Annotated in this window: 50 protein-coding genes (2 of these 50 cut by a window edge); 30 read left to right on the forward strand and 20 right to left on the reverse strand. The window is 72.3% G+C overall.

Going from position 1 to position 57,136, the window contains the following annotated elements; translation table 11 throughout:
- From HD595_RS28550 to HD595_RS28565, 4 genes are all read left to right on the forward strand, one after another.
- Positions 1–493, forward strand: partial view of a DUF937 domain-containing protein gene (locus HD595_RS28550; RefSeq protein ID WP_253774267.1) — the 3' portion only. Its footprint begins 71 nt before the window's first position; 493 of the gene's 564 nt are visible here — the last part of the coding sequence; its start codon lies beyond the left edge, outside the window; its stop codon occupies positions 491–493.
- A gap of 16 nt (positions 494–509) precedes the next feature.
- Positions 510–1,091, forward strand: a complete 582-nt coding sequence (locus HD595_RS28555; RefSeq protein WP_253774269.1) for a Maf family protein — start codon at positions 510–512, stop codon at positions 1,089–1,091.
- A gap of 10 nt (positions 1,092–1,101) precedes the next feature.
- Entirely contained in the window at positions 1,102–1,860 is a 759-nt protein-coding gene (locus HD595_RS28560; RefSeq protein ID WP_253774271.1) for an EI24 domain-containing protein, read from the forward strand.
- Positions 1,861–2,387: 527 nt separating this feature from the next.
- Positions 2,388–4,061, forward strand: coding sequence for a DUF4192 domain-containing protein (locus tag HD595_RS28565; RefSeq protein WP_301309624.1), 1,674 nt, complete (start codon positions 2,388–2,390; stop codon positions 4,059–4,061).
- Positions 4,062–4,320: 259 nt separating this feature from the next.
- Here the strand turns inward: HD595_RS28565 and HD595_RS28570 are convergent, their stop codons facing one another.
- Positions 4,321–5,229, reverse strand: a complete 909-nt coding sequence (locus HD595_RS28570; RefSeq protein WP_253774275.1) for an alpha/beta hydrolase — start codon at positions 5,227–5,229, stop codon at positions 4,321–4,323.
- A gap of 1,184 nt (positions 5,230–6,413) precedes the next feature.
- Here HD595_RS28570 and HD595_RS28575 point away from each other — a divergent pair.
- On the forward strand, positions 6,414–6,947 hold the full coding sequence (locus HD595_RS28575; protein WP_253774277.1) for a hemerythrin domain-containing protein: 534 nt from the start codon (positions 6,414–6,416) through the stop codon (positions 6,945–6,947).
- A gap of 63 nt (positions 6,948–7,010) precedes the next feature.
- On the opposite strand, the gene HD595_RS28580 is transcribed toward HD595_RS28575, so the two are convergent.
- From HD595_RS28580 to HD595_RS28590, 3 genes are all read right to left on the reverse strand, one after another.
- A complete protein-coding gene (locus HD595_RS28580) occupies positions 7,011–7,370 on the reverse strand; it encodes a VOC family protein (protein WP_253774279.1) in 360 nt (119 codons plus the stop codon).
- Between the two features lie 193 nt (positions 7,371–7,563).
- On the reverse strand, positions 7,564–8,007 hold the full coding sequence (locus tag HD595_RS28585; protein ID WP_253774281.1) for a GNAT family N-acetyltransferase: 444 nt from the start codon (positions 8,005–8,007) through the stop codon (positions 7,564–7,566).
- 49 nt (positions 8,008–8,056) lie between these two features.
- The gene (locus HD595_RS28590) at positions 8,057–8,401 is read right to left on the reverse strand and encodes a hypothetical protein (protein ID WP_253774283.1); all 345 of its coding nucleotides are present in this window, start codon (positions 8,399–8,401) and stop codon (positions 8,057–8,059) included.
- 142 nt (positions 8,402–8,543) lie between these two features.
- Here HD595_RS28590 and HD595_RS28595 point away from each other — a divergent pair, with 142 nt between their 5' ends.
- A complete protein-coding gene (locus tag HD595_RS28595) occupies positions 8,544–9,128 on the forward strand; it encodes a DUF1707 and DUF4870 domain-containing protein (RefSeq protein WP_253774285.1) in 585 nt (194 codons plus the stop codon).
- 88 nt (positions 9,129–9,216) lie between these two features.
- Here the strand turns inward: HD595_RS28595 and HD595_RS28600 are convergent, their stop codons facing one another.
- A complete protein-coding gene (locus HD595_RS28600; RefSeq protein ID WP_253774287.1) occupies positions 9,217–9,954 on the reverse strand; it encodes a septal ring lytic transglycosylase RlpA family protein in 738 nt (245 codons plus the stop codon).
- 522 nt (positions 9,955–10,476) lie between these two features.
- On the opposite strand from HD595_RS28600, the gene HD595_RS28605 reads away from it, so the two are divergent.
- The 3 genes from HD595_RS28605 to HD595_RS28615 all read left to right on the forward strand — a co-directional run bounded on the left by HD595_RS28605 (position 10,477) and on the right by HD595_RS28615 (position 13,742).
- Entirely contained in the window at positions 10,477–11,871 is a 1,395-nt protein-coding gene (locus HD595_RS28605) for an MFS transporter (protein ID WP_253774289.1), read from the forward strand.
- Positions 11,872–12,042: 171 nt separating this feature from the next.
- Positions 12,043–12,567, forward strand: a complete 525-nt coding sequence (locus tag HD595_RS28610; protein WP_253774291.1) for a SigE family RNA polymerase sigma factor — start codon at positions 12,043–12,045, stop codon at positions 12,565–12,567.
- Positions 12,567–13,742 (forward strand): TolB-like translocation protein, encoded by a 1,176-nt coding sequence (locus HD595_RS28615; protein WP_253774293.1) that lies wholly within the window; start codon positions 12,567–12,569, stop codon positions 13,740–13,742. The genes HD595_RS28610 and HD595_RS28615 overlap by 1 nt, the downstream gene beginning before the upstream one ends.
- Positions 13,743–13,767: 25 nt before the next feature.
- Here the strand turns inward: HD595_RS28615 and HD595_RS28620 are convergent, their stop codons facing one another.
- Complete coding sequence (locus HD595_RS28620) at positions 13,768–15,291, reverse strand: ATP-dependent DNA ligase (RefSeq protein WP_253774296.1); 1,524 nt, start codon at positions 15,289–15,291, stop codon at positions 13,768–13,770.
- Between the two features lie 152 nt (positions 15,292–15,443).
- A complete protein-coding gene (locus HD595_RS28625; protein WP_253774299.1) occupies positions 15,444–15,818 on the reverse strand; it encodes an FKBP-type peptidyl-prolyl cis-trans isomerase in 375 nt (124 codons plus the stop codon).
- A gap of 94 nt (positions 15,819–15,912) precedes the next feature.
- Here HD595_RS28625 and HD595_RS28630 point away from each other — a divergent pair, with 94 nt between their 5' ends.
- Entirely contained in the window at positions 15,913–16,710 is a 798-nt protein-coding gene (locus HD595_RS28630; RefSeq protein ID WP_253774302.1) for an SDR family NAD(P)-dependent oxidoreductase, read from the forward strand.
- A 53-nt stretch (positions 16,711–16,763) separates the two neighbouring features.
- On the opposite strand, the gene HD595_RS28635 is transcribed toward HD595_RS28630, so the two are convergent.
- The gene (locus tag HD595_RS28635; protein WP_253774304.1) at positions 16,764–18,203 is read right to left on the reverse strand and encodes a GuaB1 family IMP dehydrogenase-related protein; all 1,440 of its coding nucleotides are present in this window, start codon (positions 18,201–18,203) and stop codon (positions 16,764–16,766) included.
- Between the two features lie 98 nt (positions 18,204–18,301).
- On the opposite strand from HD595_RS28635, the gene HD595_RS28640 reads away from it, so the two are divergent.
- Positions 18,302–18,754 (forward strand): GyrI-like domain-containing protein, encoded by a 453-nt coding sequence (locus HD595_RS28640; RefSeq protein ID WP_175588099.1) that lies wholly within the window; start codon positions 18,302–18,304, stop codon positions 18,752–18,754.
- On the opposite strand, the gene HD595_RS28645 is transcribed toward HD595_RS28640, so the two are convergent.
- Complete coding sequence (locus HD595_RS28645) at positions 18,751–19,308, reverse strand: TetR/AcrR family transcriptional regulator (RefSeq protein WP_253774306.1); 558 nt, start codon at positions 19,306–19,308, stop codon at positions 18,751–18,753. The genes HD595_RS28640 and HD595_RS28645 overlap by 4 nt on opposite strands.
- 90 nt (positions 19,309–19,398) lie before the next feature.
- On the opposite strand from HD595_RS28645, the gene HD595_RS28650 reads away from it, so the two are divergent.
- On the forward strand, positions 19,399–20,616 hold the full coding sequence (locus HD595_RS28650; RefSeq protein WP_253774307.1) for an FAD-dependent monooxygenase: 1,218 nt from the start codon (positions 19,399–19,401) through the stop codon (positions 20,614–20,616).
- A gap of 17 nt (positions 20,617–20,633) precedes the next feature.
- On the opposite strand, the gene HD595_RS28655 is transcribed toward HD595_RS28650, so the two are convergent.
- Positions 20,634–21,764: a CaiB/BaiF CoA transferase family protein gene (locus tag HD595_RS28655; RefSeq protein ID WP_253774309.1), complete on the reverse strand. Its 1,131-nt coding sequence runs from the start codon at positions 21,762–21,764 to the stop codon at positions 20,634–20,636.
- Between the two features lie 161 nt (positions 21,765–21,925).
- Here HD595_RS28655 and HD595_RS28660 point away from each other — a divergent pair, with 161 nt between their 5' ends.
- From HD595_RS28660 to HD595_RS28680, 5 genes are all read left to right on the forward strand, one after another.
- Positions 21,926–23,479: a serine/threonine-protein kinase gene (locus HD595_RS28660; RefSeq protein ID WP_253774311.1), complete on the forward strand. Its 1,554-nt coding sequence runs from the start codon at positions 21,926–21,928 to the stop codon at positions 23,477–23,479.
- Positions 23,476–24,459, forward strand: a complete 984-nt coding sequence (locus tag HD595_RS28665; RefSeq protein ID WP_253774313.1) for an NAD(P)-dependent oxidoreductase — start codon at positions 23,476–23,478, stop codon at positions 24,457–24,459. The genes HD595_RS28660 and HD595_RS28665 overlap by 4 nt, the downstream gene beginning before the upstream one ends.
- Before the next feature lie 148 nt (positions 24,460–24,607).
- Entirely contained in the window at positions 24,608–25,957 is a 1,350-nt protein-coding gene (locus HD595_RS28670) for an FAD-binding oxidoreductase (protein WP_253774315.1), read from the forward strand.
- Positions 25,958–25,961: 4 nt separating this feature from the next.
- Entirely contained in the window at positions 25,962–27,221 is a 1,260-nt protein-coding gene (locus HD595_RS28675; RefSeq protein WP_253774317.1) for an SAM-dependent methyltransferase, read from the forward strand.
- 76 nt (positions 27,222–27,297) lie between these two features.
- A complete protein-coding gene (locus HD595_RS28680; RefSeq protein ID WP_253774319.1) occupies positions 27,298–27,738 on the forward strand; it encodes a group II truncated hemoglobin in 441 nt (146 codons plus the stop codon).
- Positions 27,739–27,745: 7 nt separating this feature from the next.
- Here HD595_RS28680 and HD595_RS28685 read toward each other — a convergent pair whose 3' ends face one another.
- Entirely contained in the window at positions 27,746–28,132 is a 387-nt protein-coding gene (locus HD595_RS28685) for an ACT domain-containing protein (protein ID WP_253774321.1), read from the reverse strand.
- Positions 28,133–28,222: 90 nt separating this feature from the next.
- Between HD595_RS28685 and HD595_RS28690 the strand changes: the two genes are divergently transcribed.
- A complete protein-coding gene (locus tag HD595_RS28690) occupies positions 28,223–29,167 on the forward strand; it encodes a phage baseplate protein (protein ID WP_253774322.1) in 945 nt (314 codons plus the stop codon).
- Positions 29,168–29,191: 24 nt separating this feature from the next.
- On the opposite strand, the gene HD595_RS28695 is transcribed toward HD595_RS28690, so the two are convergent.
- Positions 29,192–30,724 carry a long-chain-fatty-acid--CoA ligase gene (locus HD595_RS28695; protein ID WP_253774324.1) on the reverse strand — a complete coding sequence of 511 codons (1,533 nt, stop codon included), beginning with the start codon at positions 30,722–30,724 and terminating at the stop codon, positions 29,192–29,194.
- 158 nt (positions 30,725–30,882) lie between these two features.
- Between HD595_RS28695 and HD595_RS28700 the strand changes: the two genes are divergently transcribed.
- From HD595_RS28700 to HD595_RS28710, 3 genes are read left to right on the forward strand one after another with little or no spacing between them, the layout of a single operon-like run.
- Positions 30,883–32,448 carry a GMC family oxidoreductase gene (locus tag HD595_RS28700; protein ID WP_253774326.1) on the forward strand — a complete coding sequence of 522 codons (1,566 nt, stop codon included), beginning with the start codon at positions 30,883–30,885 and terminating at the stop codon, positions 32,446–32,448.
- A gap of 28 nt (positions 32,449–32,476) precedes the next feature.
- A complete protein-coding gene (locus tag HD595_RS28705; protein ID WP_253774328.1) occupies positions 32,477–33,730 on the forward strand; it encodes a cytochrome P450 in 1,254 nt (417 codons plus the stop codon).
- Between the two features lie 47 nt (positions 33,731–33,777).
- On the forward strand, positions 33,778–34,614 hold the full coding sequence (locus tag HD595_RS28710; RefSeq protein WP_253774330.1) for an alpha/beta fold hydrolase: 837 nt from the start codon (positions 33,778–33,780) through the stop codon (positions 34,612–34,614).
- 108 nt (positions 34,615–34,722) lie between these two features.
- Here the strand turns inward: HD595_RS28710 and HD595_RS28715 are convergent, their stop codons facing one another.
- Both HD595_RS28715 and HD595_RS28720 read right to left on the reverse strand, forming a co-directional pair.
- Positions 34,723–35,544 carry a TRM11 family SAM-dependent methyltransferase gene (locus HD595_RS28715; RefSeq protein ID WP_253774332.1) on the reverse strand — a complete coding sequence of 274 codons (822 nt, stop codon included), beginning with the start codon at positions 35,542–35,544 and terminating at the stop codon, positions 34,723–34,725.
- A 105-nt stretch (positions 35,545–35,649) separates the two neighbouring features.
- Complete coding sequence (locus HD595_RS28720; protein ID WP_253774334.1) at positions 35,650–36,003, reverse strand: THUMP domain-containing protein; 354 nt, start codon at positions 36,001–36,003, stop codon at positions 35,650–35,652.
- 239 nt (positions 36,004–36,242) lie between these two features.
- On the opposite strand from HD595_RS28720, the gene HD595_RS28725 reads away from it, so the two are divergent.
- Complete coding sequence (locus HD595_RS28725; protein ID WP_253774345.1) at positions 36,243–37,484, forward strand: cytochrome P450; 1,242 nt, start codon at positions 36,243–36,245, stop codon at positions 37,482–37,484.
- 32 nt (positions 37,485–37,516) lie between these two features.
- Here HD595_RS28725 and HD595_RS28730 read toward each other — a convergent pair whose 3' ends face one another.
- Complete coding sequence (locus HD595_RS28730) at positions 37,517–39,274, reverse strand: collagen-like domain-containing protein (protein ID WP_253774347.1); 1,758 nt, start codon at positions 39,272–39,274, stop codon at positions 37,517–37,519.
- A gap of 13 nt (positions 39,275–39,287) precedes the next feature.
- Between HD595_RS28730 and HD595_RS28735 the strand changes: the two genes are divergently transcribed.
- Together HD595_RS28735 and leuS are read left to right on the forward strand one after the other, a co-directional pair.
- A complete protein-coding gene (locus HD595_RS28735) occupies positions 39,288–39,551 on the forward strand; it encodes a hypothetical protein (protein WP_253774349.1) in 264 nt (87 codons plus the stop codon).
- Positions 39,552–40,069: 518 nt separating this feature from the next.
- On the forward strand, positions 40,070–42,556 hold the full coding sequence (gene leuS, locus HD595_RS28740; RefSeq protein WP_253774351.1) for a leucine--tRNA ligase: 2,487 nt from the start codon (positions 40,070–40,072) through the stop codon (positions 42,554–42,556).
- 321 nt (positions 42,557–42,877) lie between these two features.
- Here leuS and HD595_RS28745 read toward each other — a convergent pair whose 3' ends face one another.
- Positions 42,878–43,741 carry an NAD(P)H-binding protein gene (locus HD595_RS28745; protein ID WP_253774353.1) on the reverse strand — a complete coding sequence of 288 codons (864 nt, stop codon included), beginning with the start codon at positions 43,739–43,741 and terminating at the stop codon, positions 42,878–42,880.
- Between the two features lie 54 nt (positions 43,742–43,795).
- Here HD595_RS28745 and HD595_RS28750 point away from each other — a divergent pair, with 54 nt between their 5' ends.
- Positions 43,796–44,296, forward strand: a complete 501-nt coding sequence (locus tag HD595_RS28750) for a MarR family winged helix-turn-helix transcriptional regulator (protein ID WP_253774355.1) — start codon at positions 43,796–43,798, stop codon at positions 44,294–44,296.
- A gap of 41 nt (positions 44,297–44,337) precedes the next feature.
- Here HD595_RS28750 and HD595_RS28755 read toward each other — a convergent pair whose 3' ends face one another.
- Positions 44,338–45,303 (reverse strand): TIGR03557 family F420-dependent LLM class oxidoreductase, encoded by a 966-nt coding sequence (locus tag HD595_RS28755; RefSeq protein WP_253774357.1) that lies wholly within the window; start codon positions 45,301–45,303, stop codon positions 44,338–44,340.
- Between the two features lie 30 nt (positions 45,304–45,333).
- Positions 45,334–45,786 (reverse strand): hypothetical protein, encoded by a 453-nt coding sequence (locus HD595_RS28760; protein ID WP_253774359.1) that lies wholly within the window; start codon positions 45,784–45,786, stop codon positions 45,334–45,336.
- Positions 45,787–45,966: 180 nt separating this feature from the next.
- Here HD595_RS28760 and HD595_RS28765 point away from each other — a divergent pair, with 180 nt between their 5' ends.
- Positions 45,967–49,137 carry a S41 family peptidase gene (locus HD595_RS28765; protein WP_253774361.1) on the forward strand — a complete coding sequence of 1,057 codons (3,171 nt, stop codon included), beginning with the start codon at positions 45,967–45,969 and terminating at the stop codon, positions 49,135–49,137.
- Between the two features lie 280 nt (positions 49,138–49,417).
- Here the strand turns inward: HD595_RS28765 and HD595_RS28770 are convergent, their stop codons facing one another.
- A complete protein-coding gene (locus HD595_RS28770) occupies positions 49,418–50,482 on the reverse strand; it encodes a MalY/PatB family protein (RefSeq protein ID WP_253774363.1) in 1,065 nt (354 codons plus the stop codon).
- 180 nt (positions 50,483–50,662) lie between these two features.
- On the opposite strand from HD595_RS28770, the gene HD595_RS28775 reads away from it, so the two are divergent.
- The gene (locus HD595_RS28775) at positions 50,663–51,340 is read left to right on the forward strand and encodes a tyrosine-protein phosphatase (protein ID WP_253774364.1); all 678 of its coding nucleotides are present in this window, start codon (positions 50,663–50,665) and stop codon (positions 51,338–51,340) included.
- An 850-nt stretch (positions 51,341–52,190) separates the two neighbouring features.
- Here HD595_RS28775 and lexA read toward each other — a convergent pair.
- Complete coding sequence (gene lexA / locus HD595_RS28780) at positions 52,191–52,901, reverse strand: transcriptional repressor LexA (RefSeq protein WP_217708220.1); 711 nt, start codon at positions 52,899–52,901, stop codon at positions 52,191–52,193.
- A gap of 2,245 nt (positions 52,902–55,146) precedes the next feature.
- On the opposite strand from lexA, the gene HD595_RS28785 reads away from it, so the two are divergent.
- The 3 genes from HD595_RS28785 to HD595_RS28795 form a co-directional block, all read left to right on the forward strand.
- Complete coding sequence (locus tag HD595_RS28785) at positions 55,147–55,359, forward strand: hypothetical protein (protein ID WP_253774366.1); 213 nt, start codon at positions 55,147–55,149, stop codon at positions 55,357–55,359.
- A gap of 679 nt (positions 55,360–56,038) precedes the next feature.
- A complete protein-coding gene (gene nrdR, locus HD595_RS28790) occupies positions 56,039–56,494 on the forward strand; it encodes a transcriptional regulator NrdR (RefSeq protein WP_253781348.1) in 456 nt (151 codons plus the stop codon).
- Positions 56,491–57,136, forward strand: the beginning of a protein-coding gene (locus HD595_RS28795) for a vitamin B12-dependent ribonucleotide reductase (protein ID WP_253774368.1). It continues 2,231 nt past the right edge of the window; 646 of the gene's 2,877 nt are visible here — the first part of the coding sequence; it begins with the start codon at positions 56,491–56,493; its stop codon lies off the right edge, out of view. The genes nrdR and HD595_RS28795 overlap by 4 nt, the downstream gene beginning before the upstream one ends.

Here is a 57,136-nt window from a genome sequence, read left to right on the forward strand (position 1 = left end):
CACCTGCACGGCCACCACGCGCACCGTGCTCCAGGTGGTCACCGGCACGATCGTCGGCGGCATGGCCCGCAACGCCGACGACCCCGACGGCGCCGAGGCGCTGCGCGGCGCGCTGGAGGACCACGTGGACGCCGATCCCTTCAACGGCGACATCGCGTCACTCACGCGTGACGGGCAGAGCATCCTCGGGCACGTGCTCGGTGCCCAGGGCACCGAGCAGGCCGCCGCCGAGCTGTCCCGCCTCGCGGGGGCCGACCCGGCGGCCCTCATGAAGATCCTTCCGCTGGTGGCGCCGATGGTCATGTCGGTGCTGGCCTGCCGCGCCGCCGAGCACGACATGGAGGCCCGTGACGTCGCCGACGCCCTGCACCGCGAGCAGGCCGCGCTGCCGCTCCGCCTGACCGACTTCGTCGAGGCGCTGCTCGACGGCGTGTACGGCCCGCCGGCCCCGCTCCGCGCCCGCACCAGGCCCCGGCCGCAGGTCGACTGGTGACCGGTAAGCTGGGACGGTGATCGTTCTGGCCTCACAGTCTCCCGCTCGCCTGGCCCTTCTCCGCAGCGCCGGGCTCGACCCCAAGGTCATCGTCAGCGGGGTGGACGAGGAGGCGTACTCCGCCTACTCGCCCGCCGCCCTCGCCCTCGACCTGGCCAAGGCCAAGGCCAAGGCCGTCGCGGACGGGCTGGAGGAGGGGCTGGTCATCGGCTGCGACTCGATCCTGGAGCTCGACGGCAGGCCGTACGGCAAGCCCGCCTCCGAGGAGGAGGTCGTGGAGCGCTGGCGCGTGCTGCGTGGCCGGACGGGCCGCCTGGTCACCGGCCACTGCGTCATCGACGTGGCCGCCGGGCGGCAGGCCGCCGAGGTGGCCACGACCGTCATCCGCTTCGGCCAGCCCACCGACGAGGAGGTCGCCGCCTACGCCGCCACGGGCGAGCCGCTCGGCCTGGCCGGCGCGTTCAGCATCGAGGGGCGGGGCGGCTGGTTCGTCGACAGCATCGAGGGCGACCACGGCAACGTGCTCGGCATCTCGCTGCCCCTGGTCCGGCGGCTCTTCGACGAACTCGGCTACGCGGTGACGTCGTTCTGGCGCTAGCCTGCCGGGCATGCGATCAGTGCGCGACTTCCTGGCGGGCGTGGGCTTCTTCTTCCAGGGAGTGGGGTGGGTCGCCCGGCACGGCCGGTGGTGGCTGTTCGGCTTGATCCCCGCGTTCATCGCCTTCGCCATCTACGTGGCCGGGCTCGTCTACCTGGGCACCAACGCCTCCGGCCTGGCCGAGACGCTGACGCCGTTCGCCGACACGTGGGCGTGGCGCGACGCGTTCCGGGTGATGGTGCAGGTGATGCTCTTCCTGGGCGGCCTCGCCCTCGCGGTGATCACGTTCACCGCCGTGACGCTGGCGATCGGCGAGCCGTTCTACGAGAAGCTCTCGGCGGCCGTGGACGAGGTGCCCGGCGAGGTGGACGAGCCGTGGTGGCGCACGGTGCCCCGCTCCATCAGGGACAGCCTGGTGACGCTGGGCTGGGTCATGGTGTTCAGCGTGCCGCTGTTCTTCCTCGGGTTCGTCCCGGTGCTGGGGCAGACGGTGGTGCCGGTGCTGGGGGCGGCGGTGTCGGGCTTCTTCCTGGCGGCCGAGCTGACGACGCTGGCGCTGGAGCGGCGCGGGTACGCCCGCAAGCAGCGCTTCGCCCTGCTGCGCGGCCGCAAGGGGCTGGCGCTGGGGTTCGGGGTGGCGGTGTTCGTGCTGTTCCTGGTGCCGTTCGTGGCGGTGGTGGCGATGCCGGCGGCGGTGGCGGGGGCGGCTCTGCTGGTACGGGCGGAGCTCGCGGACGACGCTCCGGCCCCGGCGACGCCTCTGCCGTAGTTCGCCGGGGGCGGGTGCCTTCGACGGCGGCTGTAGAGGCTTCCTCCCTCGCCCGCACTCCGCCGCGCGCCCGCGAGGATGCCCGCTGGGGAACGGCTGCCCTGATGAACGCCTCCCTCGGCGAAGCACCTCCTTGAGGAACCGCCTTCTGACGAACGGCCTCCCACGAACGACCCCCTTGGCTGACTACCCCTTTAGCCAGCTGGCCCTTTGACAGACGGCCCCTCTCGATGAAGGGGCGGCGGCTTGACAGACGGCCCTCTTGGAGAAGGGCGGCGGCCCCGACGAACGACCCCCCTGACGGAGCGACCGCGCCCCCAGAGCGCCGTTTGTCAGGTGCCAAGGCGGCTGTCAGGGCGCCAAGGCTGGCTGTCATGTGCAAAGGCGGCTGTCAGGGCGCCAAGGCTGGCTGTCAGGGTGCCAAGGCGGCCCCCGCTGTCCACAGCCCCTCCCCGAACCCAACCCCCTATCCCCAGAACCCCGTTCGCCCCTTCGCCGAGACAGCCCCCTCCGGCACCCTCTCCGCCATGACGACCAACACCCCCCAGCCCTCCCTCACCCTGGCCGGCCCCGCCGACATCCTCGCCGCCGTCCCGTACCTCGTGGGCTTCCACCCCGCCGACAGCCTCATCGTGGTCGGCCTCGCCCGCAGCCAGGTGAAGGTGGCCGTCCGCTGGAACCTCCCGTTCCCGCCCGGCACCCTGACCCCGCTCCGGCAGCTGTGGCGGCGGGAGGGCGTCGACCGGGTCATCGTCGTCGGCTACGGCCCCGGGGAGCAGGTCACTCCGGCCGTGGACGAGGCCAGGTCGCTGGCGGCCGAGGCCGGGGTGCCGCTGGACGAGGCGCTCCGGGCCCACGAGGGGCGCTACTGGTCGTACGTGTGCGACCTGCCGCAGTGCTGCCCGCCGGAGGGCATGCCGTACGACCCGCGCACCAGCCGCGTCGCGGCCGAGGCGACGGTGCGCGGCCTGGTGGCCCTGCCCGACCGCCGATCCCTGGAGCACACCGTCGCCCCGGTCACCGGCCCCGTCCGCGTGGCGATGCGGAGGGCGACGTCCGAGGCGGTGACGGAGACGCGGGCCGCGCTCGTGAGATGCGGCGACGCGAACGCCTTCGCGTCCGCGTTCGTCTCCGCCGGCCTGGCGAGGGTGCGTGCGGCCCTGACGGCACACGCCGCCGGGGATCGCCTCGGGGACGCCGTGGCCGCCCGGCTCGGCCTCGACCTGACCGTCATCCGCGTACGCGACGAGGCCTGGACCCTGACCGACAGCACCCACCTGGGCCTCTGGAAAGACCTGACCCGCAGGCTGGAGCCTCGCTTCGTCCCGCCCGTCGCGTCCCTGTTCGCCATGGCCTGCTGGCGCGCCGGCGACAGCACCCTGGCGACGATCGCCCTGGAACGCGCTCTCACCATCGACCCGGCCTACTCCATGGCCAACCTGCTCATGCACGCCCTGCAGTGCCTGCTCTCCCCGGACGTGCTCCACGGCCGCCTCCCCACACCGTCCGAGCTCGACACCGCCATGGGCCCCGCCCACGCCGGCTGGCTCTTCCCGCTGCTGTCCATCCTGGACGAGGAGGATCCCCCGTCCGCCCCTTCCGAGGAGGACCGGCCGCCTGCCACCTTCGCAGAGCCCCCAGCGAAGAGGGACCGCCAACCTCCATCCGCCTTACTGACAGACCACCCGACGACCATCTCGGGGAAGGGGGAGCGTCACCCCTCACCCGCCTGCGACGAACAACACCCGCCGACCATGTCGGGGAGCGGGGAGCGTCACCCCTCACCTGCCTGCGACGAACAACACCCGCCGACCATGTCGGGGAACGGGGAGCGTCACCCCTCACCCGCCTGCGACGAACAACACCCGCCGACCATGTCGGGGAACGGGGAGCGTCACCCCTCACGCACCTGCGACGAACGCCATCCGCCGACCCCCTCGGGGAAGGGGGAGCGTCACTCCTCACCCGCCTATGACGAACCCCACCCGCCGACCACCCCGAGAGAGGACGAGCGCCACCCCCGCACCGTCACCGAACACCAGGCCCGCCCCGAAACCTCCCCTGAGGCCCAGCCCGATCCCCCAGCTACCCGAACGGGCATTACGGCCTACCCACGGCTCCGCACGGGCAGGAAGTTCTGTCCACCGGCCTGGACGGGCAGGGCAGCCTGTCCACCACCCCGATCGGGCAGAGCAGCCTAGCCACCGCCCCGCACGGACAGAATGGCCTGGCCTCCAAACCGCACGGGCAGGAGGGCCTGGCCTCCTCCCCGCCCCCGGACAGGCAGAACCATCCACCAGCCCCACCGCTGCATCAGAGACGAGCCCACGCATCCTCGGAGAAGGACCATGCGCAGGCCGCCTGACCGCCACCAACGTGCCCAGGCTGCCGGTCGGGTCCCGTCGCGTCACGAGCGGACGCCCGCGCGTGCACCGACCGAACCCGATACGCCTCACCTCCTCAAGCCGTGCGCTCCCGGATGACGACGAGCGAACCGCTCCACTCCCTGACACGGGCAAGCAGGGTCACGGCGGCGGGCAGCGGATCGGCGGAAAGAACGCTCACGTGGAAGGCGTGCGGCATGTCGTCATAGATGTCGAGGCTGACCGTGCCCGCGGCCTCGGACGCCGCTTCGGCGAACCGTCGAGCGTCATCAAGGAGAACCTCCCTCGAACCGGCGACGACCAGCAGCGGCGGCAGCCCGCGAAGGTCGCCGTGGAGAGGGGACTGAGGACCCTGATCCGGACGGGCACCGGCCAGGTACTGCGTGCGGACATGGTCGAGCACGGCCCGGTCGACGACGTCCTGACCGTCGTTGGCGTCGATCGAGGGGCTGGACAGCGTGAGGTCGGTCTGCGGAGAGATGGCGAGCGCTCCCGCCGGCAGGGCGTCGCCGTCGTCCTTGAGCACGAGCAGCGCAGACAGCACCAGCGTGGCGCCGGCGGACTCACCGGCCAGGATGATCCGGGAGGCGGGCACGCCCTGAGCGAGCAGGCTCCGGTAGGCGGCCACCACGTCCTCAAGAGCGGCCGGGTACCGGTGAGCCGGAGCGAGGCGATAGTCGACGGCCAGGACGGGGCGGCCGGTCGCCTGGGAGAGGCGGTAGGCCATGATCTGCTCCAGATGCGGATGCGTGTACTCGAAACCGCCTCCGTGGACATAGATGGTCACTCCGCTCGCGGACACCGCGTCGGCCCGCGACTCCTGCGGAGCGGTGACCCAGGTGCCGGGAATGCCGCCGGTGTCCGGCAACAGGGCGGTGAGATCGGCGTCGGCCGGTAGGACGGGCGGCTGGGACTGCATGGCGCTCATCTCGGCCAGAACCAGGGCTCCGGCGTCGGGTGTGGCGGGAATGTGGGTGAGGTTCACGAACAAGTCCTTTTTCATGTGGGGTGGCGGCCTCTCCTCGTCCCGTAGTGGTGCGCTACCGGGAGGAGGCGTGGCCGAGGTCGGGCACATTGAGTTGTGGTCGGGTGTATTGCGTTGAGGGCAGGCACATCGCGCCGATGGCGGGCACGCTGCGCCGATGCAGCCGTCGCCGAGAGGCCCAGGTGCCGTACCGAACGAGGCAAGACCTGCGGTGCGAGCATCTGACGCCCCGCGATCAGCGCGTGATGGCCACCATGCGGCGCACGAGAATGCCGCCAGGGGCGCAGCTAGTCCACCCAAGGCCAGCACCGTGGTCACCGTAGGCGGCGTTGCTCATCCACGGTGGTGTTGCTGACGCATGGCGGCGATGTTCACCTGCGGTGGCCTAGCTCACTTGTGGTGGGCTGCTCTCCCAAGGTGGGCTAGCGCCTTGCGGGGCAAGCATTGCCCTGCGATGGCCTTGCTCACCTGTGGTGGCCTTGCTCACCCAAAGTGGGCTGGCTCGCCGTGCGGGGTCTAGCCTCCCTGCGATGGTGTTGCCTACCGGCGGTGGGCTGACTCGCCTGTGCGAGGCCAGCCTCCCGCGAAGGTGTTGCTCACTTGCAGCGCCTTGATGACCCAGAGTGGGCTCGCTTGCCGTGCTGGGTCTAGTTTTCCCCTGCCATGCAGTGCTCACCTGCGGTGGGCTAGCTCGCCGTGCGGGGATGGCTCTTCCCGGGATGGCGTTGCGCACCTGCGTAGCCGTGGTCGCCTGCGACGGCTGTGCTCAGCGCTGTCCGCGTGGGAGACGCGCGGGCCTCGTCAGGATCAGATGCGGCCGGTGAACTGAGACGTCACGAGATCAACCCCCTGATACGGCGCCTCCATGCCGACGGCGTTCTCCTCGCCGACGTCACGCGACACGCAGATCATTAGAATCCCGCCGCCGCAGGGCTGTCAAACGGCACCGACAGCGCCTCGCAGGTGGCCCCCGCGTCGGCTTGACGGATGGTCGCAGGAGTGATGGGATCCGTCGTCAGCGTCGCGGTGTACCCGGCAAGCAGGCCGCCGAGGACATGGAGGCGCCGAAACATGGGACACCCATGGAAACCCCCACCACCCCCGATGAACGGCTCAAGCCGTCACATGAGCGCCTCACAGCGCCAGGCCAACGCCTCGAAGCGTTCGGCAATCAGTTGATCGACGTGCATGCCTGGCTTCGTGACGAGCTGGGCAGGTTGCGCGGTGACGTCGAGTCGCACCTCGCCGGACGTTCCGTGCGACCTCGCGCCCTGGCGGCCCACTGTCTGGCGTTCTGCTCGGCTCTGGAGCGTCACCACACCGGCGAGGACGCCGCCGCCTTCCCGGCGCTGGCCGAGCAGTTCCCCCAGTTGCGGCCGGTGCTCCAGGAGCTGACCCGCGACCACCGGATCATCAGCGACATCCTGCGCAGGCTGCAGAGCCTTCTGGACGGCCTCGGCGACAGCGACGCCGCCCAGCCGCGAGACGTGCAAGCCGAGCTCGACGGCCTGGCGGCGCTCATGGAATCGCACTTCACCTACGAGGAGCGGAAGATCGCCGCGGCTCTCGACTCGCTGGACATCCCCGGCTGGCACGACGCGCCGCCCGCATTCCTGCGCATCGCCTCCGCCTCCGCCTCCGCCTCCGCCTCCGCCTCCGCCTCCGACAGCGGCGATGACGGCGACGGCGGCGGCGACGACGACGCCTCGCACTGTTGATCAGGCAGGCAGGATCAGTTCCTTTGACGGGAGGGTGTTCGGCGCCTGCCGCCGACGTCTGAGTCAGGCGGTAGTGGCGTGATCACAGACGAAGCAGAACTCGTTGCCCTCGGGGTCGGCCATGACCTGGAAGGAGCCCTTGTCGTCGGTGACCGTCTCGCCGATCCGCGTGGCGCCCAGCCGCAGCGCGTGGGCGGTGGCCGGCTCGATCGCGTCGACCTCGATGTCCAGGTGCAGCCGGTTCTTCACGGCCTTGTCCTCGGCGACCGGCTGGAACGCCAGCCGTACGCCCTCAGGTGGTTCGACATGAGACCAGCCGCGGGCGCGGTCCACCGGGTCGCCGCCGAGGAGGGCCGCCCAGAAGCGCACCAGGCTTCGCGGATCCCCGCAATCCACCACGATCTGGTTCAGGCGTGCGCGCATGACGGCCAGAGTAGCGACGGGCAGGCAGCATCCGCCCAACCACGGCGCCTCCGACGAGTGCCCCTGCGCGGAGGCATCACGCTCGCCTGCCTACATGGCGCTCCGTGGTCGTTCAGGTTCGGCAGCGATCGATGGGGCACGTGGGCAGCGGTGGATGCCGGGGACTTGTCGGTGTGGCGGGCGGGCGCCGGCCTCAGGTGGCGGGGGCCAAGGTCTTCTCGTAGCAGCGGGTCAGCGGCGCGTCCACATACTTCCCGTACGGTTCCGTCAGCCCGTAGCCGCTGCTCTCGTACAGCGAGATCGCCTCAGGCTGCAGCACCCCCGTGGCGAGTCGCAGGCGCCGGTAGCCCAGCCCGAGGGCAAGCCCCTCCAGCGCCGCGAGCAGCGCCCGCGCGATCCCGCGTCCGCGATGCTCCGGCGTCACGTACATGCGCTTGAGCTCACCCGTGTCCGCGGCGAGCGGCTGCACGCAGCCGCACCCCACCGCCCGCTCCTCGACCGTGGCGACGAGGAACCTGGCGTCCGGGGCGACCTGCGAGCGGCCCTCGGGCCCGTAGCGGTCCACCAGCTCCTGGAACGCCGCCTCCAGCAGGCGCGTCAGCTCGCGGTCGGCGGGGAGCCGTTCCTGGATCACCATGGCGACATGGTACGGAACGGCGCAATGAGGCCACCGAGCCGACAGCCGGTCAGACGCCGTCCTGCTCGCGGCGGCGGCGTTCGTTGTAGGCCCGCATGCGCGGCGGATAGCCCGTGAGCTGGACGTCGTACACCGGGAGCGCGAGATCCCGGGCCACCTTGTGGATGACCGCCGGGGAGCCGACCCGGCGCCGGGTCCACTCGCCGTCGTCGGCCACCGCGACGGCCGTGGTGTCCGTGGCGAACGTCTCCGGCTCGACGTAGAACTCCACGCCGCGCCGCGACCGGGCGAAGGCGATGAGCGCCTCGATGTCGGCGTCCGTCGCCTCGCGGTCGAACTTCGCGACCCTGGAACCGCGCAGCCGCCGGATGCCATAGCGGTCTCGCCATCTCATGGATCCTTTTTATACCGTCAAGGCGACCGGCGCGTCGGGGCTGATCTAGGGGACACATCCGGGATTTTCCTGATGGCCCCCAAATCAAGAACGAAGCAGTATTGACGGTGACAGCTCGATCCAAAGGAGAGGCATGGTCGCCATGGCTGGGGTACCCACACCCGCGGGCCCGGGACAGGTGCCGCCGGCACACCTGCGCGTCACCCACCAGGACCGTGAGCACGTCGTCGAGCACGTGAAGACGGCCTACGCGGAGGGCCGTTTCGACAAATTAGAGTTCGACGAGCGCCTGGAGCGCGCGATGACCGCGCGCACGCACGGCGACCTCATGCCCATCATGACGGAGCTGTACGGCCCGCAGGCCGTGCCCCTGGTGCGGCCGATGCCCGCTCCGGCGCGCCCGCAGGTGCCGACGGACGGCGCCGAACGCCTCGGCGCCTCGGCCGCCCACCTGCTCGCGGTGTTCGGCTTCCCCGTCATCGGGCCGCTCCTGCTCATGCTCACCGCGGGCAAGACGTCCCCGTACATCCGCAGTCACGCGGTGGAGGCGCTGAACTTCCAGCTCACCCTCCTCGGGGCGACGATCCTGCTGCCGCTGACGTTCGTCGGCATCGTGCTCGTCCCGGTGATCTGGGTGGCGGCGTTCGTCCTCTCGGTCGTGGCCGGCATCTCGGCCCTGACGCACGGCGCGTTCCGGTACCCGCTGACGCTGCGGATGGTGAAGTAGCCCGCGCTGGGGGGTGCGGCGGCCGGCGCGCGCGGGCGTCACGTGATCAGGTCATGCGACGCCGGTACGGAACCAGGGGCCGGAGGCGTCAGCGGGCCAGGACCTCGTACTTGACCCGCATCACGCCCGCCCCGATGTTGCCGATGGCGGCGAAGGCGGCGCGGGACAGGTCGAGGCAGCGACCGCCCACGTACGGGCCGCGGTCGTTGATGCGCACCGTGACCGAGTCTCCGTTGCGCGGGTTGATGACGCGGACCCGGCTGCCCAGGGGAAGCGTCTTGTGTGCGGCGGTCATCGCCGACGGGTTGAACCGCTCGCCGCTGGCGGTCGTCTGGCCCTCGGCGTAGTAGGAGGCGCCGCAGGTGCCCGAGGCGACGACCTTCCTCTTCGTGGACGTGTGCTTGGCGGCCGTCACGGTCCTGGCCTTGGCGGTCCTGGTCTTGGCCGTCCTGGTCTTGGTCTTGGCCGCCGCGACGGGGGCCGCGGCGGTCTTCGGCTTCGTCACGGGCTCGGCGGGGGCCGGGGGCCTGGCCGCGGACGTACGCGCGGTCTCCGGGGTGGACGACGGCGTCGTGGCCGGTACGGGGGCGGCGGCATGGGGGGCCGAGGTCGCCGTGCTCGGCGTGGCCGCGGTCGTGGCGGGGGAGACGTCCGAGGCGAGGGCCGGGGCGGCGGACGGTTCGTCGTCGGAGACGGCCCAGGCGGTGGTGGACGCGGCGGCCAGGAGGGCGGCACCGGCGGCCACGGTGGTCCAGCGGCGCCTGCCGGGAGCCGTCAGCCGGCTCGTGGGGTGCGGGGAATGAGGCTTCTGGGAGTGCTGACCCAAGGGGAACCACGGTCCTAGGTAGGGGACAGGACAGGGAAGGGCCAGACGGGGGTTGGGGGATCAGGGGGCGCACACGTCGGCCGTTCCCGCGGGCGGGGCGGTGAGCTCCGCGGCGTGGACGAAGATATGCGACCAAAGCCAGGTAAAGGCAAGTTAATGCGACGTCGAGTGATATATCCCACTCTGGGGTCAAGTTTGTGGTGAAGTGGTGATTGAGGCCATATCCCCTGATGGGGCGCTTTTTGATCTTTTCTGGCTCTTTGGGATTTCTTGATCCCTCGCTTCTGGGGGATCTTCGCGGGTGCGCGCCGCTCCAGCACCTTGATCTCGTTCGGATATAGCCGTATTTCCGGAAAAGGTCGGATGCCGTGCCATGACGTCGCACGTCATCGCCGCCATTACCTCCCGCGTCATTGCCGCGATACAGCCGCACGCGTCATCGTCGATCACGCAAGCGGCCGGCACAGCCGGCCGGCAGCGGCCCGAGGCAGGCAGAAGCCGGCAGAAGCAGGAGGAACGAACATGTCCGCCGTCAAGGCACCCCCGCTCGCCCCCGCACGGGCGGCGGTTCCCGGCTGGGGCACCCTGCTGGTCCTCCTCGCCGGGGTCTTCATCACCACCCTCGACTTCTTCGTCGTCAACGTCGCGATCCCCTCCCTCCAGCGCGACCTGCACGCCACGCCGTCCCAGATCCAGTTCGTGGTCGCCGGGTTCGGCGTCGCGCTCGCCGCCGGGCTGATCACCGCCGGGCGGCTGGGCGACCTGTACGGGCGGCGGCGGATGTTCGCCCTCGGCCTGGCCTTCTTCACGCTGGCCTCGGCGGCGTGCGGGGCGGCGCCCACCGCCGGGTTCCTGATCGGCGCGCGGATCGCCCAAGGCGTCGGCGCCGCGCTGCTGATGCCGCAGGTCCTGGCCATCGTCAACACCGCCTACACCGGCGAGCGCCGGGCCAGGGCGTTCAACGCCTACGGCGTCGCGATGGGCTTCGGCGGCGTGTTCGGCCAGCTCATCGGCGGCGTGCTGATCAACGCGGACATCGCCGGGCTGGGCTGGCGCACCATCTTCCTGATCAACGTGCCGGTGGGCGCGGTCGCGCTGGCGCTGATCCCCCGGCTCGTCCCCGAGACCCGCGCCGCGGGTGGTGCGCGGCTGGACCTGGCCGGCACGGTGCTGGTCTCGCTCGGCCTGGTCGCGATCGTGTACCCGCTCGTGCAGGGGCGTGAGCAGGGCTGGCCGGCGTGGACCTGGCTGTGCCTCGGCGCGGCGGTCGTCCTGCTGGCGGCGTTCGCGCTGCGCCAGCGCCGGATCGCGGCGCCCCTGGTGAACCCGGCGCTGTTCCGGCACCGCTCGTTCGGCGTGGGCATGGTCGTGAGCCTGCTGCACGCCATGACGATGGGCTCGTTCTTCCTGATCCTCGCCCTCTACCTGCAGAACGGCCGCGGGCTGGGCGCCCTGGACTCTGGGCTGATCTTCCTCCCGCTCGGCATCGGCTACTTCGTGTCCTCGGCCCGGGCGGCGCGCGTCGCGGCCCTGCTCGGCAGGCAGGTCGTCGCGGTCGGCGCGCTGACCATGGCACTCGGGTACGCGATCCTCGCCGGGACCGTCACCGCCCTCGGCGACCACGGCCCCGTCGGCTGGGTCATCCCCGGCCTGGTGGTCGCCGGCGCCGGGATGGGGCTGGTCATGGCCCCTCTGCCGGCCCTGGCGCTGAACGGCGTGGACGGCGCCCACGCCGCCGCGGCGTCCGGCGTCCTGAGCACCGCGCAGCAGGCGGGCGGCGCGATCGGCGTCGCGCTGGTCGGCCTGGTCTTCTACGGCTCGCTCGGGACGGTGCCGCACGCCTTCGCGGCGGGGCTCATCCTGCTGATCGTCCTGGACGCCGTGGTCGCCGCCCTGGTGCAGGCGCTGCCCCGCTGACCGAGGGCCCGCGGCGCGCCACGACGACCCTCCTCCGGCCCCGTGCCCCCGGCAGTCCGCCGGGGGCACGGAGCTTTCCGCACCTTTCCCCGGTACGGTGCAACCGTTCGCCCGGCCCGGCGCATCAGGTGGGCGTGAGAGCAATCCCCCCGGGACCGCCCTGGGAGCCCGATGAGCCCCGATGACGAGTACACCGCCTACGTGAGCGGGCGCCTGCCCTGGTTACGCCGGGTGGCGTACCTGCTGTGCCAGGACTGGCACCGGGCCGACGACCTGGTGCAGAGCGCCATCACGCGGCTCTACGTCAAGTGGCGGCGGGCACGCGCCGCCGACGACCTCGACGCGTACGTTCGCGTGATCCTCGTGCGCGTCTTCCTCGCCGAGCAGCGGGGCGGCTGGTTCTCCCGCGTACGGGTCACCCACGCGCCGCCCGCCGGCCCCGCCGCCCACGCCAACCATGACCTGGCCCTGGACCTGCGCCGCGCGCTGACGGCCGTGCCGCCGCGCCAGCGGGCCACGCTCGTGCTGCGCTATCACTGCGACCTGAGCGTCGAGCAGACCGCTCAGGTGCTGGGATGCAGCACCGGAACCGTCAAGAGCCAGACCGCCCGCGGCCTGGCCGCCCTGCGCGCGGAGCTGGGGCCGTCCTACTCCCAAGTGCCCTACCCGCACCCGACGCACACGGAGGAGCGCTGATGGACACCAAGGACCTGTTCGACCGGCTGGCGGCCGAGGAGCAGCCGCCGACGACCGTGGACGTGCGCCGCGCCGTCACCGCCGGGCGCGCCACGCGCAGGCGCCGCCGCACCGCCCTCGCCGCGGGCGGGCTGGCGGTGTGCCTCGCCGGCACGTTCACCTGGCACGGCCTGGAGGGTCAGGTCCGGGGCGACCGGACGGCCACCGTCGTCCACGAGACCCCGGACAAGGACACGCTGCCCGCCTCCGGCGTGGGCCCCCTGAGCCACGCCTACTACGACTGGTGCGGGGAGAAGTGGAGCCCCGGCAAGGCGGCCTCCTTCGCCGGCCGGGACTGCGTCCAGTGGAAGGTGGTGACCCGCGACGGCCGGACGTACCGGATGCCGGAGGCGGCGGGCGTCTACCTCGACCAGACCGCGGCGAACTACATGAACACCGCCGCGCCCCTGAGGATCACTCCCGACGGCCGCCGGATCGCGTACTACAGCGCGAAAGACCAGAGGTTCGCGGTCCGGGACCTGGCGAGCGGGCAGGTCTGGCTCAGCCCGCAGACCGTGTCACACGAGGAGATGGTGAAGAACGGGGCGTTCGTCACCCTCTCGCCCGAGGGACGCTACCTCGTCCTGAACGGCCGGCTGCGGGCGGTCGTCGACATGGAGACGGGCCGGGTCACGGACGTGCCGCAAGGGTGGCAGCCGATGACCGTGGCCCGCGGCGGCGACCGGGTGATCGTCCAGAACGACCGGTCGCGGTACGGCCTCCTGGAGGACGGCCGGGTGCGCCCCTTCGCCGGACCCATCGGGGAGTCGCTGAGCGACCTGGCTCCCGACGGGCGCACCGTGGCCTATCTGGGCCGTCCCGGACCGCACGGCGAAGGCATGAACCTGCCGAAGCCCGACACGATCGTCACCGTGGACGCGACGACCGGGAAGGTGCTGCGCAGAGTGAAGTTCCGCGACGCGCCTCGCGGGTTCGACCCATGGCGGATCGGATACTGGCGCGGGCCGACCCAGGTGGTCGTCAGCGATGTGATCACCGGCCGCCTGAAGCCCGGTGAGGTGCCCCGGCTGGGGGAGATCGCGTATGCCGTCGACGTCACCACCGGTGAGGTGCGCAAGCTCGGCACCTACGCCTTCCGCGGCTGGGGCGGCGACGTCGTCATCCCCGGCATGTGAGGACGACGGGGCTCGCGGGCGCGCGTCACAGCATGAGGGAGCGGACCGTCTCCACGGTGTCGGCGTCCTGCGCCCGCTTGTCGGGGCGGTAGCGCAGGACGCGGGCGAAGCGCAGCGCCATGCCGCCCGGGTAGCGGGGCGAGCGCTGCACCCCGTCGAAGGCGATCTCCACCACCAGCTCGGGGCGCAGCGTCACCGTCCACGCGTCGGTCGGCCCCTCGGCCAGCTCCAGGAACCGCTCCGTCTGCCAGGCCAGCAGCTCGTCGGTCAGTCCCTTGAACGTCTTGCCGAGCATCACGTACCCGCCCTCCGGGTCACGGGCGCCCAGGTGCAGGTTGGACAGCTTGCCCTGGCGCCGCCCGTGCCCCCACTCGGCGGCCAGGACGACGAGGTCGAGCGTGTGGCGCGGCTTGACCTTCACCCACCCCGCGCCCCGGCGGCCCGCCGCGTAGGGGGACGACAGCGACTTGACGACCAGGCCCTCGTGGCCGGCCCTGACCACGTCGGCGAAGAACCGCTCGGCCTCGGCCACGTCGGCCGTGACCAGGCGGGGCGTCAGCAGCTCGGGCGGCACCGTGCGGCTCAGCTCCTCCTGCCGGCGCTCGTACGGCAGGTCGAGGAGGTCCTCGCCGGCGACCCGCAGCGCGTCGAAGAAGAACACGCTGAGCGGCGTCTGCTCGCGCAGCCGCGCCACGTCGAGCTTGCTCGTGGCGCGGCTCGCCGTCACCTGGAACGGGTGCGGCCGCCCGTCGGGACGCAGCGCGATCACCTCGCCGTCGAGCACCACGTCGTCCACCGGGAGGGCCAGCACGGCCTCGGCCAGCTCGGGGACCTGCGGGGTGATGTCGTCGAGCGTGCGGGTGAAGATCCTGACCTCGCCGTCCGAGCGGTGGGCCTGCACGCGCACGCCGTCGAGCTTCCACTCCAGGGCGGCGGGCGCGCCGGCCTTGGCCAGGGCGGCGGCGACGTTGGGCGCGCTGCCGGCCAGCATGGGCGAGACCGCCCGCCCCACCTCCAGCCGGAAGCCCCGCAGCGCCTCCACCCCGCCCGTCAGCGCCGCGGCGCCGACGGCGGGCAGCGAGCCGCGGAGCGTCAGCGCCCGCCGCACGTCGGGCGACGGCGCGCCGGACGCCTTGGCGACCGCCTCGATCATCACGCCGTCGAGCGCGCCCTGCCGCAGCTCGCCGCTGAGCAGCCGCAGCATGAACGCCTGCTCCTGGCTCGTCAGCCCCGCGAACAGCTCGTCGACCAGCGCCTTGCGCGCCGCCTGCGAGCCCTGGCCGGACACGGCCTTGATCGCGCTCAGCCGCTCGTCGACGGCGGCCAGCGTGGCCGTGGCGGCGAGCTTGGGCTGCGGCAGGTCACGCAGCGTGCGCCAGCCGACGCCGATCTGGCGTTGGGGCAGCTCACCGGACAGGTAGGAGATCGCGATCCCCGCCTCCGCCGGGCCCACCCTGCCGAGCAGCTCGGCCAGATGGCCGATCTTGCCCAGGCGGGCCGATGTCCGCGTCACCGCCTCCGAGACCCGCACCACGTCGATCAGTAGCACACCGCCTATGGTGCCTCACGACACCGACATTTCCCCACCTCGGGGTGCACCGATTCGTCCCGCCGAGATGTCGTGCCCGGGAGACGGCGACGGCCGGGCCCCCGAAGGAGGCCCGGCCGCGCCGGAGGTCGTGCCGTGTGACGCCGCGACGGCTAGCGCACGCCCAGGAGGTCCACCACGAAGATGAGCGTCTCTCCCGGCTTGATGCGGTTGCCGGCGCCGGCGTTGCCGTAGCCGAGGTGCGGCGGGATGACCAGCTTGCGCCGGCCGCCCACCTTCATGCCCGCGACGCCGCGGTCCCAGCCGGCGATGACCCGGCCGGCGCCCAGGGGGAACTCGAACGCCTGGCCGCGGTTCCACGACGCGTCGAACTCCTCACCGGTCGAGAAGGCGACGCCCACGTAGTGGACGCTGACGTCCTGACCGGGCTTGGCCTCGGGGCCGTCCCCCTCGACGATGTCGACGATCTCGAGGTCAGCGGGCGGCTGGCCCTCAGGGAAGTCGATTTCCGGCTTGTCGAGTGCCACGAAGTGCTCCTGATATGACGATTGCTGATGCTGGTGTCGACCTTGTGAACGGGCAACCCGACGACTCTATGCGCTCGGGATATCGTCGGCGTCCATGGCCGCCCTTTCACCTGATGGCATCCTGCTCACCGGGCGCGTCGCCGTGGTCACCGGCGGGGCGCGCGGGCTGGGCCGCGCGATCGCCGCCGCGTTCGCGGCGTTCGGCGCCGAGGTGGCGGTGTGCGACCGCGTCACGCCGCCGGCCGGCGACCTCGCGATGACGCTGGACGTACGGGACCCGGTGTCCGTGGAGGTGTTCGCCGGCGCCGTGCGGGAGCGGTGGGGACGGGTGGACGTGCTGGTCAACAACGCGGGCGGCACCTTCCACGCGCCGTTCCTCGGCACGTCCGAACGCGGCGAGCGCACGCTCGTCGAGGAGAACTTCACCCAGGTCACCGGCATGATCCGGAAATTCCTGCCGATGATGGGCGAGGGCGCGTCGATCATCAACGTGACGTCCAGCGAGGCGCACCAGGCGGCGCCGGGGTTCGCGATCTACGCGGCGATGAAGGCGGCGGTGGAGAGCCTGACCCGCTCGCTGGCGCTGGAGCTCGCGCCCCGCGGCGTCCGCGTCAACGCCATTGCCCCCGACGCCCTGCCCACCGAGGGCGAGCTGGCCATGCGCGAGACCGTGCGCGCCGCCGACGCCGGTCGCGGCGCGGCCGACCCGGGAGGCGAGGAGACGCCGCCGTACGAGCCCGTGCGGCTGCCGCCGCTGGGCCGGCTCGGCGAGCCCTCCGACGCGGCGGCGGCAGCGGTGTTCCTGGCCGGCGACCTGGCCCGCTTCGTCACGGGCACGACGCTCCACGTGGACGGCGGCATCCACGCCGCCGGCGGCTGGCGCCGCGTCTGAGGCCGGGCCCACCGGCTGCTCGGGCCCACCGGCTGCCGCGTCCGGGCCCGGGCTCACCAGCTCTGGTGCAGCGGCATGCCCTCCGCGTAGCCGGAGCTGCCCTGGATGCCCACCACGGCCCGCTCGTGGAACTCCTCCAGCGTCATGGCCCCGGCGTACGTGCACGCCGAGCGCAGCCCCGCCACGATCGCGTCGACCTGGTCCTCCACGCTGGGCCGCCGCGGGTCGAGGTACATGCGCGAGGTGGAGATGCCCTCCTCGAACAGCGCCTTCCTGGCCCGCTCGAACGGGCTGTCCTCGGCGGTGCGCAGCCGCACGGCGCGCGCGGAGGCCATGCCGAAGTTCTCCTTGTACTTGCGGCCGTCGGCGTCGGTGCGCGTGTCACCGGGCGACTCGTACGTGCCCGCGAACCACGACCCGATCATCACGTTGGCCGCCCCGGCCGCCAGGGCGAGGGCCACGTCGCGCGGGTGGCGCACGCCGCCGTCGGCCCACACGTGCCGGCCCAGCCGGCGGGCCTCGGCGGAGCATTCGAGCACCGCCGAGAACTGCGGCCGGCCCACCCCGGTCATCATCCGGGTCGTGCACATGGCGCCCGGCCCGACACCGACCTTGAGGATGTCGGCCCCGGCCTCGACCAGGTCGCGCACGCCCTCGGCCGTCACGACGTTGCCGGCCGCCACGGGCACGCCCGGGTCGAGGGCCCGCACCGCGCGCAGCGCCGAGATCATCTTCTCCTGGTGGCCGTGGGCGGTGTCGACGACCAGGCAGTCGACCCCGGCGTCCAGGAGCTCCTTGGCCTTGGCGGCGACGTCGCCGTTCACGCCCACGGCGGCGGCCACGCGCAGCCGGCCGGAGGCGTCCAGGGCGGGCTTGTAGAGGGTGGCGCGCAGGGCGCCGGTGCGGGTCAGGATGCCGACGAGCCGGCCGTCGCCGTCCACGATGGGTGCCAGCCGGTGGCGGCCCTCGTGCAGCCGCTCGAACGCGGCGCGCGGCTCCAGCCCGGCGGGCAGCGTCAGCAGCTCGCTCGACATGACCTGGCTGAGCTGGGTGTACATGTCGACGTCCGGGCAGTCGGCCTCGGTGACCACGCCGACGGGGCGGTTGTCCCAGTCGACGACGATGACCGCGCCGTGGGCCCGCTTGGGCAGCAGTTGCAGCGCCTCGCCGACGGTGTCGTGCGGGGTGAGCGTCAGCGGCGTGTCGTGGACGAGGTCGCGCTTCTTCACCCAGTCCACGACGTCGGCGACGACGTCGATGGGGATGTCCTGCGGGATCACGGTGACGCCGCCGCGCCGCGCGATGGTCTCGGCCATGCGGCGGCCCGCGACGGCGGTCATGTTGGCGACGACGATCGGGATGGTCGTGCCCGTGCCGTCGGTGGTCGACAGGTCGACCGCGAGCCGGGAGCCTACCGAGGAGCGCGACGGCACCATGAACACGTCGCTGTAGGTGAGGTCGTGGTGCGGCTCGATGCCGTTGAGAAATCTCACGTTCGTCCATCTTATGCGGTGACAGGCCTATTCAGGGGTTTTCCCCGTTCTGAGGGGCTTATGATCGGCCCGGACACCCGAGGGGGAGGAGGGGCCCAGTGGAGATCACGGACCGCGACGAGCTGATCGTCGTCGGCTACGCCATCCGCACCACGAACGCCGACGAGATGGACCCGTCGAGGGCGAAGCTGCCGGCGCTGTGGCGGCGGGCCGGCGCGCCGGGGGCGTTCGCGCACGTGCCGGGACGGATCGACGAGAACCTGTACGCCGTGCTCACCGACTACGAGAGCGACCACAACGGCGCCTACACGCAGATCGTCGGCACCGGGGTGCGCACGGTGGTGCGGCTGCCCGAGGGCATGGTGGCGGTGCGCGTGCCGGCGGCCAAGACGCTGCTGTTCGAGGCGCGCGGGCAGATGCCGCAGGCCATCGTGGAGGCGTGGCAGCGGGTGTGGGCGCACACCGAGTCGGGCGCGGCCCCGGCCCGGGCGTTCACGACGGACCTGGAGGTCCACCACCCTGGCGGGGCCGACCTGCACATCGCCGTCTAGGCCGTGACGGCGGTCAGGGCCGCGACGGCGGCCTCGACCGCCGGACCCTTGACCTGCTCCAGCGGCAGGTGCGCGTACTCGACCGCGCAGTCGGACATGCCGCCCAGCGCCACCGTCGCGGCGATCTGGGCGGCGGGCGCCGGGTCGGGCCCGAGCAGCAGCAGGATGAGCCGCCGCCGCCAGGAGAACATGCGCTCGCCCAGCTCCAGCGGGGCCAGGACGGGCAGCTCGCGGATCACCATGACGAGCACGTCGCGGTGCTCCCAGGCCAGGTCGAAGTAGTCGCCGAGCAGCGCGCGCGGGTCGTGCGCCGCGGGCTCGGCCCCGTCGCGCGGCTCACGCCCGGCCACGAAGCGCTCCATGCCGTCCATCATCGGCTCGACGATGCTGCGCACCAGGTCCTCGCGTGAGGCGAAGTGGTAGTAGAGCGCCGGCTTGGTGATGCCGAGGCGGTCGGCGATCTCCCGCAGGCTGGTCTCCCGCACGCCCTGCCGGACGAACAGCTCCCGGGCGACGGCGAGGATGCGGGCGCGCGTGTCGGTCGGCTTCGCCATGCTCCAAGCCTATCCCTTACCTATCGTTAAGTAAGTACTTGTGCGGCCGTGGCGACGGCACTTACCATCCGTTAAGTAAGGAGGTTCGCCATGCATGTACTCATCTCCGGCGCCAGCGTCGCCGGACCCGTCCTGGCGTACTGGCTGCGCCGTCACGGCTTCGAGGTCACCGTCGTCGAGCGCGCCCCCGCGCTGCGCAAGACCGGCGGCCACGCCGTGGACCTGTTCCGGCCGGCCATGGACATCGTGGAGAGAATGGGCCTGATCGGGCCGGTCACCGCCCGCAGGACCGGCACCGAGCACATCACCATGTACATCGAGGGCCGTGGGCGCCCCGTCGAACTGGACATGCGCAAGATCGTCGCGACCGTCTCCGACCGGCACGTCGAGATCATGCGCGACGACCTCAGCGAGGTCTTCTACGACGCCACCCGCGACGACGTCGAGTACGTCTTCGACGACTCCATCACCTCCGTCGGCGAGGACGGGCTCGTCACGTTCGAGCGCGGCGAGGCCCGGCGCTTCGACCTGGTCGTCGGCGCCGACGGCCTGCACTCCAACGTCCGCCGGCTCGTCTTCGGTCCCGAGTCCGCCCACACCCGGTGGATCGGCGCCTACCTCGCCGTCGCCACCGTCCCGAACTACCGCGGGCTCGACGGCCGCATGGAGGGCATCACCGGCATCGGCCGCATGGCGGGCCTGTACAGCGCGGCGCACCTGGACGGCGCCCGGGCGCTGTTCCTGTTCAGGACCCCCGGGCCGCTCGACTACCACCACCGCGACACCGCGCGGCAGAAGGAGCTGCTGCGCGAGCGGTTCGCCGGCCTGGGGTGGGAGGTGCCGCGCCTGCTGGACGAGGCCGACCGGGCCTCGGCCTTCTACTTCGACTCGATCACCCAGCTCACCCTGGACACCTGGACCCGTGGCCGGGTGGCGCTCGTCGGCGACGCCGGCCACTGCCCGGGCCCCGCGGTCGGCGGCAGCACGAGCCTGGCCGTGGTCGGCGCATACGTGCTGGCGGGCGAGCTGGCCGCGGCGGGCGGCGACCACGCGCGGGCCTTCCCGGCCTACGAGGCGGCGATGGGCGACTACGTGCGCCGCAGCCGCTCGTTCGCGCTCAACGCCGCCAGGCGGCTCCTCCCGGGCACCGCGCTCGACCTCGGGCTGCTCGCCGGGACCGCCTGGCTGGTCGGCCGGCTGCCGAGCGGGCTCAGCCGCGCCGCGAGCAAGCTCGCCGCCAAGGGGGTGCGCCTGCACGACTCGATCGCGCTGAAGGACTACCGCGCGTACGAGACGGTCCCGCGCTAGGGATCACCGGCGGGAGGTCAGGCCAGCACTCCCTGGGCGCGCAGCTTGGCGGCGGTCTCGGCCGGGATGCCCCACGACGACAGGTCCTCCAGGCGCGTGGCCGGCGACAGGTCCGGCTCCGGCGCGCCGAGCAGGCGCGGCGCGGGCACGGGCTGCACGACCCCGCCCACCTCGGTGAACGAGCCCCGCGCCACGTTGTGCGGATGCCGGGCCGCCTCCGCCATGGACAGCACCGGCGCCACGCACGCGTCCGACCCGTCGAAGACCGCCTCCCACTCCGCCCGCGTCCGCTTCCGGAACTCCTCGGCCAGCCGGGCCTTCAGCGCGGGCCACTGGGCCCGGTCGCCGCGGTCGGGCAGGCCGGGGTCGCCGGCCAGGCCCATGCGCGTCAGCAGCTCGTCCCAGAACTTCGGCTCCAGCGGCCCCACCGCGAGGTGGCCCCCGTCGGCGGTCTCGTACGTGTCGTACATGGGGGCGCCGGTGTCGAGCAGGTTGGTGCCGCGCGGCCCCCAGCCGCCGCTCTGCGCCGCGTTGTAGAACATCGCGAACAGCAGCGCGGCCCCGTCCACCATGGCGGCGTCGATGACCCGGCCCAGGCCGGTGCGCTGCCGCTCGACCAGGGCGAGCAGGATGCCGTAGGCGAGCATGAGGCCGCCGCCGGCGAAGTCGCCGAGGATGTTGACCGGCGGCGTCGGCGGCTGGCCGGCGCGGCCGAGCTGCGACAGCACGCCCGCGATGGCGATGTAGTCGATGTCGTGCCCGGCGGTGGCGGCGAGGGGGCCGTCCTGACCCCAGCCGGTCATCCGGCCGTAGACCAGCCGCTCGTTGACGGCGTGCAGGTCGGCCGGGCCGATGCCGAGCCGCTCCGCGACCCCGGGCCGGAACACCTCGATGACCGCGTCGGCGCCGCGGGCCAGCTCCTTGAACGCGGCCACGCCCTCGGGCGCCTTGAGGTCCAGCCCGATCGTGCGCTTGCCGCGGTCCATGACGTCGGAGCGCGGGACCGCCGAGACGGCGGCGACGCGGTCGATCCGCAGCACCTCGGCCCCGTGGTCGGCGAGCATCATGCCGGCGAACGGCCCGGGCGCGAGCCCGGCGAGCTCCAGCACGCGCACGCCGGCGAGCGGTCCCTGACGGCCTTCGGACATGGGCGTCTCCTCGGTGATGCGGGCCGCGGGCCGGTCCCCGCCCGGACCCCAGTAGAACAACATTCGGTGAGCTGTCGCAAGCCACCTTTGCGACCTTCCGGCGAAGCAAGGAGAGGTATGGGAAACTTGCCCACTGATCGGGTGGTCTACAGGGGTAGGACATGGTTTCGGATAGCACGCCGCTGATCGCCAGGCGTTACCAGTTACTCCGCGAACTGGGGCGCGGTGGCATGGGGGTCGTCTGGGAAGGCCGCGACACGCTGCTCAACCGGCAGATCGCGGTCAAGGAAGTGCTGCTGCCCGACGGGCTGCCGCGCGCCGAACAGGAGAACCTCCTCCTGCGCACGGCCCGCGAGGCCCGTACGGCGGCGCGGCTCAACCACCCGTCGGTCGTCGCCGTCTACGACGTCGTCGAGGAGGACGGCCGCCCCTGGATCATCATGGAGCTGGTCAGCCATCCCTCGGTGGAGCAGGTCGTCGCCACCACGGGCGCGCTGCCCATCCGGCAGGCCGCCGACGTGGGCCGCCAGGTGCTGTCGGCCCTGCGCGCCGCGCACGAGACCGGGATCCTGCACCGCGACGTCAAGCCGAGCAACATCCTGCTCGGCGACGACGGCCGGGCCGTGCTCACCGACTTCGGCATCGCCACCGCCGAGGGCGACTCCTCGCTGACCCGGACCGGCATGGTCACCGGCTCGCCGAGCTTCCTCGCGCCCGAGCGGGTGCGCGCCGCCGAGGCCGGGCCGCCCTCCGACCTGTGGTCGCTCGGCGCCACGCTGTACGCCACGCTCGTGGGCCGCTCGCCGTTCGAGCGGGGCGACGCGATGGCCACGCTCAACGCCCTGCTCACCGAGGAGCCCGACTACCGCCGCATCCCGCCGGCGATGCACCCGGTGCTCAAGGGGCTGCTCCGCAAGGAGCCGCACGAGCGGCTGACCGCCGAGGAGGCCGACCGGCTGCTCGCCGAGGTCATCGCCTCCCGCCCGGCGGGCGCCGACATGGACGTGCCCGACGAGACCACGCCCCGCCGCCGCTCCAGCCGTACGCTGCTGGCCGGCGCCGCGGCCGCGGTGCTGGTGCTCGCGGGCGGCACGGTCGCCTACCTCAACCTGGTGCCGCCCGCCGAGGGCACCTCCGCGATCGCGCAGCGCGCCGCCACCAGCCCGCTGCCCAGCGCGCGGGCCACGGTCACCGCGACCACGCTCCCCGCCGCCGTCACCCCCAGCGCCACGCCCACGCCGTCGCCGACCAGGACCGCCCCCCTGACGCGGACCTGGACCTCGCGCGAGGGCTGGACGATCGCCCGCCCGTACGGGTGGCGCGGCGCCCGCAAAGAGGCCTACACCGAGTGGACGCGCCGCGACGGCGCCGCCCACCTCGGCGTCGAGTCCGTCTACGTCCAGCGCGGCGCCGCCCAGCTCATCGACGACGCCGAGACGCTGCTCCGGCAGGGCGCCCCCGACCTGCGCGTCGCCGGCCGCCGGTCCGTCATGCACCGGGGCGTCAAGGCGGTCGAGTGCGAGTTCGTCTACACGGCCGGCCCCGGGACGGACACGCCGTGGGCCCGGCCGGGCGTGCGCTACCGGGAGCTGCGGCGGGCCGTCGTCGCCGGCGACACCTCGTACATCCTGTCCTGGACGGTCGCCGAGGCCCAGTGGCGGCGCAGCGCGACGCTGATGCGGCAGGTGATCGGCAGCTTTACCGTAGGGGCATGACGCCCTGGAACCTCCTCGCCCTGGCGCCGCTTCCCGAGGACGCGCTGCGCGGCCTGATGGCCCCGCTCGGCGACCGGGTGGACGTCCGGGTGCCCGCCTCCCGTGACCGCGCCGCGCTGCTGGCCGCCCTGCCCGACGCCGAGATCGTGGTCGGCGACTGGACGGCGGAGCTGGCGCTCGACGCCGAGGCCGTCGCGGCGGCGCCCCGGCTGGCGTTCGTGCAGCAGCCGTCGGTCGGCGTCGACGGCCACGACCTGGCCGCGCTGGCCGCCGCCGGCGTCCCCCTCGCCAACACCGCCGGCGTCAGCGCCACCGCGGTCGCCGAGTGGTGCGTGGCCGCCACGCTCGCGCTGGTGCGCCGGCTGGCCGACGCCGACGCCGCCGTCCGCGCCGGCGGCTGGCCCCAGCAGTCGCTCCAGCCCGGCGAGCTGAACGGCAGGCGCGTCGGGATCGTCGGGTTCGGCCCGATCGGCGCGGCCTGCGCCCGGCTGTTCCGCGCGTTCGGCTGCGAGGTGTCGTACTGGACGCGCACGCCCCGCGACGAGCCCGGCCACCTGGACCTGGAGACGCTGGTGTCGTCCTCCGACGTGCTCGTCGTGGTGGTCGCGCTGGCCGACGAGACGCGCGGCGTCATCGACGCCCGCCGCATGAAGCCGGGCGCCCTGCTGGTCAACGCCGCGCGCGGCGGCGTCGTCGACCAGGAGGCGCTGGCCGCCGCGCTGCGCGACGGCCGCCTCGGCGGGGCCGCGCTCGACGTGTTCGAGACCGAGCCGCCGGCCGCCGACGACCCCCTGCGCGAGCTGCCCGGGGTCCTGCTGTCCCCGCACGTCGCCGGCGTCACCGCCGGGTCCACCGGCCGCCTGCTGGAGACGGTGCTGGCCAACCTCGCCGCCGCCCTCGACGGCCGCCCCGTGACGAACGTGCTGAACGGTGTCTCCCCGGCCGTCCGCCGCCGCCCGGGCCGGTCACTCTCCGTATAGCCCCCAGGTCCGAGCCCACGTGCCGACCTGGCGCGATGAACAGTTTTCGAGTCTTTAACGACCCCGGTCTGTTCGACCTCAGGCCCGGGAGATACCTTCTTACGGACGATCTCTACCAGCTCAAGGGGGTGCTTAGGTGACGACGACGATGTCGACACACCAACGGGCAGTAGAGCAGATCCGGCGGTCCTACGCGGAGATCCCCGGTGGCGCGGCGCCCCGGCTGGCGAAGGCGACCTCCAACCTCTTCCGGTTCCGCGACGGCGGGAGGACCGCCAAGCTGTCCGCGCGCGACCTGGACGAGGTCATCAGCGTCGACCCGGAGACCATGACGGCCGAGGTCCAGGGCATGACGACCTACGAGCACCTGGTCGACGCCACGCTGCCGCACGGCCTCATGCCGTCCGTCGTCCCGCAGCTCAAGACCATCACGCTGGGCGGGGCCGTCACCGGCCTCGGCATCGAGTCCACGAGCTTCCGCGACGGGCTGCCGCACGAGTCGGTCGAGGAACTGGAGATCCTCACCGGCGACGGGCGCGTCATCGTGGCCCGCGACGACAACGAGCACCGCGACCTGTTCCGCGCCTTCCCGAACTCCTACGGCACGCTCGGCTACGCGCTGCGCATCAAGATCCGGCTCAAGCCGGTCCAGCCGTACGTGCGGCTCACGCACCTGCCGTTCACGGACGCCGGCAAGTGCATGCTCGCCATGCAGGAGATCTGCGAGCGCATGGAGCACGAGGGAGAGCCCGTCGACTTCGTCGACGGCGTGTTCTTCTCCCCGCAGGAGATGTACATCACGCTGGGCCGCTTCGCCGAGCGCGCCCCGTACGTCTCCGACTACACCGGCATGCGCATCTACTACCAGTCGATCCGCAACCGCCAGCGCGACTGGCTGACGGTCCGCGACTACCTGTGGCGCTGGGACACCGACTGGTTCTGGTGCTCGCGCGCCTTCGGCGTGCAGCAGCCGGTCGTGCGCTCGCTGATCCCGCGCCGCTGGATGCGCTCCGACGTCTACCGCCGCCTCGTCGCGCTCGACCGCAAGCACGGCGTGACGGCGCGGATCGACCGCTGGGCCGGCCGGCCCGTGCAGGAGTCGGTCATCCAGGACGTGGAGGTGCCGGTCGAGCGGGGCGCCGAGTTCCTCGACTTCTTCCACGACAAGGTCGGCATGACGCCGGTGTGGATGTGCCCGCTGCGGGCCTCGTCCCGCTGGCCGCTCTACCCTCTGGAGCCCGGCCGGCTGTACGTGAACTTCGGTTTCTGGGGGATGGTCCCGCTGCCGCGGGGACGCTTCGACGGCTACTACAACCGGCTCATCGAGCACAACGTGCACGAGCTCGACGGTCACAAGTCGCTCTACTCGACGTCCTTCTACGCCCGCGAGCAGTTCTGGGAGCTGTACAACGGCGGCGCCTACTGGCCGGTCAAACGGGAATACGACCGGGAGGGGCGCCTGCTGGACCTGTACGACAAGTGTGTGCGGGGAAGGTGAGCAGATGGCTCTGGCAAGCATCTTCGAGAAGATCGTCGGCTCGGAGGCGAAGGTCGCCTTCCGGGCGTACGACGGGAGCAAGGCGGGGCCGGACGGCGCCGACCTCTGTCTTGAGGTGAAGTCGCCCATCGCGGTGGCCTACCTCGCGCAGGCGCCGGGCGAGCTCGGCCTGGCCAGGGCCTACGTCTCGGGGCACCTCGACCTCCACGGCGACCTGTACACCCTGCTCGACCGCATGTGGAACATCACGACCAACGACCTGACCACGTCCGAGAAGATCGCCGCGGTCCGGTCGCTGGGCGTCAAGCCGTTGCTGATGCGCGTGCCCCCGCCTCCGCAGGAGATGCGGCAGAGCACGCTGGCCCGGCTGGGCTCCCGGCACGCCAAGCAGCGCGACGCCGAGGCCATCCACCACCACTACGACGTGTCCAACCGCTTCTACGAGTGGGTGCTGGGCCCGTCCATGGCCTATACCTGCGCGGTCTTCCCCACCGACTCCTCGACCCTTGAGGAGGCGCAGTACGCCAAGTTCGACCTGGTGGCGCGCAAGCTCGACCTCAAGCCGGGCATGCGGCTGCTCGACGTCGGCTGCGGCTGGGGCGGCATGGTCATGCACGCCGCCAAGCACTACGGGGTCAAGGCGCTCGGCGTGACGCTGAGCAAGCAGCAGGCGGAGTATGCGCAGCGGGCCATCGCCGAGGCCGGCCTGCAGGACCTCTGCGAGGTCCGCCACATGGACTACCGCGACGTCCCCGAGAGCGGCTTCGACGCGGTCAGCTCCATCGGCCTCACCGAGCACATCGGCAAGGCCAACGTCCCCGGCTACTTCGCGTTCCTGTACGGCAAGCTCAGGCCGGGCGGCCGGCTGCTCAACCACTGCATCACCCGGCCCACGGGCGCCGAGAAGACGTTCAACAAGGGCGGCTTCATCAACCGCTACGTCTTCCCCGACGGCGAGCTGGAGTCGGTGGGCTGGCTGATCCGCCAGATGGAGGACCTCGGCTTCGAGATCCGCCACGAGGAGAACCTGCGCGAGCACTACGCCAAGACCCTGCGCCACTGGTGCGACAACCTCGACGCCAACTGGGCCGACGCGGTCGAGGAGGTCGGCATGGGCACCGCCCGGGTGTGGGCGCTGTACATGGCGGGCTGCATCGTCGGCTTCGAGCGCAACAAGGTCCAGCTCCACCAGGTGCTGGGCGTCAAGCTGGACAAGGACGGCCGCTCCGGCGTGCCGCTCCGCCCGGCCCGCGACTGGCCGTGATCCGCGGTGAAGGGGCGCGAGGCGGCTTCGCCTCGCGCCCCTTCACGTGTCCGCGTGCATTTGTAATGCTGTAATCATGGTCTCCTTATACGAGCACGCCGGCGGGCACCAGGCCCTCCACCGCTTCGTCGACCTCTTCTACGGCAGCGTCCTGAAGGACCCGCTGCTCCAGCCGCTCTTCGGCGCCGGCCGCCCGCACCACGTCGCGCACCTGACGGCCTTCACGGCCGAGACGTTCGGCGGCCCCGACGTCTTCACCCGCGAGATGGGCGGCTTTCCCACTCTCATCGATGCCCATCGGGGGCTGCGCATCCGCGAGGAGCAGCGTCAGCGCTTCGTCGAGCTGTTCATGGCGGCGGCCGACGACGCCGGGCTGCCGGACGACGCGCCGTTCCGCCAGGCGCTGCGGGAGCACGTCGAGTTCGGCACGCGGGTGGCCTACCAGAACTCCCACGCCGAGACCGACGACCAGCTCCACCCGCTGCGCGAGGTGCCCCACTGGGACTGGCCCTCCTAGCGCGGGTTCACGACCGCAGATGCCGGGTGTCCACGCGATGCCCCGCGCCTTCGAGGACGCCCACCGCCTCCTCCGCCCTCGGCTCCGGCACGAGGACGAGGTCGGCGTGGAAGGTCGAGGCGACGAAGACGGGGATCGCCGCCTCGGCCAGCGGCCCGACGACCGCCGCCAGCATGCCGGGGACGTCGAGGTCGTGCGCGCCGGCGGCGCCGTACAGGCCGATCCAGCGCTCGCCCGAGCCCGACGGCCAGGCCTCGCGGACGACGGTCAGCCCCTCGGGGGCGCGGACCAGCGCGATCCACTCGTCGTCCTCGGGGAAGGTCGCGTGGGGCAGGTGCTCCACGGCGAAGGCGGACGGGACGACGCTGAGGCGCTGGGCGGTGGGTGACGACATGGCACGTGTCTACCACGGCGAGATCACCCGCTAGGGTGTTGGACTCCTGTCGATCGCTGTGGAGGACCTTTGTCCGAGATGTCATCGTCCATGACCAGGCGAGGGCTGCTCGTGGGCGGCGCCGGGGCCGCCGTCACCGCGCTGCTGAGCGGCAGGGCCGCCGAGGCCACGGCGGGGACCGCGGGCCGGTTCGACCTGGCGGCGCCCGCCACCGGCCTGATCTGGAAGAAGGCGCTGTACGACGAGACGGTCCTGCAGTCGTTCGCCTTCGACAACGCCCACGGCCACATCTACACGGTGCAGGTCAAGAACGGGGCCGGCAGCTCGGCAGCCGGTCATCTGTGTCTGACGAAGCTCAGCCTCGGCGGCGCGGTGCTCGGGCACATGTACCTCATGGGGTTCGGTCACGGCGTGCAGATCGGCGTGGAGCCGTCGGGCGGGTCGGCCTACCTGTGGACCGAGACCGGCGCGGTCGCCGACGGGGCCAACGCCTGGGGCAACCGGCTCGCCAGGTTCGCCTTCGCCTCCGGCCGGACGATCACCCCGACGTCGAGCGGCGTGACGCGGTACGCGCCCGTCACCGGCGCGACCAGCACCACCTGCGCCATCGACCCCACCACCGGCCGGCTCGTCATGCGCTACCGCAAGAACGGCGGCTTCCGCTACGCCGTCTTCCCGCTCCAGGCCGTCAGGTCCGGCTCGCGGACCCCCGTGCGCGACATCGCCCAGCCGGCCGGCCTCGGCACCTTCCAGGGGTACGCGGCCCACGGCGACTACCTCTACCTGCTGGACGGCGACGCCTACGGCCCGGCCAACCCGGCTCCGGGCAACACCTACCTCACCTGCGTCGACCTGCGTACCGGGCGCACGGTGCAGCGGGCGCTGACCCAGGCGGGCAAGTCGCTGGACTACCGCGAGCCGGAGGGCATGGCGATCCAGATCGCCTCGGGCCGGCCCCGGCTCTGCCTCGGCCTGGCCTCGGGCGCCGCCGGGGCCAGGAAGGCGAGCATCTTCTACAAGACGGCCCTTGTGTGAGGGGCGGCTGTGTGACGAGGGTCGTCAGCGCAGCTCACGCTTGAGGATCTTGCCGGTGGCCGTCATGGGCAGGGCGTCCCTGAACTCCACGACGCGCGGGTACTTGTAGCCCGCCATGTTCTCCCTGCACCAGGCCACCAGTTCGGCCTCGGTGATCGTCGCGCCGGGGGTGCGGATGACGTACGCCTTGACCTCCTCGCCGTGCGAGTCGTGGGGCACCCCCACGACCGCGGCGAGCGAGACCGCCTCGTGCGTCAGCAGCACCTCCTCCAGCTCCCTCGGGTAGACGTTGAACCCGCCCCGGATGATCATGTCCTTGGCCCGGTCGATAATCGCGTAGTAGCCGTCGGCGTCGCGGGTGGCGATGTCGCCGGTGCGGAACCAGCCGTCGCGCAGCACCTCGGCCGTCGCCTCGGGCCGGCCGTAGTAGCCCTTCATGACGTTGTGGCCGCGGATCGCGATCTCGCCCGGCTCGTCCTCGACCGTCTTCCACTCGGCGTCGACGAGCCGCATCTCCACCCCCCAGATCGGGGTGCCGACCGTGCCCGGCTTGGTGGGGCGGCCCGGCTGGTTGAAGCTGGCCACCGGCGAGGTCTCCGACAGGCCGTACCCCTCCAGGATCGGGACGCCGAAGGTGCGCTCGAAGTCCTTCAGCACCTCCACCGGCGAGGACGAGCCGCCCGCGACCGCCGTCCGGAGCGTGGCCGGCGCCTCGCCGCCGTCCGCGTGGATCTTCGTCAGCAGCGCCCAGTACATCGTCGGCACGCCCGCGAAGAACGTGACGCCCTCGCGGCGCATCAGCTCCAGCGCCTCGCCCGGCTCGAAGCGCGGCATGAGCACGACGGCGGCGCGCCGCCGGAAGCCGACGTTCATGACCACCGTCTGGCCGAAGGAGTGGAACAGCGGCAGCACCGCGAGGTAGACGTCACGCTCGATGTCGCGCTCGAACATCTGGTCGCAGACCAGGGTGTTCATCAGCATGTTCTGGTGGCTCAGCTCGGCGCCCTTGGGCTGCCCGGTGGTGCCCGAGGTGTAGAGGATCACCGCGGTGTCGTCGGGGGCGGTCGCCGCGGTCTCGAACGTGCCGGGCATGCCGTCCAGGGCCGCCCAGAACGACTCGCCGTACTCCGACTCGGTGGCCAGCGGCGTGGCGGGCAGCACGAAGAAGTGCTCGCACCCCTCGGCGGCCTCGAAACCGGCCCGGCCGCGCTCGCCCAGCGGCAGCTCGGGCGTGCCCTCGAAGCAGAACAGCGCCTTGGCGTCGCTGTCGTCGAGATGGTAGGCGATCTCGCGCGGCTGGAGCAGCACGTTCAGCGGCACGACGGCGGCACCGGCCTTGAGGATGCCGTAGTAGACGAACGGGAAGTACGGCAGGTTGGGGCAGGCCAGCGCCACCTTGTCGCCCGGGCCGACGCCGCGCGACACCAGCAGGTTGGCGACCTGGTTGGCGACCGTGTCCACCATCGAGTACGGCAGGCGCATGTCGCCGAAGACGACCGCGACGCCGTCCGGGTTGTTCCTGGCGCTGTCCTCCAGCACGACGGACAGGTTGAGCATGTCGCCTTCCTCCCTCTGCGCAGCCTCAGCGACCTCGCCGCCATCTTCGCAGGACGGCATACCGACCGGTAGGTAGCAAGGGTCACAAGTGGATATGGACGCCTCCGGCCGCCTGGAGTATTCAGGTACCACGTCACTCACGCCTGCGGAGGAACCACATGGAGTACGACTACGTGATCGTCGGCGCGGGGTCGGCGGGGTGCGTGCTGGCCGGACGGCTGTCGGCCGACCCCGGGGTGAGTGTGGCGCTGGTCGAGGCGGGCGGCCAGGACGACAAGCTGGAGATCCGCATGCCGGCGGCGTTCAACAAGCTGTTCAAGACCGCCTACGACTGGAACTACACCACCGCCAAGCAGTCCGAGATGTCCGGCCGCGAGCTGTACTGGCCGCGCGGCCGGGTGGTCGGCGGCTCCTCCTCGATCAACGCGCAGATGTGGGTGCGCGGCGGCCGCCTCGACTACGACCAGTGGGGGGTGCCCGGCTGGTCCTACGACGAGGTGCTGCCGTACTTCCGGCGGGCCGAGCACCGCGAGGGCGGCAACGCGGGCGGCGTGTACGGCACCGACGGCCCCCTGTACGTCTCGGAGCTGCGCAGCCCCAACGTCACCACGGCCGCCTTCCTCCAGGCGTGCGACGAGCTGGGCCTGACCCGGCTGCCCGAGCTGAACGGCCCCAGCAACGAGGGCTACAGCCCCACCCCCGTCAACCAGCACCGGGGCCGCCGGTGGAGCGCCGCCGACGCCTACCTGCGTCCCGCCCTCAAGCGGCCGAACCTCACCCTCGTCACGGGCGCGACCGTGGACCGGGTGCTGTTCGACGGCCGGCGCGCCGTCGGCATCGAGCACGACGGCGGCGCCCAGCTGCGGGCCCGGCGCGAGGTGATCCTGGCCGCGGGCGCGATCGGCTCGCCGTACCTGCTCATGCGCTCGGGCGTGGGCGCGGCGGCCGAGCTGCGCGACGCGGGCGTGCCCGTGGTGCGCGACCTGCCCGAGGTCGGCAAGAACCTCCAGGACCACCTGTCGTCGGGGGTGATCGTCCGGTGCCGGCAGCCGGTGACGCTCAGCAAGGCCGAGTCCGTGAGCAACCTGCTGCGCTACCTCGTGCTGCGCTCCGGCATGCTCACCACGAACGTGGGGGAGGCCGTCGCGTTCGTCCGCACCTCGCCGGAGGAGCCGGCGCCGGACATCGAGCTCATCTTCGCGCCGGGCCCGTTCGTCGACCACGGGCTCACCCCGCCGACCGGCCACGCGATGACCGTCGGCGTGGTGCTGCTCCAGCCCGAGAGCCGCGGCCGGGTCGGGCTGAACGGGCGCGACGTGGTCGTCGACCCCGGCTACCTCACCCGGGAGGCCGACCTCAGGCGGATGGTCGCCGGGCTGAAGACGGCCAAGCAGATCTTCGCCACCAGCGCGATGCGGCCGTACGCGGACGGGCCGATGCCGCCCTACGACGGCCCGGAGAGCGACGAGGAGCTCGCCCGGTGGGTGCGCGAGCGCGGCGAGACGCTCTACCACCCGGTCGGCACCTGCCGGATGGGTGTGGACGACGCCTCGGTCGTGGACCCGGAGCTGCGGGTGCGCGGCGTCGAGGGGCTGCGCGTCGCCGACGCCTCGATCATGCCGACGCTCAATCGCGGCCACACCCACGCCCCGGCCATAATGATCGGGGAGAAGGCCGCCGATCTGCTCCTGGCGGCCCGTGCCCGGCCCGACTCCTTGACGTAAGTGACCACTTGCACAAGGCTTTGCGGTTATGACCATCTCCGCCGACATGGACCTGTCGCAGCTTCCGTTCTGGTCGCTTCCGCAGGCCCACCGCATGGAGACCTTCCGCCGGCTGCGCGCCCTCGACCAGCCCCGGTTCGTGCCGGAGCAGCCGGTGCCGTTCATCAAGAGCGGCGCGGGATACTACGCGCTCGTGCGGCACGCCGACGTGGTCGAGGCGAGCCGCACGCCCGAGGTGTTCAGCAGCGAGCCCTGCTCCAACAGCATCCCGGACATGCCGCGCTGGCTGGCCGTCTACTTCGGCTCGATGATCAACATGGACGACCCGAGGCACGCCCGGCTGCGCCGCATCGTCTCGCGCGCCTTCACCCCGCGCGTCCTCGCCAAGATGGAGGAGGACCTGGAGCGGGCCGCCGCCGAGATCGTGGACCAGGCGATCAAGGAGGGGCCGGGCGACTTCGTCACCCAGGTCGCCGCCAGGCTCCCGGTGCGCGTCATCTGCGACATGATGGGCGTCCCGCCCGCCCTGCACGACCTGGTGCTGCGCCGCACCAACGTCATCCTCGGCAACGCCGACCCCGAGTACACCGGCATTGGGCCCGAGCTCACCCGCCTCAACGTGGCGCGCGGGCTGGCCCGGCTCATCCACGCCGGCTACTCGCTCAACCGGCTGGCCGCCCGCCTCGGCGACGAGCGGCGCAAGCGGCCGACCGGCGACCTGGTCAGCCTTCTCGTCAACGGCGAGGAGCGGCTCACCTCGCAGGAGCTCGGCTCGTTCTTCATCCTGCTCGTGGTGGCCGGCAGCGAGACCACGCGCAACGCCATCGCCCACGGGCTCAAGCTCCTCACCGACCATCCCGACCAGCGGCGGCTGCTGACGGACAACTTCGAGGGGCTCATCGGCAGGGCGTGCGACGAGATCATCCGCTACGCCACGCCGGTGATCCAGTTCCGCCGCACGGTCACGCGCGAGCACGTCATGAACGGCATGCGCTACCGCCCGGGCGACAAGGTGCTGCTGTTCTACAACTCGGCCAACCGCGACGAGGCCGTCTTCCGCGACCCCGACGCCTTCGACCTCACCCGCGACCCCAACCCGCACGTCGGGTTCGGCGGCCCCGGGCCGCACCACTGCCTGGGCGCCCACCTGGCGCGCCGGGAGATGACGGTGATGTTCCGGGAGCTGTTCACGCGGCTGCCGGACATCCGTTCGGTGGGGGAGCCCGACTATCTGCTGTCGAACTTCATCAACGGGATCAAGCACCTGCGCTACGCCTACTGAGCACTTCCTGGACGCTTTCGGCCAAGCGGGTGCTAGGTTTCGCAGTCATGGAGATCAGGACGATCCACGCCAACGGGGTGGAGTTCGCGTATCTTGCCGTGGGTGAGGGGCCGCTGGCGCTGTGCCTGCACGGGTTCCCCGACACCGCGCACACCTGGCGGCACCTCATGCCGGCGCTGGCCGGGCGGGGCTACCGGGTGGTGGCGCCGTTCATGCGCGGCTACGCGCCGACCGAGGTCCCCGCCGACGCGGCGTACGAGGGCGCGGCGCTGGCCGCCGACGTGGCCGCCCTGCACGAGGAGCTCGGCGGCGACGAGCGCGCCGTGGTGGTCGGCCACGACTGGGGCGCCTTCCCGGTGTACCACCTCGGCGGGCGCTTCCGCCGGTCCGTGGCCATGGCGGCACCGCCGCTCGGCGCGATGTCCGGCTCGTTCTTCACCTATGAGCAGCTCAAGCGCTCCTTCTACGTGTTCCTCTTCCAGACCGGGCTCGCCGAGACCGCGGCGGCCGCGCCCGGCTTCCTGGAGGGGCTGTGGCGCGACTGGTCGCCCGGCTACGACGCGGGGCGGGACCTCGAGTTCGTCCGCCGCAGCCTCGGCCGGCCCGCCAACCTGGCCGCCGCCATCGGCTACTACCGGGCCATGCTCGGCACCACGCCGCCCTCGGGCCGCCATCCCGACCCGGAGCCCACGACCGGGCCGGTGCTCTACCTGCACGGCGGGCAGGACGGCTGCCTCGACCCCGGCGTGGCCGAGGCCGTGCCGGAGCACCTGCCGGCGGGCTCGCGCGCGGCCACCGTGGCCGGGGCCGGCCACTTCCTCCACCTGGAACGGCCGGACGAGGTCAACCGGCTCATCCTGGACTGGCTCGGCCCCGCCTCCTGACACCCGCCTGTCCCGGCACGGGTTGCGCTCACTGGCGGGTCACGCTCACCGGCGCGGCGCCCCCTGCGCGGGTCAGCGGCGGCGCTCCGACGGGGCCGGGTTCGTGGGTCAGTGGCGGCGCCGTGACGGGCGGAGGACCGCGAGGAGCGGGTGCCTCCCCGACAGGGACACCTCGATTGCCCGCTCCACGCGGAAGCCGTCCGGCACGTCTCCGGCCAGGGTCACCACCAGCCCGCCGGGCGCCAGCACCCGCCGCACCTCCCGCCACAGCAGCCCGCCGTCCCGTGCCAGCAGCCCGGCAGCGGTGACCTGCCGGCCCCAGGGCGGGTTCACCAGCACCCGGTCCACGCTCCCCGAGGGCAGGGGCAGGCGGCCCGCGTCGCCGACGACGGGGGTCATGGCCACCCCGGCCCGCCGGGCGTTGGCCGTGGCGGCCCGTACGGAGGCGGGGGAGCGGTCGATCCCGGCCAGACGGGCGCGCGGCGCCAGCAGTCCGGCTTCCACCAGCGTCGTCCCCGCCCCGCAGCACGGGTCCAGCACGACCGGGTCCGACCCCCGCCCGTGGTCGCGGCCCGCTTCGGCACGGATCGCATCGGCCGGCCCCGCCGCGGTGAGGCCGGTTGTGGTGAGCCCGGCGTCGGTGAGGCCCGCGAGCGTGGCCATGGCGGCGGCCAGCGGCGGGTGCAGGGTGCCGGGAATCGAGTCCTCCTTGTACGGCCGGCGGTGCAGCGGCCGCTCGCCCAGCCGTACGGCGATGACCGCCTGGTCGTCCTCGATGGTGACCCGCCACGGCACCGCGCCCGGCGGCGGCGCCACGCCGCCCGCGCGGGAGTGGTACGGCACCCCGAGCGCCCGCGACAGCCCGGCGCCCACGGCGTCCTCGACGTCGAAGCGGCTGTAGGAGCGCCGCCCCACGAACGTCGCCGACACCTCGATCGGCCGCTTCCCGTCACCCGACCCGCAGAACGGCTCCGACGTCTCGACCGGCCGCTTCCCGTCACCCGACCCGCAGAACGGCTCCGACGTCTCGACCGGTCACCCGCCACCACTTGACGCGCAGCACATCACTGGCGCCTCGGCCGGCCGTCCCCTGTCATCTGCGGTACGGGCAGAGCGGCGGAGCGCCAGCGCCGCGCCGGCGTCGGCGTTCTCGGCGGCCCGCCGCAGGCGCTCCAGCGCGCCGCGGCCCGCCCCGACGCCGTCCACGACGGCCGCCACCAGCAGCACGTCGTCGGCCGTCCGCAGTCTCAGCAGACCGGGTCCGGATGAGGGCGCCTCGAACCACACCTCGCGGTGGCGCAGCCTGCGCACGATGCCCAGCTTCATGATTTCCGCGGCCACCAGGGGCTCGATGCCACGCACCGCCCTGGCCACGGCGAATGCACGCACGTGTCCTTCTCCAACGTCGCGACCCGGGACGGCCTCTGGCCGCCCCGCATCGCCGGCGGTGGGTCGTGCCGCGACCCGCCGGCGGGTCGTTAACGGAGGAAGAAGAACTGCTGCACGCGCTCATGCTAGCGACCACCAGCCGCACGGGCGAAAAGGTTTTTCGCGACTTTACGGACAGAAACGTACACTGTACGTCATGACCATTGACGTAAGTAGTCACTTGCCCGAATGATGGGTATATGACTGCCGTTGACTTCGATCTCTCGGACCTGGAGTTCTGGGCCAGGCCCATGGCCGAGCGGGCGCGGGCGTTCGACCTGATCCGCTCGCTGGAGCGGCCGCCCCACTTCGAGGAGATGGAGATCTCCTTCGCCCCGAAGGGGCCCGGCTACTACGCCCTGGCCCGGCACGCCGACATCGTCGAGGTCAGCCGCCACCCCGAGATCTTCAGCTCCGGCGACGGCGGGGCGACCAACATCCCGGACATGCCCGCCGAGTTCACCGAGTACTTCGGCTCGATGATCAACATGGACGACCCGCGCCACGCGCGGCTGCGCCGGATCGTCTCGCGGTCGTTCACCCCCAAGATGATCAAGCAGTTCGAGGCGGACGTGGAGGTCGCCGCCGCGAAGATCGTGGACGACCTGCTCGCCAAGGGGCCCGGCGGCGACTTCGTGGCGGACGTGGCCGCCCGCCTCCCGTTGAAGATCATCTGCGACATGATGGGCATCCCCGAGCGCGACTACCAGTTCGTCTTCGACCGCTCGAACGTCATCCTCGGCGGATTCGACCCGGAGTACTCCAGCGGCGAACCGGACCAGGTGGCCGAGCGCCTGCTCACCGCCGGCATGGAGCTCCAGCAGCTCGTGCAGGACCTCGCCGGCTACCGCGCCGAGAACCCCACCGACGACCTCACCTCGTCGCTGGTCAACGCCAACATCGACGGCGAGCGGCTGACCCTGCAGGAGCTCGGCTCGTTCTTCATCCTGCTCGTGGTGGCGGGCAACGAGACCACCCGCAACGCCATCTCGTACGGCCTGCGGCTGCTCACCAAGAACCCCGACCAGCGCGCCCTGTGGCTGGAGGACATCGACGGGCGCGCCCCCGGCGCGGTCGAGGAGATCGTCCGGCTCGCCTCACCGGTCAACTACATGCGCCGCAAGGTGACCAGGGACTTCGAGCTGAACGGCCACCTCTACCCGCAGGGCATGAAGGTCGTGCTGTTCTACTGGGCGGCCAACCGCGACCCCGAGGTGTTCGCCGACCCGTACCGGTTCGACATCACCCGCGACCCCAACCCGCACGTCGGGTTCGGCGGCCCGGGACCCCACTTCTGCCTCGGGGCGCACCTGGCCCGGCGGGAGATCACGCTGATGTTCCGCGAGCTGCTGCGCCGCGTCCCCGCCATCGAGGGCGGCCGGCCGGACCGGCTGCGCAGCAACTTCATCAACGGGATCAAGCACATGGAGTGCACGTTCTGAGGCCCGGCCCCGGCCGGTAGCCGCCCGCGCGGCTACTGGCCGAGGACTTTGAGCTGCCTGACGACCGTGTTGACGTCCGGGAGGAGCTGCTTGCCCGTCGCCGGGACCGACATGTAGACGATCGCCGGGACGTTCTTGCCGGAGTTCACGGCGATCGTGACGATCGTGGCCTTCTCCGTGGGCGAGGTCAGCGAGTAGGCGATCAGGCGGCCCGTGGAGTCGCCGACCTTGATCGGCTGCTGGGCGATCTTGCGGACCGTGTTTCCCTTCGGGAAGAAGTCCCTGCGCGCGTCCACCACGACCGCCTTGATGACCGGCTCCAGGTCCTTGTCCGAGGTGAAGGACGAGGCCATGGCCTCCGGCAGCGGGCCGGTGAGGATCTGGGCGTAGGTCTCGGGGCCCGTCTTGACGTACTGGCGGGTGTTGAAGCCGTACGTGCCGTGGACGGTGGCGCGCTGGTCGAGCTGCCACGTGCCGCCGAGACGCGGCACGCTGATGCCGGCGTTCGCGTCGGTCACCGCGCCGAGCACCGGAGCGGCCTTGCCCGGGTAGCGCGGCAGGCGGCCGATCGAGGTGGACTGCTTGGTGTTCTTGGGCGGCGTCGTGCCGGACGGCGGTGTCGAGGTCTGCGCGGCGGCCGTCTCCTTGCCGGAGCCGGACGCCAGCGGGCCCGCGAGGAACGCCCACAGCAGGGCGCCCACGAGCGCGATCGACACCGAACCGGCCAGGGCGTAGATCCAGATCGGCTTGCCCGGCTCGTCGAGGGACTCGGGCTCGCCCATGGGGTCGTAGTCCTCGCCGAAGACGTTGTCCCAGAGCTCCTGCTGCCGCTGCGGGGGAGGCGTGCGGGAGCCGCTGATCTGGCCGGCCGTCACGAACGGGCGGTCGGGGTCGGACGGGTCGCGGCTCAGGTTCGAGCCGGGACGCGGCTGGCCGTCGGGGCCCTGCTGGCCGGGGAACCCGGCGTCGCCGGGGTGCTGGTCGCCGGCGGGCGGCTGGCCCGGGGCCTGCTGGGCGTGCCCGGCGGGGCCGCCCGGCCCGGGGCCCGCCGGTCCGGGGCCCGCCGGCGGGTGGCCGGCGCCGGGGTGCGGGTGGGCGGGGTGGCCGGGGCCGGGGCGGTCACCGGCCGGGCGCGCGTGGTCGCGTCCCTGGGGAGCGACCCGCTCGTCCACGGGGCCGCCGCCGTTGGGTCCCTGGGGTGACTGGCGTCCCTGCGGGCCATGGTGGCCGGGCGGCATGGCGCGGTCGTCGAGCCCGGCCGCGGGCGCGCCCAGCGGGACGGCGCGGTCGTGCGGCGGCATGCCCGCGCCCTGCGGGGCGGCGTGGCCGTCGAACGGCGCGCCTCCGCCCTGGGGGACGGCGTGGCTGTCGAACGGCGCGCCTCCGCCCTGGGGCACGGCGTGGTCGTTCAGGGGCGTGCCGCGGCTGTACGTCATCGTGCGGTCCATGGCGGCCGCCGCCGACGCGCGCACCTGCCCGCCCTCGGCGGGCGGCCACGGGGCCGGGGAGCTGAGGTTGGACCAGGCGTCGGACGGCGAGGAGGGCGCGGAGACGCTGGAGGCGTCCTGCCAGGCGGGCACCGGGTCGCGGCGGCCGGGCTCGCGGGAGCCGTCCCGCGCGCCGCCGTCCGTCCCGTCCCCGCGGCGTCCCGATCCGTCACCGCGACGCCCCGAGCCGCGCCCGTCCATGGCGCGCCCGTCCATACCGCGGCCGTCCGGGGCGCCGCCGTGGGCGTTGCCGCCGTCGTGGCGCGGCGTCTCCGGCCAGGACGCGTTCGAGGCGACCGACACGTCGGGCCACGACATGTTCGACGCGGAGCCGGCGTCCGGCCAGCCGTTCGACCCGGAGCCGGCGTCCGGCCACGCGTTGGAGGGCGAGGTCCCGCCCGACGGGGGCACGGGATCGGGCCACGGGTTGGAGGGTGACGTCCCGCCCGACGGCGGGACCGGGTCCGGCCACGCCGAGGAGGGACCGGCGTCCGGCCAGGACTGCTGCGAATGCTGGGAGCCATGGGAAGGCTGCGACGACCGACCGGCCGACGAGCCGCGGCGGGCGGACGAGGGCTGACGGGAGTCCCCGTGCGAGGAACCGTCCCGGGGCGGCACCTCGGGCCAGGAAGGTGGCAGGTGCTGTGCTCCGGAATGATCCGTTGCCATGGCTCCCGTACCTCCTGGTGGTGTTCTGTCCGCTTTTGGCGTGTCGGACATGATCTCATGGGATTTTCCAGGAGAGTCGGTGGGTTCCGCAGCGAAACGCGTGAAGCCATGCGGATCGGTGGGCGGATCCTGCATGGGCAGGCCGACCAGGGACCACTGGGGCTCGACGGGGTGTACCACGGGGTCGAGGGTAGTCTAATGGGACATATGAGGTCACAACGGATACATCACCATCGGGTCTCTTAAGGCGAGAAACTGGCGGGAAACGCCACTTGCGCCCGATGGTCACCGTCGAGTATCGGCAAAGTCCTGATGAGGTGCGCTAGGCTTGACCTATGCGTTCCGCGACCCTGCTTCTTAGCGGGCCGCGACGGCCCTGAGCTCTCGCCGTCGCGGCTGCCCCTCGTCCTGCGCACGAGGGGTTTTCTTATGGGTCCGAGTCGAGGCAGAAGGACATTCGCCGTGAGTGAGTACGATCCGCAGGCGCTGCAGGCCAAGTGGCAGCAGCGGTGGGAGGAGCTGGAACCGTTCCGGGCGGGCGAGGACGCCGCCGACACCCGGGAGCGGCGCTACATGCTCGACATGTTCCCCTACCCCTCCGGCGACCTGCACATGGGCCACGGCGAGGTGTTCGCCATCGGCGACGTCGTCGCGCGCTACTGGTTCCAGCGCGGCTACAACGTCCTGCACCCCATCGGGTGGGACTCCTTCGGCCTGCCCGCCGAGAACGCCGCGATCAAGCGCAACGCGCACCCGGCCGAGTGGACCTACGCCAACATCGAGACGCAGGCCACGTCCTTCCGCCGCTACGGCATCTCCTTCGACTGGTCGCGCCGCCTGCACACCAGCGACCCCGAGTACTACCGCTGGAACCAGTGGCTGTTCAACCGCTTCTTCGAGCGGGGCCTGGCCTACCGCAAGGGCGGCCTGGTCAACTGGTGCCCCAACGACCAGACCGTGCTGGCCAACGAGCAGGTCGTGGCCGGCAAGTGCGAGCGGTGCGGCGCCGACGTCATCCGCCGCGAGCTGACGCAGTGGTACTTCAAGATCACTGACTACGCCGAGCGGCTGCTGAAGGACATGGAGCAGCTGGAGGGCGGCTGGCCCGAGCGCGTGCTGACCATGCAGCGCAACTGGATCGGCCGCTCCGAGGGCGCCGACGTGCTGTTCGAGATCGAGGGGCGCGAGGAGCCGGTCCACGTCTACACCACCCGCCCCGACACGCTGTTCGGCGCGACGTTCTTCGTGGTGGCCGTGGACGCGGCGCTGGCCGACGAGATCGTCACCGACGACCGGCGCGAGGAGTTCGAGGCCTACCGCGCCGAGGTCGCCAAGCTGAGCGACATCGAGCGTCTGTCCACCGACAAGGAGAAGACCGGCGTCTTCCTGGGCCGCCACGCGATCAACCCGGTCAACGGCGAGCGCATCCCGGTGTGGGCGGCCGACTACGTGCTGTCCGACTACGGCCACGGCGCCATCATGGCCGTGCCCGCCCACGACCAGCGCGACCTGGACTTCGCGCTGAAGTTCGGGCTGCCGGTCAAGGTCGTCGTCCACACCGGCCTGGCCGACCCGGGCGAGACCGGCGAGGCCACGCCGGGTGAGGGCAGCCTGGTCAACTCCGGCCCGCTGGACGGCCTGAGCAAGGCCGAGGCCATCGCGAAGATCATCGAGATCCTGCGGGCCGAGGGCAAGGGCGACGCCTCGGTCAACTTCCGGCTGCGCGACTGGCTGCTGTCGCGCCAGCGGTTCTGGGGCACCCCGATCCCGATCATCCACTGCCTGGACTGCGGCGAGGTCCCCGTACCCGACGACCAGCTGCCGGTCACGCTGCCCGACCTGCGCGGCGAGGCGCTGGCCCCCAAGGGCGTCTCCCCGCTGGCCAGCGCCACAGACTGGGTCAACGTCGAGTGCCCCAAGTGCGGCGGCCGCGCCATGCGCGACACCGACACGATGGACACCTTCGTCGACTCGTCGTGGTACTACCTGCGCTACTGCTCGCCCGGCTACACCGACGGCCCGTTCGACGTCGAGCAGGTCCGCAAGTGGGGCCCGATCGACCAGTACGTCGGCGGTGTGGAGCACGCGGTGCTGCACCTGCTGTACTCCCGCTTCTTCACCAAGGTCCTGCACGACATGGGCATGGTCGACTTCACCGAGCCGTTCCTGCGCCTGCTGAACCAGGGCCAGGTCATCAACGGCGGCAAGGCGATGTCCAAGTCGCTGGGCAACGGCGTCGACCTGGGCCAGCAGATCGACGCGTACGGGGTCGACGCGGTCCGGCTGACCATGGTGTTCGCCGGTCCGCCGGAGGACGACATCGACTGGGCCGACGTCTCGCCGGCCGCCTCGCAGAAGTTCCTGGCCCGCGCCTTCCGTGTGATGGACGACGTGGCCAGCGAGCCGGGCGTCTCCTTCGAGGGCGGCGATCTGGAGCTGCGCAAGTTCACCCACCGCACCATCGACGAGGTCACCAAGCTGGTCGAGTCCCACCGCTTCAACGTGGCGGTGGCGCGGCTGATGGAGCTGACGTCGGCGGCCCGCAAGGCCATCGACTCCGGCCCCGGCGCGGCCGACCCGGCGGTGCGCGAGGCCGCCGAGGCGCTGGCCGTGATGCTGTCGCTGGTCGCGCCCTACACCGCCGAGGAGGGCTGGGAGCGGCTGGGCCGCACCGGCACCACGGTCGCGCTGGCCGGCTGGCCGGTCGCCGAGCCCGCGCTGCTGGTGCAGGACTCCGTGACCTGCGTCGTCCAGGTGGCCGGCAAGGTCCGCGACCGCCTGGAGGTCTCGCCCTCGATCTCCGAGGACGAGCTGCGCGGGCTGGCGCTGGGCTCCGACAAGGTTCGCGCCTACCTGGACGGCGAGCCTCGCAAGGTGATCGTCCGCGCGCCCAAGCTGGTCAACATCGTCCCCTGACCGGGGCGGGTGTCGGCCCCTGCTCGACCTGACGGCGACGGCCTCGTGATCACTGATGTGGTCACGGGGCCGTCGCCTTTGTCAGGGGCCGCCGCTGTCCGACGGTCTCGCGGACGTCGTGGCGGGACGGGGGACGTGAGCCGCGAGCCGCGGGGTGCAGGCTGCGGGTCTCGGATCGGCGGTCGCCGGGGTGCGGGTCGCGGGTAGGCGGTCGCCGGGGTGCGGGTCCGTCGTCGGCGGTCGCCGGGGCGCGGGTGGGCCGTCGCCGGGACGCGGACGCGGGTCGGGCGGTGTTGAAGGCGTCGGCGTTGCGGTCGCGGGTCAGCCGGTCCTGAAGGCGTCGGCGTTGCGGGCGCACCAGGCGGCGAAGGTGCGGGGCCCGCGCCCGAGGAGGCGCCGCACGGTGTCGGTGCGGAAGCCGGCGGTGTCGGCGCGCATGAGGTGGAACCCCTCGACGATGGCCTCGGCCAGCGCCGGAGGTGCCCCGTGGGGGAAGCGGGAGGCGACGGCCTCCTCCGCGGTCGTCACCTCCCGGACCGCGATGTCCCGGCCGGCCGCCGCGGCGAGGATCCCGACCTGTTCGGTGACGGTGAACAGCTCCTCGCCGGTGAGGACGTACTGCTGGCCCCGGTGCCCGTCGCCGGTCAGGGCCAGGGCGGCGACGGCGGCGATGTCGGCGGGGTCGATCGGGGCGTACCGGCCGGGGCCGGACGGATCGAGGACGTACCCCGCCTGGCGGATGGTGGGCAGCCAGTCGAAGGCGTTGGTCATGAAGCCGCCGGGCCGCAGGAACGTGGCCGGGATGCCGGAGGCCCGGATCAGCTCCTCGCGTTCGTGGTGCCATCGACCCATGGCGGGCATGGGGTCGCCGAGCACGTTGAACGAGGACAGGTGCACGATGTGGCGCGCCCCCGCGGCCAGGGCGGCGGCGACCGCGTTCCTGGTGTGGTCGAGGCCGATGCCGGGGGTGAGCAGGAACAGCCGGTCGGCTCCGGCGAAGGCGGGCGTCAGCGTCGCCGGATCGTCGAGGTCCGCCACGACCCGCTCGGCCCGTCCGGGCGGCGTGGGCAGGGTGGCGGCGCGGGCCGGGTCGCGGACCAGGACGCGGAAGGGCGCGCCGGTCGCGGCCAGCTCGCGGACGAGCTCACGACCGACGTTCCCGGTGGCGCCGGTGACCAGTATCATGAGGACTCCAGAATCGTATACCGGTTAACGAACGAGCAGAACGTTAACCGGTACATGATCTGGCGTCAATCGCACCTCGACACCACGGGAGGCCTCGACGTGCCCGAGTTCCTGGACCTGCACAGCAAGATGTCGAAGGCGCTGCGGGCGGCGGCCGAGACGGCCGTGCGGCGGCACGGGCTGCACCTGGGGCAGGATCACCTGCTCGCGGTGCTGTGGCGGCAGGACGGCCGCACTCCCGGCGAGGTGGCCGCCGCGCTCAACGTCACCACCCCCAACGTGGTCAAGGCGGCCACCCGGATGGCCGCGGCCGGCCTGCTCACCCGGCGCCGCGACGACCGGGACAACCGGCTGGTCCGGCTGTGGCTCACCGACGCCGGACGCGCCCTTCAGGCGCCCATCGAGAAGGAGCGGCGGCTGCTGGAGGAGCAGGTGACCGCCGGCCTCACCGCGGCCGAACGCGACCATCTCCTCAGCGCGCTGACGAAGATCCACCAGTCGGCGACCGCCCTGCTGGAAGCTCCCGCCGGGCAGCACGACCCGGCCGCCACCTGACCCGCCTGGCCTGACCTCTGGGCGGGCGATCCGCCGCCGGGTCAGAGGGCGCGCAGGGCGGGCAGCAGCTCCTGCTCGGCCCACCGGAAGAACGGCTCCTGCTGGTCGTGCCCGATCTGCACCAGCGCGACGTGCGTGTACCCGGCGTCCGTGTACTTCTTGACCGCCTCCACCACGGCCTCGACGTCCCCGCCGCACGGCACGCTGGAGGCCACGTCGTCGGGCGTGACGAACTGGGAGTACGCCTCGAAGTTCACCGGCCCCGGCAGCTCCGCCATGACCTTCCAGCCGGCCGCCGACCAGCGCCACAGCCGGTGGGCGCGCTCCTTGGCCTTCTCGGCGTCCGTGTCGTAGGCCAGGGCGAGCTGGCCGTACACCGGCTTGTCCGCCCCGCCCGCCTGCGCGAACTGCCCGACGACCTCCGGCATCGGCTCGTTGACGATCAGCAGGTCGCCGTACTCCGCCGCGATGGCGGCCGAGCGCCCGCCCGAGGCGGCGATGCCGATGGGGACCGGCCGTTCCGGCAGGTCGTACAGCTTGGCCGAGTCGACGTCGTAGAACTCGCCGTCGTAGGTGACGTACTGGCCGCCGAACAGTTCGGTGATGATGGTGACGGCCTCGCGGAACATCCGGTGCCGCCGGTCGGCGGACGGCCAGCCCTCGCCGATGACGTGCTCGTTGAGGTTCTCGCCCGAGCCGAGGCCGAGCGTGAAGCGCCCGTCGCTGAGCACGCCCATGGTGGCGGCCTTCTGCGCGACCACGGCCGGGTGGTAGCGCATGATCGGGCAGGTCACGTACGTCATGAGGGGAAGCCGCTCGGTGGCGTGCGCCACCGCGCCCAGCACCGACCAGGCGTAGGCGGCGTGACCCTGCGCCTCCAGCCACGGGAAGTAGTGATCGGAGATGACGGCGTAGTCGAAGCCGACCTGCTCCGCCTTCGCCGCGTCGTCCACGAGCTGGCGCGCCGGAGTCTGCTCGCACATCAAGGTGTATCCGATTTGTACCATGATGTGCCCGCTACCCCCTGAGGCGTGCGGCTAGCTCACGAGAGCGGAGATCCCTCCGCGCCCGGGCCGGTCGAGCAGCTCCTCCGTCACCAGGCTGAGCCCGATGCCGAGCAGCCAGACGTCCTTGACCAGCCCGATGCCCTCCTGCGACGGCCGAAGGCTGCCCTCGCGGCGCATGCCCGGGGTCCTGAGGTACAGGCCGATGAGGCCGCCCGCGAATGCGGTCAGCGCCGCGCCGGCCACCAGCGAGGGGACCATCGGCACCAGCAGGGCGGCGCCCACCGCGATCTCCGCCTTCGACAGCAGCTTCACGAACGCCACCGGGTCCTGCTTGCCGAGGAAGGGGTACGTCCCTGTGGCCATGCCGTGGAGCCCCGTGGCCGTCCCGGGATCGGCGCCGGCCAGGTCGAGCCCGGAGTTGAGGATGACCGTCCCGGCGGTCAGGCGGGCCGGGAGCTGGTGGACCTTGGGGAAGAGTCTCATGATTCCTCACCGTGGAGAATCGCGAAGATTATGGCTTGAAGTCCCATTCCTGCCCGCAGGCGCAGCGGGCATCCGCCCCGGCCCGTCCTCTTGGTCAGGTCTTTCACCGGACCCACCCGCTCGTGACGCTGAGCGGGAAATTCTCCTCGGCCCGTGGAGCGGCGGCACTAGTGTTCACGTGTGACAACTGGCGCATACCTGAGATATCCGCATCTGTGGGGTGACCTGGTCACCTTCGTCGCCGACGACGACCTGTGGCTGGCACCCGTGACGGGCGGCAGGGCGTGGCGGTTCACCGCCGACCGCGTACCCGTCTCCTTCCCGAGGTTCTCGCCCGACGGCTCCCGCATCGCGTGGACCAGCCACCGGGAGGGGGCACCCGAGGTGTTCGCCGCGGAGGTCGACGGCCCGCAGGGCGACCGGCTGACGTACTGGGGCAACGCCATGACCGGGACCCGAGGATGGAGCGCCGGTGGCGACGTGCTCGCGGTCACCGCCGCGGGCGAGGGCGGGCGCAGCCGCACCTGGGCGCACGCGGTGCCGCTCGACGGCGGCCCGGCCGTCCGCCTGCCGTACGGATGGGTGAGCGAGGTCGCCCTCGGCGACACGGGCCCGGATCACGCGGCCGGCAGGGTGGCGACCGTGTCGTCCATGTGGCGCGAGCCGTCGCACTGGAAGCGCTATCGCGGCGGCACCGCGGGCAAGATCTGGGTGGACGCCGACGGCGACGGCGAGTTCGCCCGGCTGTTCGCCGACAGCGACGCCCAGTACTGGTCGGTCATGTGGATCGGCGACCGCCTCGCCTTCCTCGCCGACACCGACGGCACGGGCAACCTCTACTCCTCCCTGCCCGACGGCTCCGACCTGCGCCGGCACACCGCGCACACCGAGTTCTACGCCCGGCACGCCGCCACCGACGGCACCCGCGTCGTCTACGCGCACGCCGGCGACCTGTGGCTGCTCGACGGCCTCGACGCCGAGCCGTACCGGCTGGACATCAGGCTCAGCGGGCCGCGACCGGCCCGCGCCCCGCGACCGGCGCCCGCCCGCGTCGGCGCCTTCTCGCCCGACGCCACCGGCCGCGCCAGCGCCGTCGAGGTGCGCGGCACCGCCCACTGGGTCACCCACCGCGACGGCCCCGCCGGCGCACTGCGCGCTCAGCCCGGCGTGCGCGTCCGGCTGCCGCGCGTGCTCGGCGACGGCGGCAAGGCGGTCTGGGTGTCCGACGCCACCGGCGAGGACGGCCTCGAGGTCGGCACGCCCGGCGGCGAGATCCGCACCCTGGCCGCGGGCGAGCTGGGCCGGGTGCTGGCCCTGACCGCCGCCCCCGACGGCAAGCACGTGGCCGTGGCCACCCACGACGGTCGCCTCCTCGTGGTCGACGTCGAGACCGGGACGCTGAGGGAGCTCGACCGCACCGCCCACGGCGACATCAGCGGGCTCACCTTCTCACCCGACTCGGCGTGGCTGGCCTGGGTCCACCCGCACCACGAGCCGCTGTCGCGCATCAGGATGGGCCGCCTCGACGGCACGTCCGTCATCGACGTGACACCGCTGCGCTTCGCCGACTTCGACCCGGTCTTCACCAGGGACGGCAAGCACCTGGCGTTCCTGTCGGTGCGCACGTTCGACCCGGTGTACGACGCGCACGTGTTCGACCTGTCGTTCCCCGTCGGCTGCCGGCCGTACATCGTGCCCCTGCGCGCCACCACCCCCTCGCCGTTCGACCCGAGCCTGCAGGGCCGCGGCTTCAACGGCGAGGACGACAAACCCGCCCACGACGACGCCAAGGACGACGCGCCCCCGCGCACCGAGGTGGACCCCGAGGGGCTGGGCTCGCGCGTCGTGCCCGTGCCGGTGCCCGCCGGCCGCTACGGCAACCTGCGCGCCGCCAAGGACGCCCTGCTCTGGCTGCGCCACCCCCTCACCGGCCAGCTCGGCGACGGCACCGACCGGGCCGGCGAGGTCGTCCTCGAACGCTACGACCTCAAGAAGCGCGCCAAGGCCGAGCTCGGCACCGACGTGCGGGCCTTCGAGGTGAGCGGCGACGGCACCCGGCTGGTCACCAACGGCAAGAACGGCCTGCAGACCCGCTCCGCCGCCGAGGGCGACGAGGCCGTCACCATCGAGCTCGACCGGGTCACAGTCCAGCTCGACCCGGTCGCCGAGTGGCGCCAGAGCTACCTGGAGGCCGGCCGGCTCATGCGCGACCACTTCTGGCGCGCCGACATGAACGGCGTGGACTGGCAGGGCGTGCTCGACCGCTACCTGCCGCTGGTGGACCGCCTCGGCTCCTACTCGGAGCTGATCGACCTGCTGTGGGAGGTGCAGGCCGAGCTGGGCACGTCCCACGCCTACGCCCGCGCCAACGCCGCGCCCGGCGACCCGCGCCGCCGCCAGGGGCTGCTCGGCGCCGACCTGGCCAGGGACGAGGACGGCACCTGGCGGGTCGCGCGGATCCTGCCCGGCGAGTCGTCCGACCACGAAGCGCGCTCGCCGCTGCTCGCTCCCGGCGTCGCCGTACGGCCTGGCGACACGATCGTCGCCGTGGGCGGACGGCCGGTCGATCCGGTGCGCGGCCCGCTCGCGCTGCTGTCCGGCACGGCCGGCCGCGCCGTGGAGCTGACCGTGCGGCCCGCCTCCGGCGGCGAGACGCGCCGCGTGGTCGTCACGCCGCTGGAGGACGAGACCCGGCTGCGCTACCACGACTGGGTGGAGGGACGCCGGGCGTTCGTCCACGAGGCGTCGGGCGGCCGGCTCGGCTACCTGCACGTACCGGACATGGTGGCCTCGGGCTGGGCGCAGTTCCACCGCGACCTGCGCACCGAGATGGCCCGCGAGGGCCTGGTCGTCGACGTCCGCGAGAACGGCGGCGGCCACACCTCGGAGCTGGTGCTGGAGAAGCTGTCCCGCCGGGTCAGCGGGTGGGCGCAGGTGCGCGGCTACGAGCCGATGCGCTACCCCGTGGACTCGCCGCGCGGCCCGATCGTGGCGGTCACGGACGAGTTCGCCGGGTCCGACGGCGACATCGTCAGCGCCGGCGTCAAGAACCGCGGCCTCGGCCCGCTCGTCGGCACCCGGACGTGGGGCGGCGTGATCGGCATCGACTCGCGGTACTCGCTGGTGGACGGGACGGTCGTCACCCAGCCCCGGTACTCGTTCTGGCTGGAGGGGCCGGGCTGGGGCGTGGAGAACCACGGCGTGGACCCGGACATCGAGGTGGTGATCACGCCGCAGGACCGGGTGGCGGGACGCGACCCGCAGTTGGAGAAGGCGGTGGAGCTGGCGCTGGCCGCCCTGGAGGAGCACCCGGCGGCCACCCCGCCGCCCCTCCCGCCACCGGGGTCCTGACCTTCTCCCCGTGATCCCGCGCCGGGTCCTGACCCTCTCCCCGTGATCCCGGCCGGGGCCCGACCTTTTCCGCGTGATCCCGGCCGGCGCCCGGCGGCGCGCCGGCCGGGGCCCTGGACGGGCGGCCGGGACCTTCGACCGGCGGCCCGGAAGCGCTCAACGGGCGGCCGGGGCCTTCGACCGGCGGCCCGGAAGCGCTCAACGGGCGGCCGGGGCCTTCGACCGGCGGCCGGGAACCGCTCGACGAGCGGGCGGGGCTTTCGAGGGGCGGCCGGGAGCCTCAACGGGCCCGCTGGAGCCGGTCCAGGATCTCGCCCAGGACCGGCTCGGTGGTGGAGAAGTTCAGCCGGACGTGGTTCTCCCCGCCCGGTCCGAACGCCGCGCCGTCGCTCAGCAGGACCTTCGCCTCCCGCTCCAGCACCTCCGCCATGCCGGGCCGGCCGTAGTCGAGCCAGGCCAGGTACGTCGCCTGGGGCACGCGGTAGCCGACCCCCTCGGGCAGGCGCGCGGCGATCGTCTTGCGGTTGCGGTCGAGCAGGGCCAGGGTCTCCTCCAGCCAGGCGTCGCTGTCCCGCCACGCGGCGATCGTGGCGTCCACGCCGAACACGTGCGCCGAGCCGTACACGAAGGGCGGCTCGGCGGCGAGCGCCGCGCGCACGGCGGGGGAGCCGATGTGCGCGACCGAGCAGCGGATGCCGCCCAGGTTGAACGCCTTGGTCGCGGACGTGAGCGTGACCGTGCGCTCCGGGAGGATCGTCGCGAAGGGGATGTGCTGGTTCGGGGCGTACGTGAGGTCCGCGTGGATCTCGTCGGCGATGACCAGCAGATCGTGCCGTTCGGCGTGCTCGGCCAGCTCCTCCAGCTCCTGGCGGGTGAAGACGCGGCCGGTCGGGTTCTGCGGGTTGACCAGCAGCAGCACGCGGCACCCGGACAGCTCGGGCAGCTCGTACCGCCACGAGTCGCCCTCGTCGGGGACGAGCCGGATGGGCCGCAGCGGCCGGTCCATGACCTCCAGCGTGCCGAGGAACGGGTGGTAGGCGGGGGTGTGCAGCGCCACCCCGTCGCCCGGCCTGGTGGCTACGTGGAGGATCACCTGGAGGGCCTGGTTGATGTCGCTGAAGGTGCGCACGTGGCCCGGGTCGGGGCTCCAGGAGTACCGGCGGGCCATGCGCTCGGCGAACACCTCGGCCAGGGCGCCGCAGCCCGGACTGTCGAGCCAGGTCGGGTAGCCGAGGTCGCCTTCGGCGCGCCGCTTGAGGGCCTCGACCACGGCGGGCGCCGTGGGCAGGTCCATGTCGGCGATCCAGGCGGGGATCACGCCGGGGGCGGCCTTGGCCCACTTCAACCCGTCGTTTCGGGATTTAAAGTCATCTGGGCTCAATGCGAAGTTCACAGGGCCATTCTAGGTTTGCCCGTTCTGGAGAGGCATTGATCGACGGCGGACCCCGATGCTACTAATGAAGGAGACCTTCATATAGCGAGAGGACCACATGCCCCCGACCCTCCGACCACCCAGAACTCCCCGATGACCGCCCTCTCCTGGCCCGGCTGCGCCAACACCCGCGACCTGGGCGGCCTGCCCACCGCCTGGGGCGGCCGGATCAGGAAGGGCGCGCTGATCCGTTCCGACCGGCCCCGCCCGGACAGCGTTCACGCCCTGCTGGGGCACGACGTGCGGCTCGTCCTCGACCTGCGCCTGGCCGGCGAGTGCGCGACCGACCCCAGCCCGCTGGCCGGCCACCCCGCCTACCGCAACCTGTCCGTCCTGCGTGACGAGGACGACGTCCTGGAGGCCATCGCCGACACGATGCCCGCCATCTACCAGGCGATCCTCGACCGCGGCGCCGACCGCCTGGCCGCCGTCATCACCGCGATCGCCCTCGCGCCGCCCGGCGCGGTGCTCGTGCACTGCCACTCCGGCCGTGACCGCACGGGGCTCGTCATCGCTCTGGCGCTGACCCTGGCGGGCGTCCCGGACGAGGAGATCGCCCAGGACTACGCGCTCACCGCCTCCTGCCTGCGGCCCGGCACGGAGGAGCGCGCGCGCCGCCTGTCCGCCCAGGTCACCGAGGCCACCATGCTGCGGACCCTGGCCCACCTGCGCGACCGGTACGGCGGCGCCGCGCCATACCTCGGCGTCGGCGAATCCGTCGTCGCACTCCTGCGCGCCCGCCTGACCGAACCCTCCGGAGCGCCGGCATGACAGAACCCACCAGAGCGCCGGCATGACAGAACCCTCTGGAGAGTCGGCATGATCGAACCCTCCGTAGCCCCGGCGTTATCGCCCGATCACCCGCCCTCGCCTCCATGCCGCCCATGCTGACGGCCGCCTGGGCCACCACCGGCATGACCCTCCGCATCGCGTTGGCCTGCATGATGCCAGGCGCCGGTTGGTGGCAGGCCCTGTCTGACGTGGAGCGGCGGGTGGCGTGAGGCCGCGCGTGGCGTAGGCCCTGCGTGACGTGGGGCCGCGTATGGAGTGGGCCCCCTCGTGGCGTGACGCCTAAGTGGCGTGTGGCCCGGATGGTGGAAGGCCCTACATGGCGTGGAGCCGCGCGTGGCGTGACGCCCCCGTGGCGTGTGGCTCTGAGTGGCGTGAGGCCGCGCATGGTGTGAGGCGCTGGACGGTGACAGGCCCTGCATGACGTGACACACGTGGCATGAGGCCTGCGCACGGCGTGAGGGGCCGGATGGTGGAAGGCCCTGCCTGACGTGGAGCGGCGCGCGGCGTGAGGCCTGAGTGGCGTGAGGCCGCGTATGGTGTGAGGCGCTGGACGGTGGTAGGCACCATTCGGTGCATCACGCATACCCGTACACAGAAGACATGCCTTGTGCTGACGGAATGGACCGCAGGAACGGCTGGGCCGGGGCGTCGGCAGGACCCATGGCATGCCTGCGCACCGGATGGCGCGAATGACGGCCCGTGCACCAGCGGGCGCCTTGAAGAGTCGGTGAGGAGGATGGCCGGCTCGTGGGGCGGGACGGGGGTGGGGGCGGAAGCCGGGGCAGCCCCCTGGGACACGCGCCCAGGGAGCCGCCGGCGGCGGGACGCGTCAGAGGCGGCGGAGCACCGCCACGACCTTGCCCAGGACGCTGGCCTCGTCACCGGGAATCGGGTCGTAGTTGGGGTTGTGGGGGACGAGCCAGACGTGCCCGTCCTTGCGCTTGAAGGTCTTGACCGTGGCCTCGCCGTCGATCATGGCGGCCACGATGTCGCCGCTCTCGGCGACCGGCTGCTGACGGACGACCACCCAGTCGCCGTCGGCGATGGCGGCCTCGATCATGGAGTCACCGGCGACCTGCAGGAGGAACAGGGTGCCCTCGCCGACGAGCTGCTTGGGCAGGGCGAAGACGTCCTCGACGCTCTCCTCGGCCAGGATCGGCCCACCGGCGGCGATGCGGCCGACCAGCGGAACGTACGCGGCCGTGGGCCTGCTCACGGTCGGCTCCACGGAGGAGGAGGCGTCGGGGTCGACCCAGAGCGCGGGCTCGCCCGGCAGGCGCACCTCCAGGGCGCGCGGCCGGTGCGGGTCGCGCCTCAGGTAGCCCTTGCGCTGCAACGCCGTCAACTGGTGCGACACGCTGGACGTGCTGGTGAGCTGCACGGCCTCGCCGATCTCTCGCATGGACGGCGGATATCCGCGTTGTTGCACCGAGTCGCGGATCACCTCGAGAATCTTGCGCTGCCTGGGCGTCAGGCCCAGGGAGTCGCGCCGGCGCACCGCGAGGTCGGTGACCCCGTTTGCGTCATCTCGCTCGCTCATGCTCTCCTCCTCGCCCGGGGGCCTGCCGCTCCGGCACGTCCTCCCGGTCCGTGGTCTCCATGTCGCACACAGCGACCGTATCGCTGTTGAAGATCATCTTCAAACAATTGTTCGAGTCGTCCTCGAAATTATCAGTGCCGTGGTGTACAACATCGTACGGGAGTTCGATCGACATCGTGTTCGATTTGCTGATCTTAATGCGGTCTTTTTCTCGGACCCGGGGCGGCGTGGGAGGTCAATCGTGCGCACGACGGCGGTTGCGGACATGACCAGCGGCGACGCGTCACGCCGGGGCGTGGCGGCGGGGCGTACAAACGCGATCAAGAACGTTGGTGGGGACGATGAAGGTGCCACGGATGGGTGCAAAGCGTTCAGTATTCGCGCTCGTACTGGTTTAGGCGCCAATTCACGACTTGTACGGCATCGCGCCAAGAGCCCGATCGCGCGAGCGGCCGCCCGTGGAGCGGGAGCGTCGCGGCCCGTTGCCCTATGGCCATGGGGTTCGAGGGCATCGCGAGGGGCGGTCGCGACACGGAGGGTCGTCGTTCCGCGTACGACCGGGCTGAGAGTGGCGCAGAGATGGGCGGCGGCGCGGCGCTCCGTGGCGGGACAAGCGGCGGAGAGACGAGCGTCGGCAAGACACTCGGCGGTGTGGCAGGCGTCGGCGCGGCGGACGGCGGAGACGCGGACGCCGGTGTGGCGGACGGTGGAAAGGCGGAAGCCGGTGTGGCGGACTGCCGTGAGGCCGACGGCCGGAGCTGTGGGCGGCGGCTCCGCCTGCGGTGTCCACGGTGAAGGCGCGGCCGCCGCTTGGCCGGAGGAGACGCGAAGCCGGCGGGTCACGTCGGTGGGTTGTGTGATGTGGCGCGATTCGGTCGATCGCGCCGCGGGCGGAAGGCGGGCCGGGGGGTCGCGCCGGTTGGGGTGATCAGGCCGGCGCTCGGCCGGGCGGTTCGCGGGGTTCACTTCGAGGGGTGGGGTTCAGATGCGGGAGGACGGCTCGCGTAGGGACGAGGTGTCGTCGGACGCCGGGATGAGAGCGGTCCGCCGCGGGTCGGGACGGGCTCCCGTCGCGGCGGAGAGACCTCAGCTGTGGCTCGTGCCACCGCCCAGAGCGGAGGCGGAGGGCATCGGGCTTCCGGAGGGCGGCCCCGTCCAGGGCGGACCCGCGAGGAAGGGCGACCCGGGAGCCAGGAGTCGTGGTGGCGCGCGGATCGGTGCCGGGGCGGCGAGAGGTGTCTCATCGTCCGCGGGTGGTGCGACACGGGCTCGTGGCGCCACGGACGGCGCTCTGGCGAGGAAGGGCGGTGTCGTCCCGGCGGACGGTGGCGGCTCCTCGGGTGGTGTGAGGTCGTCTGGTGGCGCCTCATCGGGTCGTCTCGGGTCTGGGGGTTCGGCGGCGAGTGGCGGCAGGGGGCGGGGGCGCGGCAAGGGGTCTCGTGCGGCTGGGGGGCGTCCCCGGGCGGACGGTGCCGGGCTCTCGGTCGTAGCTGGCGGCAGGGGAGGTGCTGCGGCGCCGGCGGCCCGGGTCGGCTCGATCGTGCGGGGCGGCCGCGGTGGTGGGCCTTCCGAGCCCGCCGCGGGGCGGAGAGCGCAGCCCGAGTCTCTGCGTCGACGCGGGGCTGACCGTGAGCCGGCGTGGGGAGGCGAGGCCGTGCGGAAGCCTCTGCGGGGACGTGCGGCCGTGGGTGAGGCGGCGCCGCGGGAACGAGGCGGGCCTCGGGAGGCGTCGCAGGGACGAGGCCGTCTCGGGGCGGTGCGGGGACGGGACGGTCAGCGGGGGGCGGTCCGAGGGCTCGTACAGGGAACGGAGCCCGTGGGGGAGGGGTTGCGGGAGCGCGGGGGCGCGCGTGACGCGTCCGGTCGAGTGAAGGGTGGGCGAAGGGTTCTGGCTCGGATCGGCGCCTTCGGACGGAAGGGCGAGCGAACGGATCCCGCCGGCCCCAGGCGGAGGAAGGGGCGGACGGATTCCGCCGGGCCTGTGCGGAGGGGCGAGCGACCGGGCTCCCTTCAGGGCGAGGCTGTGGCGAGGGGTGAGTGGGCGGATCCCACCGGGCCCGTGCTCAGAGGTGAGCGACCCGGCTCCCTTCGGGGTGGGGCTGTGGAGAGGGGCGACTGGTCGGATCCGACTGGGCTTGTGCGGAGAGGTGAGCGGGCGGGCTCCCCGGGGGCGGGTCCCGTGTCGTCGGCGGCTGCCTTGAGGGCGGGGCGCCGTGGAGGTGCCGGTCGGCGGAAGGGGGCGCCGGTGCGGCTGACGCGTCGTGGACGTGTCGCGATCATGGTGCTGGTCGCCACGCTGCTGTCCCTGGGTGGTTTCTGGCTCGGAACCAGGACGGCCGCCCACGCCGCCACGGCCCCTGAGGTCGCGTCTGTACAGGCCACCACTTCTGAGGCGGCTATCCCCGTGCGGGTCGGCGCTCCCGTGGTCGCCTTTCCCGTGGGGGTCGTCCGTCCCTGAGGTGTCCTTCTCCGTGCGGATCACCGGGCCCTGAGATCCCTTATCCGTGCGGGTCGGCGCCCCTGTGATCGTCCTGCCCGTGGGGGCGCCCGTCTCTGAAGCGCTCTCCTGTGCGGATCACCGGTCCCTGAGGTGTCCTTCTCCGTACGGGTCGGTGGCTCTGTGGTGGCCTTTCCCGTGCAGGTCGCCGCCGCCCGGAGGCCGCATCTTCCGCGTAAGGCGACATCGCACCTCGAATTGCGCGAGTCCTGCCCTCTATCGCCTGACCCGTGGTGGTCTCGGCATCGCCTGAACCACCCGCCGGACCTCCCGTCCGACCGGTCCAGGTGGCCGGAACGAGGGCGTAGGTTTTGAGGCGCGTGAAAGGTGTTGTTTCCGCCCACAGGGCAGTCCTTTGGGGACCAGGTGGCCGGAAAGGGGCGACACGCCGCGCGGGCCGGGAACATGCGGCCCTGATCAGCGGCTTCCTTGAGACGGGTGTGGCTCAACTTGCGTTCATGGTCTCGCGCTTCTACGGTTGGACCACAACATCTAGTACTTACACCGATGTAGTTCACCACACCTTGTGTTTTCGTGACCGCACCATGGCATGCCGTGGGGCGGGCGTGAGCGTTCCCTGGTCAAGCCGGGCAGGGGGCGTCGCCGGGGTGGGGTGGCCGCGGGTCAGGAGGCGAAACGCGTGCATTGTCCGTTCTGTCGCCATCCTGACACCAGGGTCATCGACAGCCGCTCGACGGATGACGGCGCCGCGATCCGGCGTCGCCGTACATGTCCGGAATGCGGGCGCCGGTTCACCACCCAGGAGACCGTACTCCTCATGGTGAGCAAGCGCAGCGGCGTGACCGAGCCGTTCTCCCGGGACAAGGTGGTCGCGGGCGTGCGCCGGGCCTGCCAGGGCAGGCCGGTCGGCGAGGACTCCCTGGCCCAGCTCGGGCAGCGGGTCGAAGAGGCCATCCGGGCGAGGGGCGCGGCGGAGATCCCCTCCAACGAGGTGGGCCTGGCGATCCTCGGTCCGCTGCGGGAGCTGGACGAGGTGGCCTACCTGCGGTTCGCATCGGTATATCGCGGTTTCGAGACCTTGGCGGACTTCGAGGCCGAGATCGAACAGTTGAAGGCGGAGAAGGGGGAGTCATGACGGAGACGGCAAGCGGTTCAGTCGCGCGCGGAGGCAAGCGTCCCCGCAAGGGCCTGAAGATGAAGCGGATCTTCACCAAGCCGGGCGTGCATCCGTATGACGAGATCGCGTGGGAGCGCCGCGACGTCGTCATGACCAACTGGCGCGACGGCTCGATCAACTTCGAGCAGCGGGGCGTCGAGTTCCCCGAGTTCTGGTCGGTCAACGCGGCCAACATCGTGACCACCAAGTACTTCCGCGGCGCCGTCGGCACGCCGCAGCGCGAGTGGAGCCTGAAGCAGCTCGTGGACCGCGTCGTGGGCGTCTACACGCGCACCGCGGTGGAGCACGGCTACTTCGCCGGCGACGAGGACGCGGAGATCTTCGACCACGAGCTGAAGTACGCGCTGGTCCACCAGATCTTCGCCTTCAACTCGCCGGTCTGGTTCAACGTGGGCACCAAGTCGCCGCAGCAGGTGAGCGCCTGCTTCATCCTCTCGGTGGACGACCAGATGGAGTCGATCCTCGAGTGGTACAAGGAAGAGGGTGTGATCTTCAAGGGCGGCTCCGGCTCCGGCGTCAACCTGTCGCGCATCCGCTCCTCCAAGGAGCTGCTGTCGAGCGGCGGCACGGCCAGCGGCCCGGTGTCGTTCATGCGCGGCG

It is taken from the genome of Nonomuraea roseoviolacea subsp. carminata (genome assembly GCF_024172185.1).
Taxonomy (GTDB): Bacteria; Actinomycetota; Actinomycetes; order Streptosporangiales; family Streptosporangiaceae; genus Nonomuraea; species Nonomuraea roseoviolacea.

Bases quoted from the DNA above. Each gene is read 5' to 3' on its own strand.
- HD595_RS28560 (WP_253774271.1), top strand. From the start codon at position 1,102: ATGCGATCAGTGCGCGACTTCCTGGCGGGCGTGGGCTTCTTCTTCCAG.
- HD595_RS28565 (WP_301309624.1), top strand. From the start codon at position 2,388: ATGACGACCAACACCCCCCAGCCCTCCCTCACCCTGGCCGGCCCCGCC.
- HD595_RS28580 (WP_253774279.1), bottom strand. From the start codon at position 7,370: ATGCGCGCACGCCTGAACCAGATCGTGGTGGATTGCGGGGATCCGCGA.
- HD595_RS28585 (WP_253774281.1), bottom strand. From the start codon at position 8,007: ATGGTGATCCAGGAACGGCTCCCCGCCGACCGCGAGCTGACGCGCCTG.
- HD595_RS28590 (WP_253774283.1), bottom strand. From the start codon at position 8,401: ATGAGATGGCGAGACCGCTATGGCATCCGGCGGCTGCGCGGTTCCAGG.
- HD595_RS28595 (WP_253774285.1), top strand. From the start codon at position 8,544: ATGGCTGGGGTACCCACACCCGCGGGCCCGGGACAGGTGCCGCCGGCA.
- HD595_RS28605 (WP_253774289.1), top strand. From the start codon at position 10,477: ATGTCCGCCGTCAAGGCACCCCCGCTCGCCCCCGCACGGGCGGCGGTT.
- HD595_RS28610 (WP_253774291.1), top strand. From the start codon at position 12,043: ATGAGCCCCGATGACGAGTACACCGCCTACGTGAGCGGGCGCCTGCCC.
- HD595_RS28615 (WP_253774293.1), top strand. From the start codon at position 12,567: ATGGACACCAAGGACCTGTTCGACCGGCTGGCGGCCGAGGAGCAGCCG.
- HD595_RS28630 (WP_253774302.1), top strand. From the start codon at position 15,913: ATGGCCGCCCTTTCACCTGATGGCATCCTGCTCACCGGGCGCGTCGCC.
- HD595_RS28645 (WP_253774306.1), bottom strand. From the start codon at position 19,308: ATGGCGAAGCCGACCGACACGCGCGCCCGCATCCTCGCCGTCGCCCGG.
- HD595_RS28650 (WP_253774307.1), top strand. From the start codon at position 19,399: ATGCATGTACTCATCTCCGGCGCCAGCGTCGCCGGACCCGTCCTGGCG.
- HD595_RS28655 (WP_253774309.1), bottom strand. From the start codon at position 21,764: ATGTCCGAAGGCCGTCAGGGACCGCTCGCCGGCGTGCGCGTGCTGGAG.
- HD595_RS28660 (WP_253774311.1), top strand. From the start codon at position 21,926: ATGGTTTCGGATAGCACGCCGCTGATCGCCAGGCGTTACCAGTTACTC.
- HD595_RS28665 (WP_253774313.1), top strand. From the start codon at position 23,476: ATGACGCCCTGGAACCTCCTCGCCCTGGCGCCGCTTCCCGAGGACGCG.
- HD595_RS28670 (WP_253774315.1), top strand. From the start codon at position 24,608: ATGTCGACACACCAACGGGCAGTAGAGCAGATCCGGCGGTCCTACGCG.
- HD595_RS28675 (WP_253774317.1), top strand. From the start codon at position 25,962: ATGGCTCTGGCAAGCATCTTCGAGAAGATCGTCGGCTCGGAGGCGAAG.
- HD595_RS28680 (WP_253774319.1), top strand. From the start codon at position 27,298: ATGGTCTCCTTATACGAGCACGCCGGCGGGCACCAGGCCCTCCACCGC.
- HD595_RS28685 (WP_253774321.1), bottom strand. From the start codon at position 28,132: ATGTCGTCACCCACCGCCCAGCGCCTCAGCGTCGTCCCGTCCGCCTTC.
- HD595_RS28690 (WP_253774322.1), top strand. From the start codon at position 28,223: ATGACCAGGCGAGGGCTGCTCGTGGGCGGCGCCGGGGCCGCCGTCACC.
- HD595_RS28695 (WP_253774324.1), bottom strand. From the start codon at position 30,724: ATGCTCAACCTGTCCGTCGTGCTGGAGGACAGCGCCAGGAACAACCCG.
- HD595_RS28700 (WP_253774326.1), top strand. From the start codon at position 30,883: ATGGAGTACGACTACGTGATCGTCGGCGCGGGGTCGGCGGGGTGCGTG.
- HD595_RS28705 (WP_253774328.1), top strand. From the start codon at position 32,477: ATGACCATCTCCGCCGACATGGACCTGTCGCAGCTTCCGTTCTGGTCG.
- HD595_RS28710 (WP_253774330.1), top strand. From the start codon at position 33,778: ATGGAGATCAGGACGATCCACGCCAACGGGGTGGAGTTCGCGTATCTT.
- HD595_RS28725 (WP_253774345.1), top strand. From the start codon at position 36,243: ATGACTGCCGTTGACTTCGATCTCTCGGACCTGGAGTTCTGGGCCAGG.
- HD595_RS28735 (WP_253774349.1), top strand. From the start codon at position 39,288: ATGTTCGACGCGGAGCCGGCGTCCGGCCAGCCGTTCGACCCGGAGCCG.
- leuS (WP_253774351.1), top strand. From the start codon at position 40,070: ATGGGTCCGAGTCGAGGCAGAAGGACATTCGCCGTGAGTGAGTACGAT.
- HD595_RS28745 (WP_253774353.1), bottom strand. From the start codon at position 43,741: ATGATACTGGTCACCGGCGCCACCGGGAACGTCGGTCGTGAGCTCGTC.
- HD595_RS28750 (WP_253774355.1), top strand. From the start codon at position 43,796: ATGATCTGGCGTCAATCGCACCTCGACACCACGGGAGGCCTCGACGTG.
- HD595_RS28755 (WP_253774357.1), bottom strand. From the start codon at position 45,303: ATGGTACAAATCGGATACACCTTGATGTGCGAGCAGACTCCGGCGCGC.
- HD595_RS28760 (WP_253774359.1), bottom strand. From the start codon at position 45,786: ATGAGACTCTTCCCCAAGGTCCACCAGCTCCCGGCCCGCCTGACCGCC.
- HD595_RS28775 (WP_253774364.1), top strand. From the start codon at position 50,663: ATGACCGCCCTCTCCTGGCCCGGCTGCGCCAACACCCGCGACCTGGGC.
- lexA (WP_217708220.1), bottom strand. From the start codon at position 52,901: ATGAGCGAGCGAGATGACGCAAACGGGGTCACCGACCTCGCGGTGCGC.